The organism is Glaciecola sp. SC05 (assembly GCF_041380235.1).
Taxonomy (GTDB): Bacteria; Pseudomonadota; Gammaproteobacteria; order Enterobacterales; family Alteromonadaceae; genus Glaciecola.
In genome coordinates this window covers 1-57,671 of record NZ_JBGIYY010000008.1, presented here as the reverse complement: position 1 = coordinate 57,671, position 57,671 = coordinate 1, and the positions used below count along the sequence as shown (strand labels likewise).

Genomic DNA, 57,671 nt, shown 5'->3' with positions numbered 1-57,671 from the left:
TACTCGTTTAGGCGTTCAACCGTGTCTCTGTCTGGATCGACTGATAGAAACCATACTTTGAGAGGGGTATTGCTTACTCCTTTCTGCAATTGCGGATAAATATTGTTAAGTTCAGCCAGTGTTACCGGACAAATATCAGGGCAAAAGGTATAGCCAACAAACGCTAGGGTCCATTGACCCTGTAAGTCTTTATTTGTCATCTTAGTACCGTCATGCTTGGATAACTCAAATTCTGACAGCGCTCGGGCTTGCGGATACCAATTTAGATATTGGGTTTGTGCAGAAAGAGGGGGTTCATCTGTATCGATGCTGGGCGGAGCGATCGTTAAGGCTAAATATACACCTAAGGCCAATGATAAAACCGCAATTAACGCTACCCATTTTTGTTGCATTGAAATCTCTACCTTTACGGATTATAAGTGAATACGTTAAATATAATGGTCTAGGAGCAATAGCACAAATAACAGCATTAAATGCAGTATCGAAAACTTAAAAGTATCCATTGCGGTGCTTGGCTCTGGCTTAAATTTTAACTTAAGTGCCATAAACATGAAGTATGCATTAAGAATAGAAGACCCTAACAAGTATAAACCGCCGCTCATGCCAGTTAAGTATGGAAGCAAACACACTGCGCATAACAAAAGGGTGTACAAAACAATGCAGGTTTTTGTGAATTCAACACCGTGGGTGTTCGGCAACATTGGAATTTTTGCTTTCGCATAGTCTTTTTCGCGATGTATGGCTAATGCCCAAAAATGCGGAGGAGTCCAAGTAAATACGATCAACACCAATAACAAGCCATATGCATGAATTTCGCCGGTTACTGCGGTCCAGCCTAACAGGGGCGGTGCAGCTCCCGCTAGACCGCCAATCACGATATTTTGAGGTGTAGCGCGCTTGAGGTACATGGTGTATACCACCGCATAACCAAATAGCCCGGCTAAGGTAAGCCACGCCGTGAGCATATTAACAAATACGGCTAAAGCGATAAAACCAACCACGCCCAAGGTAAGGGCAAATGTCAAAGCACGTTTAACCGACACTTTTCCTCTTGCCACTGGACGATTAAACGTACGCGCCATGATGCTATCGATTCGATAGTCAACAACATGGTTAACTACGGCCGCCGCAGAAGATAAAAGACCGATACCTAACATGCCCGCTATAAATATAACTGGATCTACCCAAGTGTCAGTGGCTAAACACATTCCGACGAGCGCGGTCAAAAGTAGGAGCATAACTACACGGGGTTTTGTTAATTCATAATAATCACGCCATGTAGCGCTTGTCTCTAGTTTTTCCGAAGCCGCAACTGATTTACTCACGTACCTCTCCTTGCATACAAAATCGAACATTCATGGTCAATACTTCCGATACATGGTGTATGTAAGAAGAATCATAACTAACAGCAAGCATGCTGCAACCGCATTGTGCATAGTGGCGACGGTAAGCGGCAGCATGAATACAACATTACTCACGCCTAAACCTACTTGTACGGCTAAGACTATTAACATTAGCGTTGTTAACTTTTTCATTAGGGCCGAGCTAGCACGTTTGAATATTGCAAATGCTAACCAACACAAATAAGCGACCGTGATTATAGCACCAAATCTATGCATAACATGCATAGTTACACGCTCTTCGTATGTGTGAACACCATATTCATAACTTTCGGCCGCAGGAATCGAAAATGCACCGGCAAAATCTAAGCGAGAGACCCAATCTCCTTCACAAATAGGCAGGCCAGTGCAGGCAAGAGAGGCATAGTTTGCTGATGTCCAGCCACCTAAGGCAATCTGCCACACTACGATGACGATACCGATGACAGCAAATTTTGCCAAATGTCTAATTTGCGGATCGCCACCTGGAATTCGATAAGGAGTCATGCGTAAATACAGCAGAAACAGACACGAAAGCACTGTAAAGCCACCGAGTAAATGAGCCATAACTACTGCCGGCAACAAGTTGAGCGTTACCGTCCACATTCCTAGCATGCCCTGAAAGCTCACTAGCAACAACAGTAGTATCGGGAGTTTAAAAGGCATCGCTTTGCCTTTTGCGCGATTAACAATAGCGGCAATCGCCACCAACAAAATAATAAAACCCAATGCTGCCGCAAAGTAGCGGTGGATCATTTCATTCCATGCTTTTTCAGCTTCTACTGGACGTTCGGGGAAGGCTTGGTTAGCGGCATCAACGTGATGTTCAGCTTGGGGAACTAGCACATGGCCATAACAACCTGGCCAGTCGGGGCAGCCTAGACCAGCGTCGGTAAGACGAGTGTATGCACCTAAGACGATAACGACTAAAGCCAAAAATATGCTTATTAGCACCAGTTTTTTCATATTTATTTACTTCCTCTGGCCTAACCTATTCGCGAAAGCTTTAGCAGTTTTTTCATATCTGCCAGCATATCGCGACTATCCATAATCGCTTGCTCTTCGTCAGGCGTATTCGGATATTTAAGCACAATATTGTTCAATGTATCTGCGATGAAAATAGCATTTACAGGCACATCTTTAAATACTTTATTCACATTTTCTTGTTCTTTATGTAACACTTGCGTGTCACTTAGTCCTGCTATCTTCTCAAGTGCGCTTTGATCACTTTTTGCTGTTGCGATAAATACTGCATTTACCCTGTCGGCCTCACGGCCTATTGCCGTTTTGACTTGGCTGACACTATAAATTGCGTTTTCACAAGCTTGGTCACATTGTTCAGGAATGATATATAAAAAATGCCACTTCTTCTCAGCATCTTCCAATAAGTCAGCGGCGACGATAGTAGGATCGAGCAACTCCCCTCGGTTAGTCGAAGCTTTATTAAACCAATTATATTCTAAAGCAAATTTAGCCATAATAACGGGCACAACAAACACAACCACCAGTAGAATAAGAGCCATTTTATTATTGTTTTTTATCGACATAGTCTAGTCCTGACGTCCTTGCATTGATTTTAATATGGTAAGTAAAAATATAGTAAGAGCCGCTATACCAAGCCCAAACCATTGGATAGCATATCCTAAGTGTCGCTCAGGCTCCATAACTACCACTTGCCATTCTCGTAAGAAATCTAAATTTTGGTCTGGTGATAACCGAACCGTAAATGGCAAGACCTCCTTGCCTAAATGCTTTGCGATCTCGTCAAAATCGATTTGCTGAATCAGCACCGGAAAGCTTCCGTAATTAAAGTTGGTCTCACTGATCATGACATTATCACTAGGTACGTATAATACGCCTTCAAACTCATTGCTATTTGGGAGCGTAACTGTTGGTAATTCAGCCCGGCTTCCGGTACCCGGGACCCAGCCTAGATTGATTAGCACCGCACCGTAGTTTGTTTCAACAGGTATCAATACCTCATATCCTGCCATGCCATTTTTTAGACGATTATCAACGAAAAAAGTCTGATTACTCGGATTACCCGTAACAAGTAATGGAAAATCAACAAAGTCTTCTGGATTGTCAGCGACTTCTTGAACCAACATTGGATTTGCAGCTTTGCGTTGCTCTATTTGCGCAAGTCGATCTTCTTTTTGATACTTGCGATCTAGCTGCCAAAATCCTAAGAAAAACATAATGACAATACAAGCGATAGCTATTAAGGTAAATAAAATACTTAGCTTGTTTGCACTGCGAAAGAGCATGCTAGTTGTCCACCTTTAGGAATGTTTACTATGTTAGCGATAAAAATCACCATTGGAGCATTGCTCGTATTTATGATTTTTAACTTGTTTAAAGCGATGAAAGTTATGCTGAAAGGCGAGAAGACTGAACCTATGAGTAAATTTATAGGCCGCAGGGTTCTGGCATCGGTTATCATCGTCGTGTTGATTCTGATAGCCATTGCCACTGGTGTAATTACACCAAACCCACGACCTTATTAATCTATATGATATAAACCACGAAAAACAGTAAGACCCAGACTACATCAACAAAATGCCAGTACCATACGCCGGCTTCGAACGCAAAATGCTCTTTAGGCGTAAAATGCCCCTTCATGATACGAGCAAACAATACGATCAAGATTATCGTACCTAAGGTCACATGCAAACCATGGAACCCGGTCAACAAGAAGAATGTGTTTCCATAAACTCCCGATTGTAAAGTCAACCCAAGATCACGATACGCGTGAACATATTCATAGCCTTGTAAACCTAGGAAAATAACGCCCAATAAGATCGTTATACCAAGCATTACAGCTAACTGCTTGCGCTTGTTACCCTCTAGCCCAGTATGAGCATAGTGCAGAGTAACTGATGATATTAGTAAGATAATGGTGTTCATTAGGGGCAGGCCCCAGCCCATCGCAGTTGTTTCAGTGCCACCTGGCGTAGCAACTAGCGGCCACATTGCTTCGAATGCTGGCCATAGTACTTCATTAGTCATTGCGTTGTTTGAAGCCCCTCCTAGCCATGGCACCGCAATAAATCGGGCATAGTACAAGGCGCCAAAGAAGGCAGCAAAAAACATCACTTCTGAAAATATAAACCACGCCATACCCTGGCGATAAGACCTACCTAACTGCGCGCTATATAAGCCACTCATAGATTCGTCTATTTGGTTCTTGAACCAGCCCACTACCATTACCGTGAGCATGACCAAGCCAGCAAGCAAAATGTATCCGCCTATACCCGACTTGTCGCGAGTCACTTCAACAACAAAGTTGCCCGCGCCAACCGCGATTAAAAATAACGCTACCGCGCCAACAATTGGCCACACGCTTTGTTCGGGTACATAGTATTTTTGATATTGTTCTTGTGGTTGAGCCATGCTTATCTCCGTAGGCTGCTATTCATCGCCACTACTTCTGCTTCGTCAGCATTTTCGGTGATGTCATACAATGTGTATTGCAAGGTAAAAAAAGTAATATCTTCAGGTAGTTGCGGGTCAATATAGAAATTCATTGGCATAAGCGCTTCATCCCCCGCTTTTAGGGGTTGATGCTTAAAACAAAAGCATTCCGTTTTATTGATATAAAGTGCCGCCATGCCCGGTGATATAGAAGGTATTGCTTGTGCAATAATATCTCTTTTGGTTGGGTTTCTGACAAAAAATGCAACTTCACTCATTTCGCCAGGGTGGATTTCAACGCGCTTTGTTTGCGCCGTAAATTCCCAAGGCATTCCCGAGTTAGTGCGAGTAATAAAATCGACCGTAATGACTCGAGACGTATCAATGTCTATAGATTCATAAACTGCTGCTTGGTCGCTTGGCTTACCATTAATGCCGGTAATATCGCAAAATACGTCATACAACGGGACCAAGGCAAACCCAAACCCAAACATACCCAAGACCACCATCAACAGCTTCGCAACAGTTTTGCCATGGTTTTGAGGCGCTTGCACAACACCATCGTCAGGAGCGCTAGTTGCGCTCTGACGATTTAAAGGTGCTTGCTTGTCATCTGACATAAATTTCCTCTTGCCTATTGTCTATTGTCTATTTGATAACAGGCGGTGTTTCAAAGGTGTGATAAGGCGCTGGAGAAGGAATTTCCCATTCTAGGCCATTAGCTCCATCCCACACTTGTGAGGAAACTTTGTCACCTTGTTTACGACATGCTTTTATGACCAACACTAGGAAGATTAATTGCGATAAACCAAACGCAAATCCGCCGATGCTTATCCATTTGTTAAAGTCAGCAAACTGCAAAGCATAATCAGGTATACGACGAGGCATGCCGGCTAGCCCTACAAAATGCATAGGGAAGAACAATAAGTTAACTGAAACTAATGAACACCAGAAGTGTGCTTTTGCTAATGGAATGTCGAACATACGACCAGTCCACTTCGGTAGCCAGAAATACACGGCAGCCATGATCGAGAAGATAGCACCAGTCACCAGTACATAGTGGAAATGAGCTACCACAAAATACGTGTCATGATATTGGAAATCTACTGGCACAATGGCGAGCATTAATCCTGACAGGCCACCAATGGTGAATAGAACGATAAATGCGATAGCAAAAAGCATTGGGACTTCGAAAGAAATACTGCCTCTCCACATCGTCGCTACCCAGTTAAATACCTTCACACCCGTCGGTACGGCAATGATCATCGTCGCTATCATAAAGAACATCTCAGCGACCACCGGCATACCCGTAGTAAACATATGGTGAGCCCATACAATAAACGATAATAATGCAATCGACGCTGTCGCGTAGACCATAGAAGCGTAGCCAAACAGCCTTTTACGAGAGAACGTTGGGACAATTTCAGAGATGATACCAAAGGCCGGCAAAATCATGATGTAAACTTCAGGATGACCGAAGAACCAGAATATGTGCTGAAACAGCACTGGATCACCACCGCCGGCAGCGTCGAAGAAGCTGGTGCCAAAGTACTTATCGGTAAGCACCATGGTTACCACACCCGCAAGCACTGGCATGACTGCTATCAACAAGAAGGCAGTAATTAACCAAGTCCACACGAACAACGGCATCTTCATGTAAGTCATACCAGGCGCACGCATATTGAATATGGTTACAACAACGTTGATCGCGCCCATGATTGAACTGATCCCCATAATATGCACAGAGAATACAAATAGCGCCGTACTGTCTCCGCTATACGTTGTTGATAATGGCGCGTAGAACGTCCAACCAAAGGCTGGTCCGCCACCTTCAACAAACAATGAACCCAACAAAATAGCGAAAGCAAACGGTAAAATCCAGAAGCTCCAGTTATTCATGCGTGGCAATGCCATATCTGGCGCCCCAATCATCATGGGGATCAACCAGTTCGCAAGTCCTGTAAAGGCCGGCATAACTGCACCAAAAACCATTATCAGTCCATGCACGGTGGTCATCTGATTAAAGAAATTAGGTTCAACGATTTGTAAACCCGGCTGGAATAATTCAGCACGAATGACCATAGCCATTGCGCCGCCTACCAAGAACATAATAAACGCAAACCACAGATACAAAGTACCTATATCTTTATGGTTTGTGGTGAGCACCCATCTCATCAGCCCTTTCGGGATGTGGTGATGATGATCGTCATGACCATCATGTGAATCGGCGCCGTGTGCAGTATCTGTTACCGTCGACATCTAATTATCTCCTAGTTGCCATTCATAATGGCGTTAACATCTTTTGCTTGTACCATATCGCCAGTGTTGTTACCCCAAGCATTACGTTGGTATGTAACGACCGCAGCAATCTCTGACATGGTGAGCTGTTTCGCGAATGACTGCATGGCAGTGCCAGCTTTACCGTACACAATGATATCGATGTGTGCAGGCTTGTCATTTAATGCAATTGAAGAACCTTTAATTGCTGGGAATACGCCAGCTAGGCCTTCGCCGTTAGGCATATGACATGCAGCGCAAACCGCTTCATGTACTCTTTTGCCATCAGCCATTAGTTCTTCCATTGACATATTCATCGCCAACAAACGTTGCTCTTCTTCTTTTGCTCTTAAAGCAATCGCTTCTTGCTCGTCAATCCAGGCAGCGTAGTCAACTGGATCTTTTGCAATAACTACGATGGGCATGAAGCCATGATCCTTTCCGCATAGCTCTGCACATTGGCCGCGGTAAACCCCTGGCACGTTTACATTAGTCCATGCCTCGTTTATAAATCCAGGGTTTGCATCTTTTTTCACTGCAAAGTCTGGCACCCACCATGAATGTATAACGTCATCAGAAGTAATTAAAAAGCGTACTTTTTTTCCGGTAGGAATAACCAAAGGGCGATCAACCTCTAGTAGGTAGTTCTCACCTTTTGTAAATTTGTTGCGGATTTGCTCTTGTTGGGTTGCCATGGTGGAAAAGAATTCCACATCATTATCCATATACTTATAGTGCCATTTCCACTGGGAACCTGTCACCAGCACGGTAATGTCAGCTTTAGATGCATCTTCCATCTCAATCAAAGTATTGGCAGCAGGCACAGCCATTGCAATCAGTATCAAAAACGGCACTACCGTCCAAGCAATCTCAACTTTTACGTTGTCATGGAAATGTGCAGGTTTAGCACCTTTCGATTTACGGTGCTTTACCATTGAGTAAAACATTACACCAAATACGATGACCGCAATCGCGATACAGATGTAAAACATCATCATATGCAGGCCATAAACTTCTTGGCTGATATCTGTCACGCCAGGGCGAAGGTTAAGATCGGATCTCTCTGATGCACTAGTGGCTAGTACCATCATGGGCGCACTCATCAATAGAGCACTTAAAGTAATTTGCAGCGACTTCACACTTGACTCCCAAAATTGAGGTTGACGTATTCTTAATACGAGTTCTGTTTTGCCAGTTATTTTTCTAGACAAAATCAGAAATTCTACGTCCGATGTTATTAGAATGTGAATAACTCGCTAATGATTAATCAATCCGAAGGATACGTCTAGTACTTTTTGGAGAAAAACCATACAAACAGTTCGTATTTACTAATAGTTAGCTTATTTTTTAATCAAATGGAAGTTTTGAGCGTAAATAATCACCAATTTGCCGTGAATATTGTTGTACGTAACTTGCAAGCAAGCTTTTGTAAAAACATAGAAAAGGCAGCAGATTTTTCTGCGAATTTCAGGTGGTTTATGGCTTAAATTTGTATCATTTTAGGAGAAAAAAGGGCAGTTTCCTGAGAAGAAACTGCCCTTTTTTTTGCGGTCTTAATTTAAATTTACGTTATCTCTAATAACGCCTACTGCAAGCCCTTCTATCTCGAAATATTGTGTCCGCAGATCGACTTCTATTGGTGAGAAATCGTCATTTTCAGCATGCAATATCACCAGCGGCCCTTTCTTCTCGAAGCGTTTTACGGTGACGTCATCATCTATTCTAGCAACCACAATTTGGCCGTTTCTGACATTATTAGTTTTGTGCACAGCTAATAGATCGCCATCCATTATCCCAATTTTCATCATACTCATACCGTTAACTCTTAACAGAAAGTCAGCACCAGGGTGAAACATTGCTGGGTCAACTTTATAGTGCGAGTCGATGTGTTCCTGAGCAAGGATAGGTTGACCTGCTGCCACCCGACCAATGAGGGGAATACCTTGCTCAATTTCGTCTTCTAGTGGACAGTTGAGCTTTATCCCACGAGACGTTCCCGGTAGGATTTCGATCACATTCTTCTTCGCCAATGCCTTGAGATGTTCTTCAGCGGCGTTTGCAGATTTGAAACCGAGCTCTCTCGCAATTTCTGCACGAGTAGGCGGCATACCAGTATCAATCATGGTTGTTTTTATGAGTTTGAGTACTTCTTCTTGCCTAGGAGTTAGTGGACGCATAACCAGCCTGTTTTTCTATACAGTTAGTTGGAGTATATCCTTTAATTGGCAAAGCGCAATACTCTTAATTTAATAATTGCTTTTTAAAGCTAGGCATAAGTACCTGAAAGCATGTTAATATTTAAGCCTTACTTTGATTCGGAGTGCGCATGTCACAGATTGGTTCTGCTTTTCGTTGGTTAGCATCTAAAGCCATAGGCTGGTTAGTTTCAGTAAAAAGCGTGCCTGCGGATATTGAAAAAGAGTTAGGTATCGATAAAACGAAACCTATTGTGTATTTATTGCAAACCGAATCCTTTACCGATCAGTTAGCTCTGGCCAAGTCGGCCCGAGCCCTAGATTTGCCCAATCCATTTGAAAATATAGAGATCGCTGGCGCTGAGCGCAAACGACGTTACTTCCTAACACGCCCTCAAAACTTATTAACCCGCAGGGTTAAAAAAACCAGCATTGAAGATGTTTTTACAGAATACTTTCACTTACACAGAGAGCACCTCGACATTGATTTACAGGTGATCCCCGTGTTTATCTCTTGGGGACGCTCTGCTGGTAAAGAAAAAAGCGGCTTTGCACAGCTATTTGCCATCAAAGCATCTCCAAACTGGCTCCGAAAGCTTTTTATTGTGCTGTTTTTTGGGCGAGACAACTTCGTTAGCTACTCAGCTCCGGTGTCTACGCGACAAATGTCTGAACTGCATGGCAGCGACAAACAGATAGCGCAAAAACTAGTGCGCGTGGCGCGGACGCATTTTCAGCGTAAGCGACAAACCCTCAGTGGCCCTACCTTGCTCGAGCGACAAACCTTATATAACTCAATTTTAGGCGCTACTTCAGTCAAACTTGCAATAGACGAACACGCGAGACAAAAATCTATCAGCCCAGAAGCTTGTCGTCATGAGGCACTGAAATATATCGACGAAGTGGCCGCCGACTATCGAGAGGGCCTCATTCGTATTGGCGACAGACTACTCAGACGAATTTGGAATAAAATTTATGATGGTATTGATGTCAGTCATGCAGAGCGCGTCAGAGAGTTAGCAAAAAACGGGCATGAGATAATTTACGTGCCCTGTCATAGAAGTCACATGGATTATTTATTGCTTACCTACGTGATTTATAACGAGGGCTTGGTGACGCCGCACATTGCGGCCGGCATTAACCTTAATTTTTGGCCTGTAGGCGGAATTTTCAGGCGCTGCGGGGCTTTCTTTTTAAGGCGGAGTTTTGCAGGCAATAAACTCTACACCGCGGTATTTAGAGAGTATCTCGAGCTACTCTTTAACAAAGGCTATTCGGTGAAGTACTTCCCAGAAGGTGGCCGCAGCCGAACAGGGAGACTACTTCCGCCAAAAACCGGAATGCTTGCGATGACTTTGCAAGCTATGACCAAGGGTATCAAACGTCCAGTCTCGATTGTGCCGGTTTACATTGGCTATGAGCACGTGATGGAAGTAAAAAGCTATATGAAAGAGCTAAAGGGAAAGTCAAAAAAGAAAGAGTCCCCTACTCAAGTATTTTCGGCTATTCGTAAGCTTAAAAACTATGGACATGGTTTTGTTAATTTCGGTGAGCCAATTCAGCTTAGCAACTTTTTAGATGAGTCGGTTAGCGACTGGCGTGAACAAAAAGCCCTTGATGACAAAAAGCCAAAGTGGTTGACCCCCGTCGTAAATTCGCTGGCTGATAAAATCATGACGAGAATTAATCGCGCAGCAGCACTTAATGGCTCAGCGATGGTGGCGTTATGCTTACTGTCTTCTAAAACACAGATTGTAAGTAAAAAAGCATTAGTCGAATCCATTAATGACTACTTACAACTTTTTACCCAGGTCAAGTTCAGTCAAGACTCGACCTTACCAGACGAACCTGCTGATGCATTGGTAGATCGCACGCTAGCCTTAAATCGCTTTGAACAAAGCCAAGATACCTATGGATCGATGGTGTCACCAAAAGATGATAATGGTCTGCTATTAACTTTTTATCGCAACAATATTCTGCATATGTTCGCGATTCCAGGCCTTGTTATGACCGCGGTGTTTGCGCATAAACAGCTTGAAAAAAGCGAATTGATAAGCCTCGTGCAGACCCTTTATCCACTGCTAAAACGCGAGTTCTTTTTGCATCACAGCAATGAACAAGCAATCGAGTATGTGGAGCATTTAGTCGACTATATGGCATCTGTTGGTTTACTCAAACAGCAAGGTGACTACTTATCACCACCAGTTGCTACGGCTGAAAAGTTCCATTCAGCTTGGCTGCTCAGTCGCACAATGCAAGAGACGCTGCAGCGTTATGCGACCGTTTTGCATGTCTTAGAAACCGAGAAAATCATTGGCCGTTCACAACTCGAAAAACAAAGTCAAACCATCGCCGAGCGATTGTCTGCACTGTTTGGCATGCACTCACCAGAGTTTTATGACAAAAATGTGCTAGGAAGTTTCGTGATGGCGCTCAGAGAGAATAAACATTTAAGTAACCGAGAAGACGGTAACCTCGCGTTTTCTGAGAGCAGTTTGGCATTAAAACGGGCGATTATACCGCTGGTGTGGCCTGAAATTATTCAACATTTAGAGCAAATACACACATAATGCCAACTATGGGCAAATCGTATTAACGATTTCGCCTAACGCACCTTATTGCGCATGAAGCAATGCTATCTGATGGATAGACGAGTATCTTTTAAAGCCTGCCAAGCCCCCGAAAATTTAGTGGATATCAGCGGCCAAAAAGAATTGATACGCGGGGTCATCGGTATGCTCTTGCGCTGAATAGTCTAAGGCTTCTAGATGCTTGTTAAACAGCGCTCTCTCGCCAGAAGCAATATCAAAACCGACCAACACCAAACCCTGAGCGGCACCATGGTTACGGTAGTGGAATAAAGTAATATTCCACTGCTCACCCAGAGTATTTAAGAAGTGCATAAGCGCGCCTGGATACTCTGGAAACGAGAATGAAAAAATGGTTTCGTTTAGCGGTGTTTGTGGGCGCCCACCAACCATATGACGCACGTGCAACTTGGCAAGTTCATTGTCTGACAGATCAAAACACTGATAAGCATTTTCATGTAAGCGCTGCATAAGCGCGGTGAATTCAGTTCGGCCCTGTTTTAACTTAACACCAACAAAAATGTGCGCCTCGCTATTAGTGGCAAAGCGATAGTTAAATTCCGAAATATTCAAACCGCCTAAGGTCGCGCAAAAAGCTTTAAACGCTCCTTTTTGTTCTTTTAGTTTAACCGCAAATACCGCCTCTTTTTGCTCCCCCAGCTCGCAGCGCTCAGACACATAGCGAAGGGTGTGAAAGTTAATATTTGCTCCGCATAAAATGCCCGCTATTTTTGCGCCTTTTAGATCGTGCTGCGCACAATATTTCCGCATTGCCGCAATCGATAAGGCACCAGCAGGCTCGGCAATCACTCGGGTGTCGTCAAAAATATCTTTAATCGCCGTGCAAATTTCGTCATTGGTAACAGTGACTACCTCATCTACGTAAAGCTGACACAGTCTAAAAGGCTCTTCACCTATGGTTTTAACCGCTACGCCGTCAGCAAAAATACCGACGCTAGGCAGAGTAACCGGATGACCCTGTGCCAGCGCGGCCTGCAAACAGGCAGACTCTTCCGACTCTACTGCAATAATGCGAATATTTGGGTTGATTTGCTTTGCATATACCGAAATACCTGCCGCCAATCCACCGCCGCCTACCGCAATAAACAGATACTCTAAGTCGTGCACATGCTCTAAAATTTCTTTACCAATGGTGCCTTGACCGGCGATTACATCGGGGTGATCAAATGGCGGGATCATGGTCATACCGGTTTCGGCGCAAATTAGCTTTGCCCGCTCACTGGCTTGATCGAAACTTGTGCCGTGTTGGACGACCGTCACTTGATCTTTGCCAAAGTGCTTAACCGCGTCAACTTTGATTTCGGGAGTGGTTTCAGGCATCACAATTATCGCAGGAATGCCCAGTCGATGCGCGGCATAAGCAACACCTTGAGCATGATTACCAGCAGAAGCAGCTACTACGCCCGCAGCTTGCTGGGATTTTGATAGCTGCGCAATGCAGTTGTATGCCCCTCTGAGTTTAAACGATTTGACCGGCTGCTGATCTTCGCGCTTTAAATACACCTGATTGCCGAGAGTCGCCGACAGTCTTGGCATCGTCACTAAATCGGTGGCAATCGCCGCATCATAGATTGGCGCTTGCAGAATTTTTACCAAGTAATCTTGCTTACTTAAGGTCGCAACAGAGGCATTTATTTGAGTATCGCTTGGCACAGAGGGGTAGCTCGCTTATTAATAAAAGTTTATTCCATAGCAAAAGATGATTTCGCCGAACATTCAATGCTTGCAGGGACGTAGTGGCGTTCTATTTCTCGCAGGCTATACTCGTCATAACGGTCAATTAGGCAGCTTGGCATGGCTAGTTTGAGCGTTCAATATTCGAAATTACATTAAGCTTAACATTTATATCAGAAATAAGAACATGATTGGCTTGCAAATTCTAAGCTTTTGTTAATGTTGAGCAATAAAGACTTCAATACTAAATGCACTCAAACTGCTTGAAGCGGTGCCAATCAGATACCGATATTTGAATATTTTCAGTAGTACCTGCATCAGAGCTTACAGGCTGCCCCAGTATTTGAGAATCTCATGATTTCACACATTGCTTGGCATACCTTCATGCTTGATCATTACACTAACCTCGACCAACTCGCCCTTGAAATGATTAACCATATTGAAAAGGTTAATGACTAATTCTTTGATTAGATTTTGTAGCTAACATGCGCTTAGGAAATAATCTGCTAGTCAAATTTCGAAAACCAGATAGTGAGTTATTTGTTTAAGCATAAGGTCCATAAACTAGTCTTGTAGCCAGTTGTTTGTAAAGTCATTTTTACCAATAATTATCCATGTTGATTAGCAACTCATGGATGAAAAAAGACAAGGATGTCACTTTCAGTTGTATACACTCGCGCCAACATAGGCATCGATGCACCACTGGTCACTATTGAGGTACATTTGTCCAATGGCTTACCTGCTTTTCAGTTGGTAGGCCTGCCTGAAACCACCGTAAAAGAAAGTCGTGACAGAGTGCGCAGCGCTTTAATCAACGCAGGCTTTGAGTTCCCAAGTAAACGGATCACCGTGAACATGGCGCCGGCTGACCTTCCGAAGGGCGGAGGTCGTTTCGACTTAGCCATTGCAGTAGGCATTATCGCCGCTCACGAGCAGCTTCCCGAAACCGCGTTAGAGCAATATGAGTTTGTAGGTGAGTTAGCGCTGTCTGGTCAGTTGCGCTCTATTCAAGGCGCCCTGCCAATGGCCTTTGCGGCGGGTAAAAGTAATCGACAGTTGGTACTGCCACAAAGTAACGCCAGCGAGGCAGCTCTGGTCGCTAAAGCCTCTGTGTTAAGCGCCAAAGACTTGTTTGAAGTCTATCTGCATCTTATTGGCAAGCAGAGCTTACCCGCCGCCGAAGTGGTGCTTAGCGACATTGGCGAGCCGCAATACGGCGATTTAAACGAAATTATCGACCAGCAACATGCAAAACGGGCTTTAGAAATCAGCGCGAGTGGCGCACACAATTTATTATTTTTTGGTCCTGCGGGCACCGGTAAAAGCATGCTGGCTAGCCGTTTACTGTCGATCATGCCCGACCTTAGCGACGAGGATGCTCTTGTCGTATCTAGCATCCGCTCGGTGGTGGGCGATACCATTAACGCGCAAAATTGGCGGCAGCGGCCATTTAGACAACCCCATCATTCAAGCTCCGCAGCGGCATTAGTAGGTGGCGGTGCCTACCCAAAACCCGGCGAAATCACTTTGGCCCATCGGGGCGTTTTGTTCCTCGACGAATTGCCGGAATTTGGCCGGCATGTGCTAGATGTTATGCGCGAACCGCTAGAAACTGGCGAAATTAATTTATCGCGAGCCTCGCATAAAGTGACGTACCCTGCTGACTTTCAATTAATCGCGGCAATGAACCCAAGCCCCACCGGCGATGTGGACGACAAACGCGCCAATCCTGATCAAATTTTACGCTATTTAAATCGAATATCTGGGCCATTGCTCGACCGCATCGATTTGCAGGTAAATGTACCCAGAGTGAATTTAGAAAAAACACTAAGCAGCCTAAATGACCAGTCATTATCTAATGGTGATGGCAATGACGCGCAAAGTGAAAGTAGCGCTACCGTTAAACGCCGTGTTGAAAATGCACATGCTCTGCAGCTTAGCCGGCAGGGCGTGCTAAATTCTGCATTGAGTAATCACCAAGTCAAACAATTTTGCAGCTTAAACAGCAGCGACCAGCGGTTTATTACTCAGGCGATTGACGCATTGGGCCTGTCGATGCGAGCTTACCATCGCACCTTGAAAGTGGCGCGCACCGTAGCCGATTTGCAAGGCGAAGCCAACATCCAGCAGGCGCACATTGCTGAAGCCTTAAGCTTTCGAAATTTTGATAGGTTACTGCATCAGCTCACAAAAAGCTGAGTGAGTGTCTTAATAAGGGGCTCTTCTGCGCGCGCTTTTAAATAGCATATGCCCAGTTGATACGGCTCAATATTTGGTACCGTGAGTGCCCGCACCTTATTTTTTACCACCGAGTTTTCCAGCACAATGCTAGGCACGAAGCCAACACCTAGCCCCAAGGCAACCATGCTTACTATCGCTTCATTGCCCGACACTTGTGCGTAAATTCGCGGGCGAATATGTTGCTCAACAAACCACTCGTTGACGATGCGCATCGATAGGCCTCTGGCTGGCATCACTACCTGTACTTGCTGCCAAGAGACATCTTCCCATCGTTCAACGCTCATATTTTTTGGCACAATGAGCACCAATGGCACGACGTCGAACTTACCAAAGGCAACATGCGACGGAAAGTTGGGCGTCTGCATCGCCAATGAAATATCCACTTGGCCTGAGGCAACCTTATCGATAGACAGCGCATGATCTCCAGTATCTAATTTGATGTCGACTAGAGGGTATTCTTGTTGGAGCTTGTCAAGCATCGCTGGCAAATAGCTCTGGCTGGCCGTAACAGAGCAATACAGTGACAGCTCCCCGCTTAGCGCTTCTTCTTTACTTTTTAGCTCTTGTTTCAACACAGCATATTGACTCAGGGTGTGTTCAGCAAATTCTAATAAACGCTGGCCCGCATGAGTAAGGACAACGCTGCGATTATTGCGCACAAACAAGGTTGCTTCGCATTCTAGCTCAAGACGCGTGATCACTCTTGTCAGAGTAGGCGGTGAAACATACATCGCCGCTGCAGTCTTTGAAAAATGCAGGGTATTGGCTAGATGTTGAAACAGCTTTAAACTTTTTATATCCATCGCACAAGTCCCATCATGAAAAGATAGCTGACCGAAAAACGCAAACGCATTTGGCTGTTGCTTGAAAGCCACCTAATAAATCGCTCAAGAATTAACCACCTTCACCATATAATATGGACACACTACCGGCAATTAACCGCACTAAGCACATCAAAGCATATCATTTATTTCATTTTATGAAACACTACGTTGTAAATAATTCAATTTAAGAAATGTATAGAGTTTTGTATAGTATTCCCATAGTCGAATGCGACTACCCAATTTTATCTTCAGGAAACTCATGACAAATTATTTTAATAGCTTACCGTTTAGAAAACAGCTCGACCAATTGGGTCGATGTCGTTTTATGCAGCGCGAAGAATTCGCTCAGGGCTGCGACGCATTAAAAGGTAAATCCATCGTAATTGTAGGATGTGGTGCACAGGGTTTAAATCAAGGCCTTAATATGCGCGACTCAGGTCTAAACGTGTCTTACGCATTACGCCAAGCTGCCATTGATGAAAAGCGTGACTCTTTCCAGCGCGCTTCTGGTAACGACTTTAAGGTCGGAACTTATCAAGAACTCATCCCTAGTGCAGACTTAGTATATAACCTAACGCCGGATAAACAGCATGCAAGTGTTGTTGAAGCGATCATGCCGCTCATGCAGCAAGGTGCGGTATTGAGTTACTCACATGGCTTTAATATTGTCGAAGAAGGTCAGCAAATCCGCAGCGATATTACCGTGGTGATGTGCGCACCAAAGTGTCCAGGCACAGAAGTTCGCGAAGAATACAAACGTGGTTTTGGGGTACCTACGCTGATCGCAGTGCACCCTGAAAACGACCCACAGGGCAAGGGCCTTGAAATCGCTAAGGCACTCGCGAGTGCGACAGGCGGCGACAGAGCCGGTGTACTAGAGAGCTCCTTTGTTGCTGAAGTAAAGTCCGACCTTATGGGCGAACAAACGATATTATGCGGCATGCAGCAAGCTGCAGCGATTGTTGGCTTTGACAAAATGGTCGCCGATGGCGCCGACCCAGCCTATGCCGCAGCGTTAATCCAATATGGTCTCGAAGCAATAACCGAAGCCCTTAAAATTGGTGGCGTAACGCACATGATGGACCGCTTGTCTAACCCTGCAAAGGTTGAAGCATTCGAGCTTAGCGAAACCCTTAAAACCTTGTTTAGACCCCTCTTCGAGAAACATCAAGACGACATCTTAAGTGGCGAGTTTTCACGCACGATGATGGAAGACTGGGATAATGAAGACATCAACCTATTAACATGGCGTGAAGAAACCGGTCAATCAGGTTTTGAGAAAGCGCCTGTTTATGACGGTAAAATTGATGATCAAACGTTTTTCGACCAAGGCATTTTAATTGTCGCAATGATCAAGGCTGGTGTTGAGCTTGCCTTTGATGTGATGGTAGAAGCTGGCATCCTACCCGAATCCGCCTATTACGAATCGCTGCACGAAACTCCGCTAATTTCGAACACCATCGCGCGTAAACGTTTGTATGAGATGAACGTGGTGATTTCAGATACCGCCGAATATGGTAACTATCTGTTTGCTAACGCCGCGGTACCGTTATTGCAAGAGCACATTATGCCTAGTATTACTGGTGTGCAGTTAGGTAAAGGTTTAAGCGACCGTTCAAATGCGGTGGATAACAAACGTTTAGTAGAAATAAACAAAGCGATCCGAACTCATGGTGTTGAAACCGTGGGTGAAGTATTACGAGGCTACATGACTGACATGAAAGCCATCGTAGAAAACTAGTAGTAGATGTAACACTTCTGTCGTTAGGTGCTTGAAATAAGCTCCTTTTGCCCGGTCAATTTGGCCGGGCTTTTTTTTGCCGACTTTTCCTGGTCTTCAATTTCTATACTGAGCATATTCAAGCGCTGGGTATTCTATTAAGCTTTAGCTAAGTCTGACGCTTTACCGCCCTAATTGCGATATGCACCGCACAAAACGTTACAACTCCAAACACTAAGAAGCCAAGCGCAATAGGCGTGATGCTGTCGACTAAATAAGAGTTAATAAATACAGCAATAGGCACCGCCAAGATGCTCGTAAAGCATCCAATGAACGCGGCACCCACTCCTGCTATATGTCCCACCGGCTGCATCGCTAAAGAGTTTAAATTTCCAAACAACACACCAATAAAAAAGAAGCCAACAAACATCGTAGAAACAAACACGACCAAAGGCGGTTTTCCGTCAAAATACAGACTTTCACCCAACAGCACTAGGGCAAAGAGTAAATTTAATACCATGGCGTAAGAAATCAACTTGATCATGCCAAGCCTAACTACCATGATGCCATTGAACAAAGAAGCCGCACCGATAGAGAAAGCCAACAAGGCAAAAAGCAGTGGAAACATTTCGCCAGTATCATAAATATCTTGAAAAATAGTTTGTGAGCCACTTAGGTAGGCTAAAAACGCGCCAAAAATAGTCCCCATACCAATAGCTGCGCCCATCACAACCTTATGCTTGGCCAACCAAACGATTGAGCGCCAAAAGGCATACCAGTTAAACTTTAAACGTTTGGCGCGAGGCAGTGTTTCACCCTGACGCGCAAAAAACCAAATCCCAGAAATCACGCAAACCACCGCAAATACCGTAAATATATGCCGCCAACCCGCTGTTTTCATTACCACCTGACCGAGCAGTGGGGCGACCATTGGCATCAAAATAAAGATAACGGTGATAAAACTCATTACCCGCGCCATTTTGTCGCCCACATACAAGTCTCGGATCAGAGCCATACTAGCAATGCGCGGGCCTGATACCCCAAAGGCCTGAATCAATCGCCCTGCTAGCATCATTTCCATGCTGGTTGATAAATAGCAGACTAAGGTGCCCAGCAAAAAGATGATCAGGCCCACCAAAATGGTTAGGCGCCGGCCTCGGGCGTCGGCAAAAGGACCAAAAAATAGCTGGCCAATGGCCATGCCAGCAAAAAACAAAGAAACAATCAAATAGGTTTGCTGATTACTCTGACTGTTAAGCTCCGCGCCTATGACATCAAGCGCAGGAAGCATTGCATCTATACTTAAGGCCACAAGTGAGGTTAAAAAAGCCATCAGTAATATGAACTCGCCAATAGGCAAAGGCGGGCGAGCGCTTGAAGCTTCAGCAGGAATAGCGGAGGTGTTCATGAAAGCGAATTAATAGGAAAATGAATTAGCGGTGCAATCTACCATAGTCGAGCAGATTCGAATATAACAAAAACTTCCATGCGCGGTGCTTTTGGCATTTACCTTCAGCGCGAGTAGAGAGAGTTTTAAATGCACGACAAGTGCGCTATTTATCTCGATGCAGGGAAGTGATCTTGCCGTTACTCAAACTATAAATCCAACTATGCAGTTTAACCTCTTGGCCGCGTGCCATAGCATCTTGAAAGACACTGGTACGACGCACGTTTTCGGCCTGCTGGAGCACGTTCAATTCACATAAGCGAGCAAGCTTTTCAGCTTTTGGCAAAGGCGCAAGGGTCTCATGATGCTCACTGGCAATATCTTTGATATGCAGTAACCAGTTGTCGATTAGCCCTAATTTATCACCCTTTAGGGCCGCTTCGACGCCGCCACAACCATAGTGTCCACAGACAATCACGTGCTTTACTTTGAGCACATCTATGGCGTACTGCAGCACCGATAGGCAGTTAAAATCGGTGTGGATCACCATGTTAGCCACATTCCGATGCACAAAAATATCACCAGGCATCAAATCTACGATTTGATTAGCCGGTACCCTCGAGTCAGAGCACCCAATCCATAAATACACAGGAGATTGCTGCGTCGACAGCTTTGAAAAAAACTCGGGGTCTTGGGCTTGGGTGGCTTCTGCCCAACGAATATTATTATCGAGCAGCTTTTTTATTTCGGGCATATGAGCTTATCACTAAGGTGAACCAACGCGGCAATCGCAGTGGTTTTGTCGGTATATATTTTTGAATGTAGCAATAAGCAAAACGCCCGGCAAGTGCCGAGCGCTTTTATATCAATGTTTTTATAGATTTATCCAAAAAGCGCTGCACTATTTACGTATGTGCCCATCACCATAAACAATAAACTTCTCTGTGGTGAGCTGCTGTGCGCCCATAGGCCCATAGGCATGTAGCTTACTGGTCGAAATGCCTATCTCAGCGCCTAAACCAAGCTGCCCGCCGTCAGAAAAGCGTGAAGAGGCGTTAAGCATAATCACCGAAGAGTTTACCTCGCGTAAGAAGCGCTGAGAATTCCCCAAGTGTTCTGTCACAATCACTTCAGTATGACCACTACCGTAGTGCTGAATATGCTCAAGGGCTTGCTCAAAGTCATCGACGATACTCACCGCAATTTCTAGGGCTAAATACTCAGCATGCCAATCTTCCTCTGTGGCAAGTATTGCTTCGGACCGTTTAAAATGCGGTAAACTCGCGGCACATGCATGCACTTTCACGGCTTTATCGCTAAACAGCGCGTCAATAAGCGGTAAGGCCCGTTCAGCGATGTCTTTATGGATGACTAAGGTTTCTAATGCGTTACATACTCCGGTGCGCTGAGTTTTACCGTTTTCCAATATAGGTAGGGCTTTACCTAAATCGGCATGGGCATCAATAAACAAATGACAGACACCCTTAAAATGCTGGATCACCGGAATTTTACTGTTCTCAGACACATAGCGAATTAACCCTTCACCGCCTCTCGGGATTATCAGATCAATACTGTCGCTTAAGGTCAGCATCTGTGCCATCACCTCACGGTCAGGTACAGGAATGACGGTCACAATACCCGTAGGCAAATCAGCCTGCTCAAGGGCGTCATGCAGCACTTGAGCAAGGGCTTTATTAGAATGCTGGGCTTCTTTGCCACCGCGTAAAATAACAGCGTTACCCGCTTTTAGACACAGCGCCGCTGCATCAATGGTCACATTTGGACGCGACTCATAAATCATCGCGATCACGCCAAGCGGGATGCGCATTTTACCAACTTGAATACCACTTGGTAGGGGCTTGATGTTGGCAATGCTGCCTAGCACTTCGTCCTGCCCGGCAATTTCAAGTACCGCATTGGCAATCCCGCGCACACCAACCTCGTCTAAAACAAGGCGTTCAATCATCGATGGACTGATATTAGACTTCTGCGCGGCTTGTACGTCGAGTTGATTCGCTTTGATGATGTCAGCCGTCGCCTTCACAAGTAAATCCGCGATGGATACCAACAGCTGTTTTCTATCGCCTTGCGATAAGTTGGCGATAGCGTTTTTGGCTGCCTTAGCTTCAGCGGCAGCTTGCTTGATGTCAAATGTCATAATAAAGTCTCGTCTTTCTCCTTTTACGCTCAGTGGGCCTTACTTGCGATGGGTTTGATCAATACAAAATCGTCTCTATGAAGCACTTCAGCGCTATCGCTATATCCTAAAATGTCTTGGATTTGGGCGCTCTTTACCCCTTTAATTTGTTGTATTTCAGCAGATGAATATGCAGCAAGCCCTTTACCAATGACTTTCCCTTCATGGGTCACAAGTACCGCATCGTTTGCAACAAATTTACCTACCACTTGCGTGATCCCTGCAGATAACAAAGAGGCACCCCTTTCAGTGACCGCCAAGTAGGCACCATGGTCAATTACTAACTCCCCTTTTGGATTAGAAGTATGCTTTATCCAGTCTTGACGGGCCGTGCTGTCTTCGTCTTTTGCTAAAAACAAGGTGCCGGGGCAATTGCCCGAGACTAGTTTAGTGAATGTCTCGGTTTTTGTGCCATTGACCAGTAGTGTTTGAATACCCGATTGTGCGCATTTTTGCGCGGCTTGGAGTTTGGTGATCATACCCCCGGTGCCCACCGAAGAGCCGGCACCACCGGCTAATCGCACAATGTTGTCGTCAATAGTATCCACGCTTGAAAGCAGTTTTGCCGACGGATCCAGTCTAGGGTTACCGGTGTACAATCCGTCTACATCAGTACAAATAATAAGGCAATCAGCCTGCACTGCGATAGCGGTATGCGCGGCCAAGTTGTCGTTGTCACCCACTTTTGATTGGTCAATTGCCACAGTGTCGTTTTCATTGACAATGGGCAACACGTTATGGTCTAGGAGTTGCTCAATCGTATTTTTGATATTAACAAAGCGTCTGCGATCGTTTAAATCTTCGACCGTCAGTAACAGCTGTGCGCAAGTAAAATCGAATAGACTCGACCATGTCGCCATCATTTTTGTTTGACCGATAGCCGCCATCGCCGCTTTTTTGCCGGGGCTGACTTTTTGACCGGTACGGATTTCACCGCGGGCCGCAGCCACGCTTCCTGAGGACACCAAAACGATGTCTTTGCCTTGTCGACGACATTCAGTAATGAAATGTGCAATGTTACTTAAAAATTTGTCGCTAGTTCCAGTGCCGTCAGGTGAAACCAGAGCACTGCCTATTTTGATTACGGCGGTTTGCCAATTAAAAGCGGTCATGACCAGTAATGTCGTTGAATAATGTGTATAGGGTAAGGAAATAGCATGTTTTCTCAATAGCGCATATTATTATTTAGTGCTTATAGCGGTTTTTTTTATACTTTTTGGTTCTTTTCCACCAAAAGCGACTAAATTGTCACATTTCATTAACATAGCTGATCTTTTTAAAGAATATAGTTACACTTACAATCCTATAAATCAGGCGAATATTGAATGTCTAAAGGTTCCAGAGTCAAAGCCCAAAAACAGGCGCAAACAGCTGCAGAGCAACAAGCAGAGTCAGCAAAATTGGCACAAGAAAGCGATAAGCAAGCAAGTGCCCCTAAATACACTGCATTTACCAATCCCAAAAATATAAATTGGGTACTGTTATCCGGAGCAATGGCGCTTACCGTCGTGGTATTGATGTTTATGCCTCAGCAACTAGGCGATGGCATCACATCCGTGTATAGCATAATGCTGTGGATGGGAATGTTTAGCGCAACAGTATTTCGGTATGTCGGAAAAAACGGCTGGATCGGATTTTTTGTGGGTAGCTTTATTGGCATGTTGCTGAATATTTTTGCCCCGCTGATCAAAACCCTGTTTTAGCGGTATTAATACATTGAATACGGTTAATACCAAAAAGGCCTGCACATGAACAGCCAAGAACATGCTAACACCTCAAAAATGGGCCTGTGGATGTTTATCATCGGTTTTTTACTTGCCTTTGCTTTGTTAGTGGCGTTTTTTTCAGGCATGCTCGACAAGCAATACAACCCTAATCAAAACCCGCTTTCGGTGTCTACGCCTGCTGGCATTCAGGTTGCACTCAAACAAAATGTTATGGGTCATTATGTTACCGCCGGCGAAATTAACGGCCAACGGGTCACATTCTTATTAGATACTGGTGCGACCAATGTTTCTATTGGCGCTCGCTTAGGACAAGAGCTCGGCTTAATACCTGGACGCCGCTATACGGCGCTCACTGCAAATGGCAGCGTGACCGTAGCGCAAACCAGCATACAAGAATTGAAAATTGGCGAAATCACCCTTTACAACGTCGATGCCAATCTTAACCCGGGCATGGACTCTGATAAAATTTTACTCGGCATGAGCGCCTTAAAACAGCTGGAATGGACCCAGCGCGGCGATGTGTTAACCCTGAAAACATTTTAGGGTCTACCGCTTAAGGCTCTGCGAAAGCTGATACGCACAAATGCTGACTGCGCTTGCTAGATTGAGCGAATCGATAATAGCGCTACCCTCAATCGTAAACGCATCTGCCCTGCATTTAGCTAAGGCTTCACGGGGCACACCGCGAGCTTCATTACCAAAAAGGTAACACTCGTACTCTGCGAAACTAGCCGATTCAATACTAAGCCCCTGCATATCCAAATAAGCAAATTTAGTAAAACGCGCTTGTAAATCATCGAGCGCAAGCCCCTGCTCAATCGGTACATGAAAAATAGCCCCCATACTGGCGCGCACCACCTTAGCATTAAATGGATCAACGCTATTTGAGCTCAACAACAGACGAAAATTACCAAACCATGCAAGGCTTCTTAAGATTGTGCCTAAGTTGCCAGGATCTTGCACTTCATGTAAATACACACAACGCTGCTTTTCAGGCGCTCCAACAGAATTGTCAACGGCATAGCTTAAAGGTACACATGCAATGATCCCCTGAGGAGATTTGGTGTCACTGAGTTGTCCCATCTGCTTAGCGCTGAGCACAACCGTGTTAAGCGGCACTTCTAAGCTCTTCGCCCACTGCTGATGAGTTTCGGTTATGAATAAGGTGATGTTTACTAGTTGTTTTGAAAGTGACTGACTTGCTTTTAGGAGCTCAAGTACAAGATGCTCACCCTCTACTAAATAATAGCCAAATTGTTCGCGGTATTTTTTTTGATGCAGCTTTTTGACATCGTCAAATTTCATATGCACTTACCTGTGGATATATGCGCTTGAGCTCCGAATAGCAAAAGTATACCACCCTGCTTAGCTGAAGTCCGTCAGCGAAACATTCTTAGGGCTTCAGTCCTGCGATAAATTTCAAAATCGTTTCGTGTTCGGATTTGTCGTAGTAATTGGTATGCGCGTTTTGATAGTCTGGATGCTGATAAAGCTTGGGCAACGCTTGGTTAACCTTTTTGATGTAGGCCGACGAATCTGGGTGCTTATTGCACATCATATGTCCCCGAGTCACGCTATCCACATTTGCTATCTCATAACGACGGTAGACGGCATCTGGATTATTCTTAACATATTCAGCCACCTCAGCTGGAAACATTAAGGCATAATCAGCCCGATGATTGAAAAACATACTCGATAACCGATTGTGAGGGTTGGCTCCCGTCCACTCAATCTTTACCTCAGATGGCAATTTAGCGAGCTGTCTATCAATTAAACTGCCATATGAATATGAAGGCATGACCAAAAGAGTCGCATCTGAATTGGCCGTAAAAACAGTACTTAGCGATTCTATCGCGCCATTCTCATCAACAATCCCTTTACTCAAGGGCGCCATGGCTGCTTGTTGATATAGTTTATAGTGCAATAAAAAATACACCATTTCAGAAAATTCATATTTTTGGGCTCGCTCGTCATTTTTGAAACGATACAGGCTACACGCCGCATATTCTGTTTGTTCAAGTATTCTATTTTGCCGATTCAAAGGCACGAGCTCGAGCTTGCTGGGGAGTCCTATCTCTTTGAATAATAAGCCATATACCGTTGAAATAGTTCCGTACCCTGGGCCTTCGGTCGAATTTACAATAAACTGCGGGCTATCGCTCATTAACATGACTTCTGCAGACACAACTGTGGTGAAAAGTGCTGAAACAAATAAGCTCAGGCCTAAACTATAGCTGCGAATTGATTTGCTGATAAAGTCTCCTTACATGCTTATGTATCAATATAAAGATGGCACACTACGCTTGATTGTACAAATTTAGTACAGTATTAAGCAGAGCTGCTATTGTTGCACGCTGGCCCATACTTCATTCTCGATAAGTAAAAACAACATGCACCTACCTTTTTTGGTTGTTGCACAGCCGCGCGCTTTTACCTGCGCATATCAAAAGTATCGGCCAAAAGTACTAATAAGCTAATTTATTTATCGGCCAACTGATATGCGATTTGCAAATCTAGCCCGTCGGCTTACAATACTCATCGTTATCGCGCGGGGGTTGCAAATCATATATGGCACGAACAAAAACCAGCAAAAAATGGATGGATGAACACGTCAATGATCCGTATGTAAAACAGGCTAAAATTGACGGATATCGGTCTCGCGCTAGCTACAAAATCATTGAAATCAACGACAAAGACAAGCTCTTTCGCACGGGCAGTATTGTAATGGATTTAGGCGCCGCTCCCGGTGGATGGTCACAAGTCGTTGCGCCGCTGATAGGCAACAGCGGGCACCTTATTGCATCTGATATCTTGCCTATGGACGGCATCGGCGGCGCTACTTTTATTCAGGGTGACTTTACTGACGAAGCTGTTTACGAGCAAATTGTAGCGGCGCTGAATAATGAAAAAGTTGATGTGGTGATGTCGGATATGGCGCCAAATATAAGCGGGGTAAATACCACCGATCAATACTCGTCTATTTACCTTGTAGAGTTAGCCCTAGATATGGCTCGAAATGTCCTAAAGCCAGGCGGCAGTTTTTGTGCAAAAGTATTCCAAGGCGTCGGTTACGAAGAATATGTAAAAGACGTACGGCGCTCATTTGATAAAGTAGTAGTGCGCAAACCAGCAGCTTCCCGGCCTCGCTCGCGAGAAGTGTATATTGTAGGAAAGGGTTTTAAAGCTTAAGCGCTATTTTTCAAGCAAGGGCAATTTATCAGGAACACCGTTCCATTTATCCGCGTCTTGCGGCGCAGCTTTGAGCTCAGTAATGTTCGGCCACTGCTGACAAAGCTCAGCGTTTAATTCTAAAAACGGTATCTGGTCGTCTGGCAATTCAGTATCTTGATAAATTGCATCAGCCGGACACTCAGGCACGCAAAGTGCGCAATCAATACAAATGACTGGGTCGATTGCTAAAAAGTTAGGTCCCTCAAAAAATGCATCAACTGGGCACACCAGCACGCAGTCTGTGTACTTGCATTTAATACAGTTATCGGTAACAACAAAGGTCATGATGCACGAATGGCCTCAAATTTAATCAGCGTCAATTCTAAAGTAGCATAATTAAAAAACAAGTGTCTTTCGCTTTATCTATTCAAGATTTGAGGATTTGTGCAAGCAAGGCCTTCAGCATAAATAAAGAAACAAACTATCTATGTAAAACGAAGTGTTTTACCATTCCGGTGTTTACAACAATGCGCTCTGACAGAAAGGCTGTCCGGCGATATAAAGAGTAAGTTATTTATGCTGCGTTTGACTGATATTAAACTCCCTCTGGATCATGATGAACATGCCCTAGAGCTTGCCATACTCGATAAACTTAACATCGGCAAGGACGAGCTAGTCTCTTTTAATATGTTTAAACGAGGTTACGATGCACGTAACAATTCAAATATACAGCTGATTTACACACTCGATGTTGAATTAGTCAATCAAGCACTGCAAGAGCGTCTCCTGCATCAATTTTCTGTTGATCCCCATGTGCGCATCACCCCAGATATGACCTACAAGTTTGTTACCCGAGCACCCGAAAAGCTTATACACAGACCCGTGGTAGTTGGGCTAGGACCGTGTGGCTTATTTGCCGCTTTGATCCTCGCACAAATGGGCTTTAAACCAATTATTATTGAGCGAGGTAAAGAAGTACGTCAGCGTACCAAAGATACCTTCGGGTTTTGGCGCAACCAGCCGCTTAATCCAGAATCCAATGTTCAGTTTGGGGAAGGCGGCGCAGGCACCTTTTCAGACGGCAAATTATATAGCCAAGTAAAAGATCGCAAACACTACGGTCGCAAAGTACTGCATGAATTTGTTGCCGCCGGCGCCCCTGAAGAAATCATGTATGTAAGTAAACCTCATATCGGCACCTTTAAACTCGTCAATATGGTCGAAAGAATGCGTAAGACCATTATCGACTTAGGCGGTGAATTTCGTTTTAGCACCCGCGTCGAAAAACTTGATTTGGTGCCTGCAAATACTGGCTTCAAAATACAAGGGTTGCATTTATCCGATGGTGGCTACTTAGCGTGTGAACGCGTCATTTTGGCCGTTGGTCATAGCGCAAGAGATACTTTTCAAGCTCTATACGAGCAAGGTGTGCACATTGAGGCAAAACCGTTTTCGATTGGTTTTAGAATCGAACATGAACAAAGCATGATTGATGCAAGCCGCTTTGGCGACAATGCTGGTAACGCTATTTTAGGTGCAGCAGACTACAAGCTTGTGCATCACTGTAAAAATGGCCGAACGGTTTATAGCTTTTGCATGTGCCCGGGTGGTACTGTGGTCGCCGCTGCATCTGAGCCGGGTAGAGTGGTCACCAACGGCATGAGTCAATATTCCAGACATGAGCGCAACGCCAATAGTGCCATAGTGGTCGGCATTACCCCAGAGCAAGATTATCCGGGCAACCCTTTAGCTGGCATTGAATTGCAACGCCGCCTAGAAACTCTAGCCTATCAGGTTGGCGGTGAAAATTACCATGCCCCTGCGCAGCTTATCGGTGACTTTTTAGCAGGAGATGCCAGCGATGGCTTGGGCGAGGTAAAGCCCTCTTATACTCCCGGCATAACTCTAACCGACTTAAGTAAAGTTGTCCCAGATTACGTGACCGATGCCATTCGCGAGGCCATCCCCGCATTTGAACGGCAGATAAAAGGGTTCGCGAAAGCCGATGGCTTATTGACCGGGGTTGAAACTCGCACCTCCTCGCCAATTTGTATTACGCGCGCAGCAGACTATCAAAGCGTGAATGTTCAAGGTTTATACCCTGCTGGCGAAGGAGCTGGATACGCCGGCGGGATATGGTCTGCCGGAATAGACGGCATAAGAGTTGCCGAAGCAGTCGCATTGGCGATCGCACCGGCTAAAGAATGAGGCCATTAAAATTACGCTAGTGCTTGTATCAGCGCTTAAGATTAATCCAATCAGGTCGATTTAACACAGTACAAGTAATAAACACGAGCAAGCACATGTTGACTAGGCAAGGCTTTTTAATGGGTTTACTAAGCGTGTTCCTTAGCGCATTCATCTGTCTACCCTTTGACAGCAGTGCCGATACTTTGCACGATACCGAAGCACTCTCAGCAGGACTCACCGACTTGGTCCACGAACTAAACAAACGCACACCTTTAAGAGTAGATGCCGATACCCGCTTAGATTCTGTCGCTACCTTCAGCAATTACATGATTTACAACAACACCATGACCGACTTGAGCGCCGATGACGTCAACGCGGCGCTGGTGGCTCAATACTTTGATGAAAATATGATTCAGCACCTTTGCTCTTTAGATACCTTCCAACCTTTTATTGAACTAGAATTGGTGATGGTTTATCGGTATACCGATAAACACGGCAAATTTATTACCGAATTGAGCAAAGACCTATCTGGCTGTAAATAGTCGCTGTCACTAATCAATCCGTCTTGTGTGCTATCTTGTATTGATATGCATCACCCTAACCGAAGACGCTTGGTAATATAAAACTCATGTCTGATAAGCCAAACAAACTCATGCCCGATAAAAACGTCAGCAAAGTACCCAGCTCTCGTTTGGCTCGCATGGGCAAACTCGGTAGCTTAGCAGGCAGCATCGCGGCTCATGCTTTGAGCAATACCGCTGGGCAATTGCTAAAGGCCAAGCGGCCCAGTTTACAAAGTACGCTGTTAACTACAAGCAATGCCTCATCGTTAGCAAAGAGTCTGAGCGAAATGCGCGGTGCGGCGATGAAAGTCGGACAAATGCTGTCAATGGATGCTGGAGAGTTTCTACCCGCAGAATGGGAGCCTATTCTGGCAACCCTTCGTCAAGGGGCCGATGCTATGCCAAAAACCCAACTGTTAGAAACGCTGCAAAAGAATTGGGGCGCTAATTGGGCCAATCATTTTAAGTACTTTAGCTTTGAACCGGTTGCCTCTGCTTCCATTGGTCAAGTGCATAAAGCTCAGTTAAAAAATGGCGATTGGCTGGCGGTGAAGGTCCAATATCCGGGCGTGGCAGCCAGCATCGACAGCGATGTAAGCAATATTGGCCGACTGATTAAGATGACTGGGATGCTACCAAAGGGTTTTGATATTCAGGGGATCTTAGATCAAGCTAAATTGCAGTTGCAAAGTGAAGCCAACTATCTTCAGGAGGCGCAATATTTACGTCAGTTCAAGCAGCATCTTCAGGGCTTTGAACATTTTGTTGTGCCTGATGTGTATAACGAACTCAGCAATCAAGAAATCTTATGCATGTCTTTTATCGATGGAGCGCCGATTGAATCGGTCATCCAACAAAGTGAGCATGAAAAAAGCACGATCATGTCGCAGCTGTTTGCGTTATTGCTAAGCGAACTCTTTGTATTTTCTTTGGTGCAAAGCGACCCAAATTTTGCAAATTACCTCTACTTACCTGACACTAAACAAATTGCGCTATTAGATTTTGGTGCCTGCCGGCAAATCCCTGTGGCTATCCAGACGCACTATCAACTGGTCGCAACATCCATGCTTAATCAAAATCGAGAGGGTATCGAAACGGGCATGCGTGGGTTAAAGCTTATCCACCACTCTATGCCCGAAGATGTAAGAGAGGCTATTTTAAATGGATGCTTAATAGCTAGTGAATGCTTACAAACTAAAAACTATAATATTAAACAATCGGCACTGATCCAACGCTTATACGACGCAACCAAAATACTGATGCAGCATAGAAAAGCGATTGAACCACCCGACTTTGATGTTGCTTTAGTCAATCGAAAAGTCAGTGGCATGGTCTTATTAGCCAACAAAATGCAGTGTAGTATAGACTTGCAAGGACTAGTTAAAAACACCTTAGATTTAGAATGAAAAGGGAAAACATGCAAAACTTACTCGAAAATGCCGTTGCAGTGGGCATTAGTTTACTGCCTTTTTTAGTGCTCCTAATTACCCTGATATTGGTTTTATTTGTTTTGCATAAAGCACTGCTCGGTAACAAGAGCTTGAGTCTATCGCAAAAATTTCCACGACAGTTGATATTACTGTTGGTCTACATCGTCAGCATGGTCTTGTTGGTGGTGTCGCTGCCCATTGACTCGAGTATTCGCAATCAAGTCTTAGCGCTTATTGGTGTGTTGCTCTCTGGTGTGATCGCTTTTTCATCTACCAGTATTGTGTCGAATGTGATGGCCGGCATTGTGATGCGCATTACCCAGCCATTCCGCACTGGCGATTTCGTAAGAGTCAGCACACATTTTGGTCGGGTTACCCAAAAAGGATTGTTTGACACTGAAATGCAAACCGAGCAACGGGATTTGATCCACCTTACTAACAGCTATTTGCTCTCTCAACCCATTGAAGTTGTGCGCTCGTCAGGCACGGTTATCTCGGTTAATTTATCATTAGGTTACGATCTGCATCATAGCCGAATAGAAAAACTGCTAATCAAGGCGGCTGAAAAAGTAGAATTAAACGAACCTTTTGTACAAATTATAGCGCTTGGCGATTTTAGCATCAGCTATCGCGTATCTGGCTTACTCACCGAAGTAAAAAGCATGATAACTGCGCGCTCTAAACTCATGGCCAGCGTGCTAGATACCCTGCACGATGACAACATCGAGATTGTCTCGCCTAGCTATATGAATCAGCGACGCTTAGATGATTTACCAGCCGTCATCGCCAAAGGAACAACAAAAGCTCCAGCCCCTGACGAAAGCAATCCAGAAGACATGATTTTTGATAAGGCCGAAGAAGCTGAAGGTCGTGAAAAACAAGTTGAAACATTACAAGAGCAAGTCGCCTCGCTGCAATCGCAAGTAAAAGAAGCCAGCGCCGACGAAAAAACAAAATTACAAAAGACATTAGAATCAAAACAACTGAAATTAGCTGCGCTACATAAAGCCGAAGATAAAAAGAAATAGTATGAAACACTGGTTATTTAAAACAGAGCCTGACGATTTTAGCATTCAAGACTTAGAGAGTCGTCCAGACAAACGCGAACCATGGAACGGGGTCCGAAACTATCAAGCGCGTAATTTTTTAAGAGACGACATTAAGGTTGGCGATCTTGTGTTTATTTACCACTCTAGCTGCAAACACGTCGGGATTGCTGGTTTAGCCATTGTACATAAAGTTGGGCTTGCAGATCCCCTTCAGTTTGACCCATCTAGTCGCTACTTTGACGCCAAGGCTAGTCCAGAAAATCCGCGGTGGTATATGGTTGAAATAGAGCATTTAGAGACCTTCCAACGAGTATTGCCGCTGGCGGAGATCAAAACGATGCCCAACATCACTGACATCGGCTTGATCAAAAAAGCACAGCGACTGTCAGTGATGCCAGTGCAGCCATCTGAATTCACAGCATTGCTAAATAAAGCACGAGCATAGTCCAAAACTCGCCGTATTTTGGGCTTGCGCTTTGCTCCCCTAATAGGGTTGCTGCATAGAAAATGGCATTGCCATAGAAGCTTCTGGTTTATTTGGGTTACCAATCATTTCATCATATGGAGAGTCATGCACCATAACCGCTTCTACTACGGTGCAAAACTCGAAGGTGTCGCGTATTTGTTGGGAATTATTAAAGCGCATCGGGCGGTCGTTGGCGTCATATACAAAGCCCTCTGCGGTATCCGTGTATAATTTAACTAAGTAAACATTCATTTCAAACGATTGTACTTCAAGCTTAGCAATATTAATGGGCGACTTTTTTATTTCGGTGATAGGAAATTTATGCATATGCGAGTACTCTTTAGCTACGGTGATTCTCTCGGTTATCTAGAAATGCTTACGACCATACGATTGTTTAGTTCATGTTCGACTCTGCAAAAACCTCTGCTGAGAGTAAAAGCCGTATAAAAACAAAGGAATTATTTGTGTTTTACGGAGTCAATAACATATACATTATATTGTTAGTCAGTAGACTAAACATAATTTTAAGCCGCGGTGGAGAATAGAATGAGCGAAGATAAAAACCAAGTGCAACAAATGAAGCCCTACATCATTGTCGCCGGTATTTTATTTGTGCTGTTAGTTGTATTAATGCTTTGGCCAAGTGGCGACAAGCCAAACGATACCAGCCCAGAAACCGTCCTAAATGCAGAGCCTGAGAATGCGGTTTTATCTGAAGCAAAGATAGATGAGGAGCCGATGGAAACAGCTCTTTTCGAGCCGCCAAAAATGCCTTCAGAGGTGGTTATCGGTGATGAAAACGCAGCGGTGAACGTGCTTGAACCGATTATTGAAGAGCTTGAACAAGTTTCATTAGACGTCAGTGATGCCGCTGTCAAAGCTGCCATTATTGAGGCGATACGCTCTCCCGCTATCAGCCGATTTTTAGTGAGTGAGTCGCTTTTGCAAAAGTTTGTGATTAATGCAAATAATTTGGCCAATCAGGAAATTACCCTTAAAGATAATTTACTAGTCGCCCCAGATCGAGAATTTAGCATATATCAGCAGGCTGACAAAATCTGGATTGACCGCGCTAGTTTCCAGCGATATACGCCTTATGTGGACGCTATCGAATCGGTAGACACCGATGCATTATTGAGTGCCTACGAATCTTATAAGCCGAGCCTTACCGAAAAATTTGCCGAAATTTCAAGACCGGGCGATGACTTAGACCAAACTTTGATCAGAGCCATTGACGAATTGCTTAATACCCCTTTAGTACCGGTGCCCATCGAAGTGATATCCGAAACGGTGATGTATAAATTTGCAGATCCTAAGCTTGAGGGCTTATCTGGCCCACAAAAACAAATGGTGCGAATGGGTCCAGACAATATGAGACGCTTAAAAATAGTCCTGCGCGAAGTGAAGGCAGAGCTGGAATCTCGTCAGTAGTGGATATAAAGGCACTGCAACAACAAATATCTGAAGGCTCTGAACAACAGGCTATGCCGCCTGTAGATAAATGGAACCCTGAGTTTTGCGGAGATATGAATTTAGTTATTAAGCGCAATGGTCAGTGGTGGCATGAGGGAACGCCATTTACCCGAGCGCCCTTGATCAAACTGCTTGCCAGCGTGATTAAAAAAGAAGGCGATAGCTACTTTTTAGTCACGCCGGTAGAAAAAATTGGCATCACGGTAGAAGATGTGCCTTTTGTCGTTATCGATGACCAAATAATAGATGGCATTATTAAAGTTACCACAAGCTGCGGCGACCAAGTCCGCATTGGTGAAGAGCACCCCGTAGAAATCAGAATGTTTGCTGGGAACCCCGTCCCTTACTGCCATATTCGCCGCAATTTATGGGCACGAGTGCATCAAAATGTACTGTACCGCTGGGTGGAAAGCGCCGGACAAGTCGAACACAAGGGCAAACAATCGCTTTGCTTAACAAGCGGTAACTACTCATTCAGCATCGGCTCATTCTGATATTTTTGAGCACGAAACCTTTGATCTAATCCAAATATTATCCTAATGTTAGTGCACTACTAGACAACGATAATAATAATGAAAACAATCCAATCTTTTTCTAAAGGCTTACTAGTTGCCAGCATTGCCCTGACAATGAGCCACTCCGCTTTATGTGCAACCTATATCTATGCTAGCAATGTGATCACCGCCGAAGACAGCAAGATGGTCAAAAATAAAACCATTGTGGTTGATGAAGGCCTTATCAAAGATATTCTTGATGGTAAAAACCAAGGCGGCGAAGGCGACACCTTTGTGGACTTGAGCGATTACACCATCATGCCCGGCTTCATGGACATGCACACCCACATTACCTATCAAAATGAAGGCACAGCTGGCTACTTAAAGCGATTTAGCGACAACGAAGCAGACCTTGCCATTGCTGGGGTAAATTACGCACAAAGAACCCTGATGGCAGGTTTTACGACTATTCGTAACTTAGGTGACCGCTATAATGAAACCGTTGCCTTAAGAAAAGCCATCGATGGCGGTATCGTCAGTGGTCCGCGAATTTTTACCTCGGGTAAATCTATTGCCACCACGGGAGGTCATGCCGACCCAACGAATGGCATGCGCAGAGACTTGATGGGCAGCCCCACCCCTGCAGACGGCGTTGTTAACGGCGTTGCGAAAGCCCGTGAAGCGGTGCGTCAGCGTTATAAAGACGGTGCTGATTTGATTAAAATTACAGCCACAGGTGGTGTACTGTCGGTAGCGAAAAGCGGCCAAAACCCTCAGTTTATGGCCGATGAACTCGATGCCATTGTGCAAACTGCCAAAGATTACGAGATGACTGTGGCTGTTCACGCTCATGGTAAAGAAGGCATGAAGCGAGCCATTATTGCAGGGGTCGACTCGATTGAACACGGCACCTATATGGACGACGAAATTTTTAAGTTAATGCGTAAAAACGAAGTGTATTACGTGCCAACTATCTCAGCAGGTAACTTTGTTGCTGAAAAAGCAAAAATTGATGGTTACTTTCCTGCCATTGTTCGCCCAAAAGCTGCGGCGATTGGCCCTTTACTCCAACAGACTTTCGGCAGGGCTTACGAGAACGGCGTTATGATTGCTTTTGGCACAGATGCAGGCGTTTCTCCACATGGCGACAATGCCCTTGAGTTTGAATTAATGGTCAGTGCAGGTATGTCAGAAATGGACGCCATTCGCTCAGCCACCTACAACACCTCAAAATTACTTAAAATTGACGACAAACTCGGCACCATTAGTGTTAACAAACTGGCTGACTTGGTCGCGGTGAAAGGCAATCCACTAGAAGATATTCGGATATTACAAAGCGTTGATTTTGTTATGAAAGACGGCCTGATATATAAGCATTCACAGTAATGAGCATTGGCACACGCTGCGTGCGCTGCTCGCAGCCTTGTGCCTTTTAACAGAGCGTTAATCATCGCCATTAGGATCGTGATAGCTTGAGTATCAAAGACCGTATCAAGAAAATGATTCACTCAAAAAATATGCTACCCAGTATTGCGCTGGCGTCCTTTCTTGAGTCAACAATCGTGCCTATCCCTCTTGAAACACTGCTGGTGCCATTGATGCAGGCAAGGCGTGAAAAGCTTTGGATGATTGCGGCTGTAACCACCATCGGGTGTATACTTGGAGCGCTGGTCGGGTATTACATTGGGTATTTTTTGTTTGATTTACTGCGTGAACCGATCATGACCTACCTAACAAGCGAGCAGCAGTTTGCGTCGTTTCAAGCGCAGATGAAAGATCACGGCTTTTGGTTTGTATTTAGCACCGGCGTAACGCCAATCCCATTGCAAATAGCAATGCTGGTTGCGGGCTTTACCAGTTACTCGTTATTTTTATACATGTTGGCGGTTACGTGCAGTCGGATTCTGCGCTACTTTGGCCTAGCAGCATTGGTCTATTTATTTGGAAATCGAACCGAAAAAATTATTAAGCGGTATAAATGGCAAACGGTAATATGCGTGTTTTTAGTACTCATCGCGTTTGTTGCATACAAAATTATGGCATCCTAAGCACTATCGGACCCATAAAATAATCACTCTTATTACAAGGACACAACCATGAAACGACTCTTAGCACTTAGCATTGCATGCTGTTTTGTATTTGCACCCGCACACGCAAATGTTGAAGAAAAGTTGAAAGCTGCTATGTCATCTGACATACGCACGCAGGCTGAAGTAGAGCGCGATCGCAATCGAAAGCCCATAGAAACCCTGACATTTTTCGGTCTTGAAGATGATATGACCGTCATTGAACTTATACCCGGCGGTGGATGGTACACCAAACTACTGGTGCCCGTTCTAGCTGAAAAAGGCACATACTATGGCGCTATCGGCACCGGCAGAATTGAAACAGCACTTTCAGGCGCGCCAGGTTTCGAGCGTATGAATGTGATTGCAAAAGATGCCAAACTTTCTCGGCCAGAAGGCTCGCGCTTTTATTCCCTAGAAATGACTAGCCTTGGCATTACCGACGCCGATATGGTGGTCACTTTTAGAAACTATCATAACTTTGGTGACCAAGGTCGCGCGGCAATGAATGACGCCGCATTCGAAGCACTTAAGCCCGGCGGGATTTACGCAGTAGTCGATCATACCGCTAGGCATATGGAGCCAATGAATGACAGCAATCGTCGACGTTTTGACCCGGTTAAGGCGATTAAAGAAATTCAAGATGCGGGCTTTGTATTCGTCGACTTTGCAGATTTGCATTATAAAGAAGACGACGAGTTAGAGTATGAAGTAGGAGCTCGTTCAGTCACGGGCAACACCGACCGTTGGACTTTAAAGTTTATGAAGCCTACAGAATAAAAAACTTAGCTTCGTTGTAAAATAAGCTAAGCAATCAAGCGCGAACTTAGATTCGTGCTTTTTTTTGCCTCAAAATTGGCGCTAGGAGTGCTGTTGCTAGGCTAAAGACCTTTGCGGAGCATATAGCGATAGGGAAGCGACTCGGTCTCCTGTGCAAGTAAGGTATGGTGCATAAATCGGCAAAAACTAGGAATGTCTCGCGTCGTGGAGTGATCATCCGCGATTATACATAGCGTTTCACCCTCTTGCATTTTGCGCACCTGCAAACGAATCATCATAACCGGCTCTGGGCATCTCAGTCCGAGGGCGTCTAGTTGATGATCTGCTGAATCAAAATCAGCGCTGTATTGGCTCACCATTGCTTACGAAGCAATACCATATTGTTCACGGTATTTATCAATCGATACAATCGCGGCCGAACTGTCTTGATAGGCGCGTAAATATTCAACCACATCATTTAGTGTCACAATCGAAAATACTTTGGTACTGAAATCTCGCTCAACTTCTTGCACAGCAGAGAGCTCGCCTGTCCCTTTTTCTTGACGGTCGAGTGCAATTAATACCCCAGCAAGCGTGGCCTTATGCTGTGAGATGATTTCCATGGACTCACGAATAGCGGTACCTGCCGTAATAACATCGTCTACTAGCATGATATTGCCTTCAAGAGGGCTGCCGACTAGGTTACCTCCTTCACCGTGAGTTTTCGCTTCTTTGCGATTAAAGCAAAAGGGGACGTCTTCACCAAATGAGTTTGAGAGCGCTATTGCCGTTGCTGAAGCAATAGTAATGCCTTTGTAAGCAGGTCCAAACAAGACATCATATTCGACTCCCTCCGACTGCAAGGCAGAGGCATAAAAACGCCCAAGCTTGGCTAGGTCGCGGCCAGTGTTGAATAAACCCGCATTAAAAAAATACGGGCTAATGCGGCCCGATTTAAGCGTAAATTCGCCAAACCTAAGGACCTTGCGCTGAATCGCAAATTCAAGAAATTCACGTTTATAATCTTGCATCTTGTTGCTCTCTGATAAATTTGGCAAACGGTGTTAATTCATCTAACAATAAACAGGTGCCACACAAGCGAGAAATCCACTCGCCTGTGCGGCAGTATTCACTAACTCAAAGCGACGCGCTGAATTTCAAACAGCTCTTTAATGCCCACTCTGGCAAGCTCGAGCATTTCGTTCATTTCGTCAAAGCTAAAGGGCTCTTCTTCCGCGGTCCCTTGCACTTCAATAAGCTTGCCTGTATCGGTCATAACGACATTCATGTCAGTTTCGGCGGCGGCATCTTCTAAGTATTCTAAATCAGCGATAGGCGTGCCTTTATAAACACCTACCGATATTGCGCCAATCATATGCTTTAGTGGATTGGTTTTTAAAATGCCTTTTTTACGCATCCATGTAAGTGCATCGACTAACGCAACACATGCACCGGTAATAGACGCTGTGCGCGTGCCGCCATCGGCTTGAATAACATCGCAATCGACTGTGATGGTGTTCTCGCCTAACATTTTTAAGTCTACCGCCGCTCGCAATGAACGAGCAATCAAGCGCTGAATCTCAAGGGTACGTCCGCCTTGTTTACCACGCGCGGCTTCACGATCTGAGCGAGTATGCGTAGCGCGGGGCAACATGCTGTATTCAGCAGTGATCCAGCCTTTGCCCTGACCTTTCATAAAGCGCGGAACGCCTTCTTGCACGCTGGCATTACACAGCACTTTTGTATTGCCAAACTCGATCAGAACCGATCCTTCCGCGTGGCATGTGAATGAACGGGTGATGGTAACCGGGCGAATTTGACTGGCCGTGCGATTGCTTGGACGCATGTATAAAGGCTCCTTGGTGCCGTAGATAAATTATTTTAAGAGGAAATGCAGATGCGGCAGAGTATACCGCATCTGGTCTTGGCGTGGAATGTGTAGACCTAAAACTATTTTAAGTGCTGATTTAAAAACTTAGTAACCGCTTCAAAGTAAGCAATGGTTGAGGCTTCTTCAAAGAACCCATGGCCAGCGCGCTCAGTATAAAACCACACATAAGGCTTGTTGTGTCTGTCTAGCTCGACTTTTAGGGCTTCCGCATGTGAAATAGGGACTCTTTGATCTTCACCACCGTGAGCTAAAAAGATTGGAGCTTTTAGCTTAGCGACGTGATTGACCGGTGACTGCGCTTTAAGTACTGCGGTATCAGTGCCTAGCTGCTCGGTCAAATAGGCTTTTCCGTACAGTAAATACTGCTGGATATCGCCTTCTTCAAACATAAGCTCAAGGTCGTAAACCCCCACATTTGCTACCACACACTTAAATAAATCGGGAGCAATCGTTGCCGACATCACTGCTGAATAGCCTCCGTAACTCGCACCCATGATGCACAGCTTATCTTTGTCGATACCACCAGAGTTAACCACAAACTGGGTCGCTTCGATGATGTCTTGCTGCATGCGTGTGCCCCATTGTTGGCGAGACATTCTTCTAAAGTCGCTGCCGTAGCCATCTGATCCCCGGAAGTTAACGCGCAGGACCGCATAGCCTTGTGAGGCTAGCAACTGTACTTCACGGTCAAACTCCCAATAATCACGAGCTATAGGACCACCATGCACTAAAGTGACCATAGGCACATTTTGAGTTTCAGGAATGTGCGCTGGGAACGTAATGTAACCGGGGATATCCACACCATCAGAGGCTTTAAAACTAAACGGAAAAGACTGCGACAATTGATTTGAAGGAATATCACTTAAATTGGCGAATAGCAGCCTGAGTTTTTTTGTTTTTGCCTCGTACAAAAAGTATTGACCAGGCACAATTTCATTTGTTGCGTAAACGGTGTAGAGCTTTTTAGCATCATCAGCGCTAGTCAAAGTAATTTCATAGCCTTTAAACATTTCAACTAGCTCGGCAAATACTTTTGACTCGGGTGAATCAGAATCCAGTAAATGATAGCTTGGATAGCCATTGTCTAGCTGAACTGCAATAGGAGTTACGCCATCACTGGCAAGAATCACCCTTGAAATATCAACATTTGGATCGTTAAAAATAGCGGTCCGCTCACCGCTTTTCATATCTAAGCGGTAAAGCGTTTCGGTATTTGAATCAATAGTATCGTAGTACAAAATACTATCACCCGTTTCTGGTACGCCTGCCACATTGAAATTGCTGCCAAAATCTTGATCAGACACGTCTACAAACTGGTCATCTTTATATTGATAAATACGGCGCTTAAAGTTTTTATCCAAACCTACAGCAAATTGAAGGTTACCATCGTTGCTCGCCACCACATAACTAGCATCGGTCGGGGTACCGGCTATTACCGAGCTTAAATCGCCGGTATATACATTCAATCTATGCACTGTTTTTTGGCGACGACCATCGGCTGACTGCGGCTGAGATGTGATCAGTATATAATCTTCTTCATTGGGTAATAAGTTGATTACCTCCGCCCATCCGCGCACTGACTCTTTGGTTCTTAGTTTTGTTCCAACTGATTGTTCGCCCCCACGATAACCGTAAATAATATCACCGCGTTTACCATCGTAATTGATCGCAAACAACTCACCGTAAAATGCTGGATTTTCAGCCCATGGATTATGCTCAAGCACCTGCATGACCAAACGTTCATTATTCGCCCAGTCAAAACTGCCCACCTGCTGCTTAGAGCCAAAGTTTACACCACCCACAGATTTCATGGTCTTGGCGTTGACTACTGCAAGCTGGCGCTTGCCATCCTTCACAATGGCAAAGGCTAGGTGCTTACCATCGGGGCTGATTTTTGCATTCAAGAATTCTCGGTCAGCGCCGAGCTGCGCCGGTGTAGGCAGCGCATGGGCGCTGTTTAGTAATGACAAGCCTACAATTAGCAGGCTATATATAAAAATAATGCTACGAGTGATTTGCATACTGCTTCCTTTTTACTAGTCGTTTATCCATACGAAATGCCCGAAAAAGGAACATATCAAAAAAAAATTATTTTGCCTATTACCCTAATTACATTAATTTGCAATAAGGGCATAAAAACATGACATCAATACCAATAGTCACTAGAATTAGACACGTTTTATAAGAATTTAAAGGGAATAATGATGATTTACAGCATGACAGGATTTGCTCGCGTTCAGACCAAGGCCGATTGGGGAACCGCGGTATGGGAGATCCGGTCGGTTAATCAGCGTTATCTCGAAACCCACTATCGCCTGCCTGAACAATTTAGGTCGCTTGAACCGATGCTTCGCGAGCGCTTTCGTAAGCGTTTACAGCGCGGTAAAGTTGAATGCGCACTGCGCATTAGCTTTAATGAGGCTAATCAAGGCGCTCTGACCTTTCATCCGCAGCTTGCTAGTCAGCTCATAGAAGCTGCAAAGCAAGTACAAATCGCCGGCGCAGATGGCAGCATCAACCCCGCCGACATTTTACGCTGGCCCGGAGTCATGGCCACCCAAGAAGCCGACGTAGACCAAATGCAGCAAGTCATGATGACCGCCTTTGACGAAGCACTAACACAATTTTTGGCCGCCCGCGCCAGCGAAGGCGAGAGCATGGCGTCGTTAATTACACAACGCCTCGACGGCATCTTAGCTGAAGTTAACAAGGTAATTGAACAAATGCCCGCAGTGCTCGAATGGCAAAAAGACCGCATTCGCACCAAGTTTGCCGAAGCTCAAGTTGAGCTCGAAGACACCCGCGTAGAACAAGAAATGGTATTGCTTGCCCAAAAAACCGATGTGGCCGAAGAATTAGACCGCTTAAAATCGCACATTGTAGAAACCCAAAAAATCATGAAAAAAGGCGGAGCAATCGGCCGCAGACTTGACTTTATGATGCAAGAATTTAACCGCGAGGCGAACACTTTAGGCAGCAAGTCGATTAATAAGCATGTGACGCAATCGGCGGTTGAGATTAAGGTGTTGATTGAGCAGATGCGGGAGCAGATCCAGAATATAGAATAAAGGTAATTTAAGGTCAATTTATATTAAATTAGTTCTATATTTCAATATCATATAGAAACATCAAGATTAAGCTAAATTAAATAAAAGGTGACAGATTCAAACAAAAAGGGTGACAGAAAAGGTGACAGATTTACGATAAGTTGTATAATTAAGAATCTGTCACCCTCTTTGGAAAGATATGGACCCTAAGGATAAGCACAATCAGCTTTTAGCCCAAATCAAATCTGGTAAAACCAGTGATGCAATCATTAAAGCCTTGGTAAAGAACGGTGTTCAGAGCTTTACAAGTATCGAAAGAGGTCTGTATTTAAGAATAAGCATAGAAGGTAGCGGTTTTTTTGTATTTCAGTATCAAATTAACGGTAAGAAAAAACGAATGACACTAGGCAAGTACGGTAGGCGTCCAGACGGAATGCCTCTTACCGATGCTCGCACCGCAATGGCAGAAGCAAGAGCAATTGTTAATGGTGGCAAAGACCCACTTCAACAACGCAAACGCGCACAACTCAGTGATTTCAAAACAGTAGACGACCTCGCACAAGATTGGCTTAAAGAAATGGCCAAACACCTTAAATACCCAAGCATTCCCAACAGAATCTACACGCAGGAAATCAAACCCAAAATTGGCAACCTACCCATTGATGATGTCACTGGGCTTGATATAAGAGCAGTATTGGCATTTGTAAAACGCCGCAAAAAAGGTGACAGACCGACCATCGCCAACGATACACTTATTTACCTAAAGCAATTATTTGACCACGGTATTACCCTTGGCATTAACAATAACAACCCAGCCGCTGCCTTTAAAACCAAACATGCGGGTGGAGTGGAAAAGTCGAGAGATCGTGCGCCTAATGTTGACGAGTGGAGGATCATATTTCAAGTAATGCGCGAGCATCAGGTTCACTTTAGTCGAGAGAACTACTTAGCTGTAGCTATGCTACTAGTGCTTGGGGTGAGAAAAGGCGAATTAATATCACTGCGCTGGGACGAAATCGATTTTGATAAGAAGATTTGGTATTTGGGCAAAGAAAAGGCGAAGAACGACTATGACCTTGATATACCGTTACCGCCATTGGTTATTGAATGGCTAGAAGAGCTAAAAATGCGCGCGTATGCCTCTAAGTATGTCTTCCCATCTCGGCGTGCGAGCAAACGCAGAGGTTATATTAGCGACGATACGCTTAATCATGCGCTGACTAACCTGTTTGGTAAAAAAACTGGCAAAAGTGCAAGTAGCACTGGTAATGTGCTAGGTAAAGCTGGTGTTGAGTATTTCGTTGTACATGATATTCGACGGTCGACACGGACAATTATGTCGCAGAATAAAGTACGGCCTGAGGTGGCTGAAAAGGCGATTGGGCATGTTAAAAAAGGGGTAGAGGGGATTTATAACCGGGATGCTTTTTTTGAGGAGCGGGTGGAGGCGCATAGAATTATGGCGGAGTTGGTTGGGGCGATAGTTTAACGTATTTTGTTGGGTCAGAGGGACTCTTCTCCACTAACGCTAGAGCCCAAAGAGATCCGAGCTTAGCTGTTAGGTACTGATTGAATGTGGCAGAGTAAAATAAAAACAATATATCCTTTGCCAATCAAAATTATAATCAACTATTCTACTAAGGGAACAAATTTTGTTCCTTGGGTTGACTGGCTTCGACCGTCATTTGATACAAAGGCTCGTAACGAAGACTTTTCAATATCCCATTGCCTAAAATGGGAGTAAACCTCATTTTCAATAGACACAAGACCTTGTTTCTTCAATAAAAGCGAACCATTTTTGTATAAGTCAGAAGCCAAATTATGACAATGCTTGATCAACTTTGTTGAAAGATGTTCAGGCCCTCCTTTGTCACTAGCATAACTAATGGTTACGTTGGAAGGTAAATACATATCATTGTAAATTGGAATTTCTCTGTTATTAAATGCATCATGATTGCCGAGATCCGAATCTACGATGAGGGCTATTTTTCCTGGAAAGAAACTTTGGTGGGCTAAAATCATATTCAATATTGTGAACCAACCCAAGTTTTCTTGTTTTGCACTAACATTCCAGAATTCTAGAAGCGCGATGACTGCAACCATACACTGCGCCTCCCCATTCTCATTAATTTGTGGAATAACATGAAAAGCAGCTGTAATAGATACGTGTGACCCGGCTATAGAATTGGTGTTTGTATCTACCGCGATAAGGTGGTCATAAGCCAGTAATTGATGATTACTGTCAAACCAAGTCTGATCTGAAGGACTTATACTCTCATGAAGTATTTTGGGCGCTTTAGACTGTCGATACCGACTAAAACCCAACTTACTTTGTCCAATGAGAGGATGATTCTCACCTTTTTTGACACCCATGATTGTTTGCGTATTAAAATCCAAAGCAAGTCCATCGAATTCAAATAAATTTTGTGGGTCTATATTCAAGTTTATCGTTCTTGCTTTTTGTTTCACCAAACAAGCCTCCTCATGAGAACTGATACTTGCAAGCGCTAGTCAACCGTCGAGACTGTCCAAATACGCTTTAGTGGCAAATCAGCTTTAATTTCATCGTCCAGCTTTTCGTAATTTAAAAACAACTGCTCTAATAGGTCATGTTGAGTCCATAGCCTCACTCTGAAAAAACTTGATGCTAATTCCTTTTGAACATTACTCTTAAAGCCGCCCCAAGCCACAAACAATCCTTGAGGTGCGTTGAACTTAGTCATTGCTCCCATTAGCTTATCTACTGTAGGGCGATCAACCAATCCGTCTCCTGACTTAACCTCTACACAAATACGCTGATTGCCAAAACCCATCGGTCCATCACCGGCCAGAATATCAGCACCGCCATCTGCCCCCTCCGGGCTTTGCCAGCATGTGTAACCTTGCGCCGTCAAAATAGCAGTAACTAATCTGGTTAACCTATGGCCTTTAAATTTAGCTTCGATAAGTTTAATTATTTGATTGTGGCCTAATTCTTCAAGGTCTGATTCAGCCTCTTCGTCATTGGCATCCTCAACTTCTGATGTTTGGTTGGTCTGTTTGATAATCTGCTTTTGTGTTTCGACTTTCCAACCGTTGGCTTCCATTGCATTTATTCTCTCTTCTGCATTATTGCGTTTAATGCGGCAAATAGTCATAAACGCACCAAAGCTATACAGTAAGTCTTGTGAAAAATGAGACCGAGGAACGGGCTCGGGTTGCCATTCTACCGAACGCCAGTGAAAGAATGGATCTTCACCAGCGGGATCATAGTGGTAATCGGAGTTGATTTTACCCACGTAAATAACTGGCTGCACCTTGGACGGTAAGATAACGCGGTCACCAACTTGGATCCCATGTGCAAAAGGCCAAACTTGGCTAGCGTGATTCATTAGCTTTTTCGGTTTAGCATCTGGGTCATTGTTGCCCAAAGCCTCAATTAATTGGCTACGCTCAGTCATTTTGGCTAAGTTCTGGTTCAAACCATCCCAAGTGACATATACCCGATTTTCATTTAAAAACTTTTGTTCATGCTGGCCTTGTGAGCCTGCCCTAATTAACCAAACTGCCATGTGTTTATCCTTTAAATTCCGTAAGTCTCAAACGCATTATTGTCATTATTTACTTGCTGCTGTTTCCAATCTATTAATGCCCAAGCATCTCGTTTAACTTCCTCGGCTTGGCTGTTGAGCCACTCATACAACCTAAACCACCAAAATTTCCATTCCGTCGATTTTAAATCTATAGGTTCACGTCTTGACTTTCTCTCGACTTGGTCGCAAAAGTCCTTAAAGTCTTCCGGAGTGCAATCGCCAGAAATATATTCACAAAAGTTAGACACGATTCTTTCGCTCACTCGCTCGGGCACTTGATACAAATCTACCCAAGCTTTAATCATCTCCCTTTCATCAGGTGTCGCTCTGAAATATGTGATTTGAGCTGAGCGTAGGGGGTTGCTGTTACCATCAGCAGCATAATCATCTAATTGGGCAAAAACAGGTTTAAGTCTTACTTTACGGTAAAAGCTTTGCGTGAGTGGCGGCAATGGATAAAAGGCCTTTCTTCTCGTTGTTCCATCATAGAGAGCATCCTTTGCGCCTTTAGCTTTACTATTGCAAATATGACAAGTGGGTATGAAATTGTCGGGATGACATGAAAATGTGGGGTACTTATCTTTACATAAGAGGTGATCATAGTCCGATACCCATTGATCATCGTCATCTACATTAAATCTGTTATGTGAAAGTGCAGCTGTACCGCATAAATAACAAAGTTCATTGTTCAAGCGAATGTATTGTTGATAATGCTCTTCAATAGACTCGGTGGTTATACGAATAATTCCTGCAAGCTTTTTTGTTCTAGTAAAAAGGTGAGTAGTCAGGTTCTTAAGGGCATCGGATAAACCTTGCGGTTGAACTCTCGGAATAACAGCCGCTTTATCGCTGAACAATAAGGAAACATCTTGGCTGTTGTTTATTAAATCGAAAAAGGCTTGTTTATCAGCTTGATTCGTCGGCAACTGATCCCAAACAGCTTTAAACTTCTTTTTCGTTGGGGTGTTGTCCCAGCATTCTTGACCAATAGCATCCGAAAATAACTGTCGGGAAAACCTATCTCTAGTGATACTAGCTTGGAGGAAGAACAAAAGCTCACAGTTAAGACATTCAAATATCTTACTTCTTGGAGTATTAGAGTCTAATGGGAATAACATTAGTTTTGGAGCTTCCGCAATAGATATGCTTTTTCCATTGACTCACCAATATTTTCAGTAATCCATGTCACAGCCGCTCTGTGCTCATCGGGCGAATTATTCTTAGGCAAGTGCGCTTTAATATCCTCAACAACGGTTTGAGAGATCAATGACTGTAAGTCAAAGTATTCCCTAATTAACACGTCAAAAGAAGCACCGTAAGTTTGATTTTCAACCTGATTCATCGTTATTAAACCATTGTCATTTCGTTCAAATCGGTAAACTTCTGTTTTGCGTAAGGACGAAATCATGAAAGGCGAATGCGTGGAAAGAATTGTTTGAGAGCAGTCAGTCCAAGCTTCATCAACTTCGTTTGCTGTTGCCAGATGTTGGTGAAAATAAGTACGCCAAGAAGGGTTTAGGTGTGTTTCAGGCTCATCCATAATAAACAATGCTTGCTCATCTCTAAAAATTCGAGCAGCAGCAAGGATTTGGATTAACTGAGCCTCGCCATCAGATAAGTCATCAAAATTTATACAACTCCCTTGTTGATCTGATAACTCTAGCCGTTCAACGGAAAGGGGTAGCTTTGTTTTAAGTGGTTTCTTCACTGTTTCGAAAAAATTGGTCTGCCTCAACTTTTTAAGATTATTACCGCCCCAGTTTTTTACTCCTAATAGTTGAAGCTTGTACAAGCGCTCAAACAAGCGAAGTGGCTCACCATAATTTAAATCAAAAAGTCGTTCTCTGACGTCTTCTCGCCTCATATCGAGCGATATGATTCCTTCTAAGAAATCCAATTCATAAAGGTCAAATTGCTCGTCAGACGTTCTTTGACCAATGCCTTCAACGCAGTCATCACCGCCAGCTCTTATCAAGAGTTTAATATCTCGTATCGAGTCTTCCCCAACTATTCCTGCATTCAGTGAGTAACGCAGTTTAATGAGCGTCGGTGTATTGTGGTGCACCTCAGTTAAAATAGAGCCAATTTCAGCTGAAGGTAAGATGGAAAATGCCACCATAAGCAAAGCACAGCAATCGTAATCCATGAACAGATTACGTGGGATTGGTGTATCGGATTCTTTTAGTAAATGGAGATTGTTGAGATCTTCATCGTAGTCTTCTGGCGCAGAAAAAATATGTTTGTTTCGCTGTAAATAGCGTTTGTTAATGTTGGCGACTTCAGTCTCATCAACATTTCCTGCCAATTCTTTGCGGCGATTGCCACGGATTCGCATTACATCGAAAAACTGAACGGCAGTTTTCATAAAACTACGCTGTAGGTTCTCATTCAATCCAGACGAATATCCGACGAGTCGTGGTATTGGGAATTGGTATCCCTCAACTGGAATCGGCTTCCAAGTATCGCCTTTTTTAACACTTAGAGTGACTTGTCCTGAATGCAGTATGTCAATTTTCAGCGTTTGTTCATCTGGTTCATCTAAACCTGGGATCAAGTCAAGAGGATAATTGAACATACTCATACCATCTTCTGAGAAAATGCTGTAGACAACAGAAACTTGGAAACCCAGTGAGGACTTCACCTTGAAGTCTTTTCGCATGTACCGCTCGAGATACGAAAAAGTTTCGCCGATTAATTCAAAAAGTTGGGACTTGCCAGAACCGTTTAAACCAATAAATGCAAGTAAACGTCCTTGGCTGCCACTAAAATCAAAAGTATCAGATCTTAGGCCTTTATACTCACCATCCAAGGTAATGCTTAAGAGCTTCATGCTATCCCTTAACCTTTGTAGCTTTTACTTTCCTTTTGGGTATTTTGGCCTCTCGCTCAGCTTTGATTTTTGCTAGCAAAGCTTCGGCGCTGTTGTCGCCGCTGATTAAATCAGGGTTAGCATCTCGCCAGTCGGTGGTGAGCTCGCCGCGAAAGGCTTTGGCTAAAATGGATTGAGTGAGATTATTGACCCGCTCTAATGCTGCATTGGCTTTTTGTTCGATGCGGTCGGCAAAAGCGAACAACTCTTCAACGCGCCGAACGATTTCGGTTTGTTCTTTTATTGAAGGAAGAGGAACATCTAAACCTTTAACAGAAACTTGATTAATAGTATTTTGTCCGGCACTGGTAGAAAGGCTACTCTGTAAATATGAGCGACCTGATCCTTCATTAGCTACATAGATAATATACTTAGCTAAGACCTTATTTTCATCTAGACGCAAACGAATGAAATGGTCACAAAACCCTTCAGTTTCATCTGCCTTTTCATATCGAATAAATTTTCCTGCAAGGTCAATACTGCCATTAACTCGGATGATTAAAATATCATCATTGATTAATGAGTACTTCTCAGTCTCTTTTGCATTTAGTTTGATCTTCCGTTCTTTCCCATAAATTCTCGAAGCATCTTTAAAGTCAGCAAGTCTCAAAATTGTTGTCTCTGCGCCGTCTTTTCCACTTCTTTTAGAAAGTCCATTTGCAGAAGCTGTTATTAGCTTTTCAAGTTTTATATCGCCCCACCCCGAGTAACCTTTATTCTCCCGCCACTCCTCGGTCAACTTGCCACTCACAGCAGACGTGAGGACGGATTGGCGGAAGGTTTTTAGGATTTGTGGGATGCTGTCGAGGCGGGCTTTGATGGTTTCCACCTGCACCAGCAGGGTATCGAGTTTATCGGCGATGACTTTTTGTTCTGCTAATGGGGGTACGATACATCTTAAATCCTTTAAAAATTTACCTGAAATAGCCCTAAATGTAGTACCAGTTCCCTGTTCACTCATCCAAGGCTCAATGTTTCGGAAATAATATAAAAGAAATTTATAGTTAAAAGTATCATTACTAACTGATATTGCTGCTAAGCCTCTCCCTATAGCCGTTTCTTGATTGGCAAGGTTTGTCGGTCCAACAGGCGCGCGAACTGAAAGTAGAATATCATTAGGTTTGGCTAATTTTTTTGGAGAAGTACAGTATTTACGAACGCTTGGATAGAGCTTACCAAACTCAGCTTTTCCTTGAAAAAAAGCTATACCCTCTCCAGTTTGATTAACATCGTTACTAGATGGCGATTGCCCCATATTTAGAGTAGCAATTGCGGGAAGGTTAGCTTTTTTCCATTCTGCAGGTAAATTATTCTCACTCATCTACTAGTCCTTTCCAATGCCGCCAACAACTCATCCAATTCGCTCATCGCCGCAGCCAATTCATCTTTAGCTTCTGCCGCCAATACACTAGGCTCAGGCAAATCCGCAGCATCAACACTGTCTTTGTCTTTCAACCAAGAAATATCCAATGAGTCGCCTTTCGTTTTACTAATCCAGTCTCTAGCAAAACAACGCCAGCGGCTGTGGACTAGTTTGTCATCAACGCCTTGGTTCTCAGCTACTTTGGTTTTATCTACGCTGATTTCTTCCGCACCGAAGCTGTATTCTCCTTCTATTCGTTCACTAGTGCCGTCAGCTTTTTCACCGTATGCGTATTCAAAAGGTTCAAGGTGTTGCTTTCCGAATGGCGTACGTTTTCCAAAACTAGGCATGTTAGTACGTAAGTCATATACCCATACGTTTTTAGTGCAATTTTCATCTTGGAGCTTGTCGGTAGCGCTACCTTTATTGAAGAACAACACGTTGGTTTTAACACCCGCAGCGTAAAAGATGCCCGTAGGAAGTCGCAGAATGGTGTGCAGATTGCATTTGTTCATTAGGTCTCGGCGTACTTCTGCGCCAGCGCCTGCTTCAAACAACACGTTATCAGGCAATACAACTGCGGCACGGCCACCGGGTTTTAAGTTGCGGTAAATATGCTGCAAAAATGCTAGCTGTTTGTTGCTTGTTGGGTATGTGAGGTCATCACGTGTAATACTGGCATCGCCACCTTTACTGGTGCCGAATGGAGGGTTGGCAAGAATAATATCGGCTTTGGCTAAGCTCGCTCCCACTTGCCCTAAAGCATTCCCTAAGTGCACAACACCTTCGTCGTCGCCTTCCATGCCATGTAACAAGCAGTTCATTAGGGCTAAACGGCGGGTAGAAGGCACGAGCTCTACACCAATAAAGGCTTTATTCTTTTGAAAGTTCTTTTCTTTCTCGCTTAGGTCATACAAGTCATCAGTATGGTCTTTAATGTACTGGTCTGCGGCAATTAAGAACCCACCTGTGCCTGCTGCTGGGTCTTGCACTATTTCACCTGCCTTGGGCTTAATGCATCTTACTATCGAGTCAATTAAGTCGCGGGGGGTAAAGTACTGGCCAGCCCCCGATTTGGTCTCGTTCGCATTCTTTTCTAGTAGACCTTCATATAAATCACCTAAGCCATCTTTTTGCACACTAAACCAATCAATTTGATCGAGGGTTTTAATCATCTGCTCTAAATGACGCGGCTCCCGTAATCGGGTTTGGGCATCGGCATAAATGGCGCTAATGAGCGGGTCTTCATGAACTTGATTCCCTTCAGCGTCTTTTCCTGTGGATAGACTTAACAAAATGCGCTTGTAGTCGTTTAGTAGGTTAATGCCCGACAATTTGTTTAAGTCTGACCAACGACAGCCTTCAGGTAAGGTATGTTTGTCTAGCGTTTCTGCCTCGGTGTTTTCATGCACCATTTTAATAAAAAGCAATAAGACTAACTCGGTTACATAGTCGCTGTAGTTAATGCCATCGTCGCGCAATACATCGCATAAATTCCATAGCTTTTGCACGATACTGTTGTTGTTCATAGGTGTTCCTAATTATTAAGTTTAGCTACGCTAGTAAATTCAGGCGTAAAATTCAATTTCGTTATTGTCTAGGGTCATTAGTTGCATGAGTTTTGGGTGCACAAAAAGCTTTTCTTTACCTAAATTTAGCTCTCGCAGCACACCAATGTCGACCAGTTGTTTTAAATATACAGATGCGGTTTGGCGTTTAGCAATGTCTTTATCTACTAGGTTAGCGATGCGGCAATAGGGTTGTTCAAAAATCACTTGCACCAACTCAAAACTGTAGATTTTGGGTAATTTTGCCTTAATATATTCACTCGTATGCTCAATCAGCATATTAATTGCCGCTATTTTCGCTGTCGTCCATTTCGCCATTTCACCCACGCCCTTTAACATGTAGATGATCCACGCTTGCCAGTTTGCGTCTTTGGTAACGCCATTGAGCAATGCGTAATATTGCGATTTGTTCTGCACAATGTAGCGACTCAAATACAAAATTGGCAGGGTTAATAAGTCTTGTTCTATCAAATAGAGGATGTTTAATATGCGGCCCGTTCGACCATTGCCGTCATGAAAAGGATGTATGGCTTCAAACTGGTAGTGACTGATTGCCATTTTAATGAGCGGATCCAAACCATCGTCAGCATGCAGAAATTGCTCCCAGTTACTTAGTAGGTCACGGATTTGCTTTTCACCTACTGGTGGTGTGTAAATAATTTCACCACGGTTGGGGTTGGCAATAACAGTGCCTGGCACTTTGCGTACATCCATTTGAGTGCCTTTTAAGGTACTGCAAACCTCTATTGCGGTGCTGGTACATAAAGGCCGATGTGTTAATCGGGTAAAGCCCTCGTTTAAGGCAGTGCGGTAACGCAAGGCTTCTTTGGTGGCAGGATCGGCCTGACTGTCTTCCTGTGCATGCTGAAATAACTTGTCTGACGTGGTGAGAATGTTTTCAATTTCAGAGCTGTCTTTTGCTTCTAACATAGGTAGTAGGTTAATAAGCAGGCCTTGATTGGGTAATAATGCTCCGGCCTGTTTAAGTTCGGCCAAAGCAGCACGGGCAGGAATACACGCTTTAAGCACAACAACAGAATCAGCTACCTCTTGTGCAGGCGGCAAGGGTGGTAGTTGGTTGAACGGGACATCAGCCTGCCAGGTCATGTTTATTTTTTCCTACTTTATCGACATAAAACGAGTATATGTCGATGTAGTCGACACGTAAAGAACTTATGTCGATAAAATGAATATATATCGACATGACTAAACCTATATGTATACTTTTTTAGGTTTTCTATACTTGAACTTTAAATGTAAAACTAAACTCAGATGTAAATTTAACATTCTTATTAAAGCGAACTTTCAGGCCCGCTAATGTGTAAGCCAATATTGCATACTGCGTAGCTTAAGCCCACATTGCATCACTTAACTCATCTAACACCAGATCAAGCTGATTCACCAATACCTTATCTAACTGCTTGGCACCGCCATGTTCGGCAAAACGTTGGTTTACAAAATCGCGGTCAATAATCACCTCATGGGTAAGTTGTTTCGCAAGGCGCTCTAGCCATTTGCGTTGCGCAGGCAACCAATTGTGTTGGCTATAGATGACTTGCATAGCGTTTGCGACTCGCTGCTCAAAGGGAACTAAGGCTTCACCTAATGCGGCGCGGCGGATATGGCCGATGATACTGGCGGCAATGTCTTGGTTTGTTTGACTGCGCACGGCACTTTGTAATTTGGCCTCAGAGTAACCAGCACCATCTAGCAATAACTTAATTTCCTTGAGTTGCTCTCGGCTTAAATTACGGGGTTTATTAATCACTACTGCGAGCGCGACCGACTTATTAAGCTGGTCTTTAATAAACTGGTTAAAGCTATCTAGATAGTCTTCTGGCTTCTTATAAATTCCGTAACTTTGAGTACGATCCTTCATTTCATCAATATGTTCTGAAATGATTGGCCTGTATTCAGTGCCCATCATGGCCGCTACTTCATTGAGTTGTTGAAGGAGTCCAGTGTGCTTTTGCACGAATTGGTTCGCTTGTTTAGGTCCAATTTCATGTAAATGTTTGTGGAGCTTTTTGGGCTCAACACCCCATAGTTGCTCTAGCTCGTCGAGCTTTTGTTTAAGCTCGGGTTTAAATTCAGCCTTTTTATTCGCTTTGCGTAGCACTCGCATTACCTTCTGGCTCAATTGGCTGAGTATAACGTCTGCTTGAGTCTCACCTTCTTGCTCACCAGGGCTGTTGAGTGCTTTCTCTAAGTGGTCACCGTCGGTGAGCTCATCCACTAATTGTTCAAGTGTAATATTGGGGTCTTTCACCAGTGGCTTCATGGTGTTAACGGCTTGCAGAGCAGCATAAATATCGACAGGGTCATAAATACGAAATACAGTTTTGCCAATTTCATCACACCGGCGAGTCGCACGACCAATCATCTGCTCATACAAAATGCGCGACTTCACTCGGCGCATAAACACCAAGTTGCATATTGTGGGCACATCTATGCCTGTTGTAAGAAGATCTACGGTAATGGCGATGTTGGGGTAACGTTCATTTTTATACTGGCGAATGAGTTGGCTGACTTTATCGCTTTGTCCGGTTATTTTAGCTACCGCAGCTTGGTTATATTCTCCGTTATACAAGTCCTTAAACGCATCGTCTAAAAGCCGTTTGACCATATCTGCATGCAAATCAGTGGCGCAAAAGATCATAGTTTTCTCGTCGCTAAACGGGTCAACTTCCATCGCCAACTGTGCACAAATCACTTTATTGAAGTTTTCGTTAATTACACGGCGGTTAAATGCGTCTACTTCAAAATTGAGCTCATCTTCGAGTTCGTCAGTTTCTATTTCACCGGTACCGATGTTGATACTGCTAACAACATCGCCTTTTTCAAATTGAATGCCTTTTTGGGTAAGAAGAGTTTCATAACGTATTGGAGGCTCATGATCGATTAACCAATCATCAGCAACCGCTTCACGATACGAATAGGTGTACACCGGTTTACCAAATACTTCACTGGTATGTTTGGCTGGTGTCGCGGTTAAGCCTATTTTTACTGCATCAAAATAATCCAGTACCCGGCGATAGGTTGACAAGTATTGGCTAGCATCACGAGTCGCTAACTCGCCTTCTGTCATGTCTTGATCGAGGGTGTAACCTCTGTGTGCTTCATCAACAATGATGCAATCAAACTGGTCCACCGGAGGAGGGTTGTCAGACATAAACACACGCTTAACCATGGCTTGCACTGTCGCAACTTGTATTCTCGTTTCAGCCTCGGCAGCCATGTCGCCTAGTTGTGCGATGTTATAAATTTTAGAAAGCGTTTGATTTTGTTCAAGCGGCGCTTCTTGAAAGGTGTCGATGGCTTGCTGCCCAAGTGCTGTTCGGTCAACCAAAAACAGGATGCGCTTGAATCGCTCTGTTTTAAGAAAACGATACATAAGGCCAAGAATCGTTCTTGTTTTGCCTGTGCCGGTTGCCATGGCTAATAAACAGCTTTGCTGATGATTTAACAGCGCGCTTTCCACGTTCTTAATCGCGAGCTCTTGATAGTCACGTAATTTTAAATAGGCAAAACCTTCTTGGCTTAGCTGTTGCTCTGCCAATTCTTTGCTGCGTGTAAGCTTATCTAATAAGCCTTGCGGGCTATGAAAGTTGTTTAAAGGTTTAGCAAGGTTGCTATTGCTTCTTACATCTCTAAACCATGTTCCAGAGTGCTCGGCTAATTGCTTAACGAACGGGCGCCCATTGCAGGAATATACAAACGGCACGTAATAGTGTGTATCTTCTGCAAATTGCCATGCTTCAGGTAAGCCTTGTAATTCCCATGCAGGTAGCATCTCGGGGGTGTTTTGAAAGCCTTTGGAATATCTCTCGGCCTGCCCGATTTTGCCCGCTACATTGGTGTTTTCTTTTTTAGCTTCAACAATACCGATAGGAGTTAAGCCGCAAAACAGAACATAGTCTGCATATCCCTTTTTGCCTTTGAGCTCGGTTGGCCATTCGGCAATGGCTAAATTTTTGCCTTTTTGGGGTCTTACCCCTTTTTGATAAGTTAAGCGCTGGGTATCAGCCTCCCAACCGGCATCGACAAGATGCTGGTCGATCACTATACGGGTGACTTCCTCATTTAAATATAAAGCTTTGCTGGCTTTACGTAATTGAGCGCTGTATACCTTTTGCTGCTTTTTAGATTGCTCTTGTTGCTCCGCAGGCGCTTTTTCCAGTTGCTCTTGCAAGTCGGCTATTTTACTTTCAAATTGTTTGATTTGTTGCGCGCGCTGCTGCTCTTGCAGAGCTAACTGCTGTTGGTAGGATTTCGCCTCCTTGTCCATTTCTTCGGCCAGTTCGAGATATTCTTCTTTTTCAAGCTTGATGAGTTCATTAAGCTTTTGGTCAGATTCTAACTGTTGGTTAGCTTCTACTAACTGGCTTGATAGCTGCTGAATCTGATTCTGTAAGTCAGTTAACTGTGCACTTGGGTCTGGTGGTGCAACAAAAGGACCCGGTTTGAAGTTATCTGCATTTTTTGCAAAGGCACGATGAAACCAAACGGCAAGACCGCGCGCCACTTTTAAACCATCTAATGCTTCTTTGTGTTTGGTCTTAAACTGGTGAGTGGCTCTATTGCCTTCTATTCTGAGAGTATGAAACAAGTCCTTAATTTGGGGCTCAAAACCTATTTCGCGATGAATTTTGTAAAGCAAATCTGACTGTGACGTTGTGTCATCAAACACAATACCGCAACGTGCGGCAATTTCTTGTGCGAATGCTTCACCCAATTGACGAAGTTTAATTAAGGTGGTGTTAGGGTCAGCAGCGAAGGCCTGTTCAGCATTAACGGCAAGTTGAAAGAACATTGGGTCATGCTCTTTTAGGAACCCGAAGTTTGATGTCACATTGATTGTCAAAATACTACTCTCCATGTCAATAAACCAAATGACCTTTTACCTTAAAGCGACTTCCATCATCTGCCAAATGCACTCTGACTAAACAGACTATATCAGGATTTTAAAAAACCTCATCCTACTTTGGCTGTCTCTGTTTAGATAAAAATGCATGCCTAGAAAGTCACTGCCAACGATGTTAAGCGGGTCCTAGCATTAAGGCTGTTTAATTTACCATCATTGTTCCAAACGCTCTACCTACTATCATAAGCCTCAATAACCGACTCGCAAAATGCCTTGCCCGCGCTCGATAAAAAGTAATGGTTGCTGCTGGTTTCAAACGCAAAGCCCCTATTGGCTAAGTACTCAATCGCTTTAAACCAATTGGGTATTTTGAGCGCCTTACATATTGCACTGTATTCATCGTTCTTAGCAATCTCTGTAATGTCTCTATCGTTAAAGCCAAGTGAGTCAACGCTAAGGTTATCGATGCTGCGGCCCGACATCTCAAAATGCCGAGCGAGTACAAGTAAAATGGATTGTGTTTTAAGCGCATGCTCATCGGCTTCGTCTTCATCATTGTCTGATGCACTGCTAATGAAAAAGAACTCACCCTGAGCGTTATGCTCCAACTGCTTGCCAATTAAACGGTACAATAAAGAAAATTCATCAACGTACCTGAACAAATAGGTATAGTCTTTATCTTCAAAACTGCTCGACTTAAGCTTGCTATAACCGAGTTTAGGAATGACTTTTCCTTGCGTAAAGCGTTGATAGATGCGAGCGCTAATATGCTGGTTTAAATGTGCAAAGCTCAGCTCTGAGGCTTCTGAAAGTTGGTCAGTCATGCATTTTGCCCTCGCTCATTGTAATTTCTGATTCACTTGCTTGCGTCGGCACGTCACAGCGAATTTTTCGATACTGATATATCTCGTTATTGTGCTCTGCCGAAGCAAAATGATTAGTATGTTTTAGATGCACTGTTGTTGGCTTGTTAGCAAAGAACTGAACACCGGAGATGAGATCAAATAGATGATAGTCTGGGAAGTCATCTTTTAAACGCTGGTGCAATATTTTGGTCAAATCGTTGGTATTGCGCAAGGTAATGGTAGACAATACACTTTGTAACGCATAAAAACGCTGAATACGCCGTTCAGAGGCTGCATCATGGCTGCCTTGCGCCATCACCGCACTCAAATCGCCGAGCACGTCAATA

53 protein-coding genes (1 of these 53 running past the window's edge) are annotated in these 57,671 nt (G+C 44.2%); 19 read left to right on the top strand and 34 right to left on the bottom strand.

Going from position 1 to position 57,671, the window contains the following annotated elements; translation table 11 throughout:
- The 5 genes in view from AB9H30_RS08905 to AB9H30_RS08885 are tightly spaced (at most 36 nt apart) and all read right to left on the bottom strand, a layout consistent with a single transcriptional unit that may run on beyond the window.
- On the bottom strand, positions 1–392 hold the 5' portion of the coding sequence (locus AB9H30_RS08905; protein WP_371194312.1) for an SCO family protein. Its footprint begins 274 nt before the window's first position; only the first 392 of its 666 coding nucleotides appear in the window; its start codon is at positions 390–392; its stop codon lies off the left edge, out of view.
- Positions 393–428: 36 nt separating this feature from the next.
- Positions 429–1,325, bottom strand: a complete 897-nt coding sequence (gene cyoE, locus AB9H30_RS08900) for a heme o synthase (RefSeq protein ID WP_371194311.1) — start codon at positions 1,323–1,325, stop codon at positions 429–431.
- A 36-nt stretch (positions 1,326–1,361) separates the two neighbouring features.
- A complete protein-coding gene (locus AB9H30_RS08895; protein WP_371194310.1) occupies positions 1,362–2,345 on the bottom strand; it encodes a heme A synthase in 984 nt (327 codons plus the stop codon).
- A 20-nt stretch (positions 2,346–2,365) separates the two neighbouring features.
- The gene (locus AB9H30_RS08890; protein WP_371194309.1) at positions 2,366–2,926 is read right to left on the bottom strand and encodes a hypothetical protein; all 561 of its coding nucleotides are present in this window, start codon (positions 2,924–2,926) and stop codon (positions 2,366–2,368) included.
- A 3-nt stretch (positions 2,927–2,929) separates the two neighbouring features.
- A complete protein-coding gene (locus AB9H30_RS08885) occupies positions 2,930–3,646 on the bottom strand; it encodes an SURF1 family protein (protein WP_371194308.1) in 717 nt (238 codons plus the stop codon).
- A 30-nt stretch (positions 3,647–3,676) separates the two neighbouring features.
- Between AB9H30_RS08885 and AB9H30_RS08880 the strand changes: the two genes are divergently transcribed.
- Complete coding sequence (locus tag AB9H30_RS08880) at positions 3,677–3,886, top strand: DUF2909 domain-containing protein (RefSeq protein WP_371194307.1); 210 nt, start codon at positions 3,677–3,679, stop codon at positions 3,884–3,886.
- 1 nt (position 3,887) lies between these two features.
- Here AB9H30_RS08880 and AB9H30_RS08875 read toward each other — a convergent pair whose 3' ends face one another.
- From AB9H30_RS08875 to lexA, 5 genes are all read right to left on the bottom strand, one after another.
- The gene (locus AB9H30_RS08875; protein ID WP_371194306.1) at positions 3,888–4,772 is read right to left on the bottom strand and encodes a cytochrome c oxidase subunit 3; all 885 of its coding nucleotides are present in this window, start codon (positions 4,770–4,772) and stop codon (positions 3,888–3,890) included.
- Between the two features lie 2 nt (positions 4,773–4,774).
- Complete coding sequence (locus AB9H30_RS08870; protein ID WP_371194305.1) at positions 4,775–5,413, bottom strand: cytochrome c oxidase assembly protein; 639 nt, start codon at positions 5,411–5,413, stop codon at positions 4,775–4,777.
- Between the two features lie 28 nt (positions 5,414–5,441).
- The gene (gene ctaD / locus AB9H30_RS08865; RefSeq protein ID WP_371194304.1) at positions 5,442–7,052 is read right to left on the bottom strand and encodes a cytochrome c oxidase subunit I; all 1,611 of its coding nucleotides are present in this window, start codon (positions 7,050–7,052) and stop codon (positions 5,442–5,444) included.
- Between the two features lie 11 nt (positions 7,053–7,063).
- Positions 7,064–8,173, bottom strand: a complete 1,110-nt coding sequence (coxB, locus tag AB9H30_RS08860; protein WP_371194455.1) for a cytochrome c oxidase subunit II — start codon at positions 8,171–8,173, stop codon at positions 7,064–7,066.
- Between the two features lie 450 nt (positions 8,174–8,623).
- Positions 8,624–9,247 (bottom strand): transcriptional repressor LexA, encoded by a 624-nt coding sequence (gene lexA, locus AB9H30_RS08855; protein WP_371194303.1) that lies wholly within the window; start codon positions 9,245–9,247, stop codon positions 8,624–8,626.
- A 149-nt stretch (positions 9,248–9,396) separates the two neighbouring features.
- On the opposite strand from lexA, the gene plsB reads away from it, so the two are divergent.
- Positions 9,397–11,835, top strand: coding sequence for a glycerol-3-phosphate 1-O-acyltransferase PlsB (gene plsB, locus AB9H30_RS08850; RefSeq protein WP_371194302.1), 2,439 nt, complete (start codon positions 9,397–9,399; stop codon positions 11,833–11,835).
- A 117-nt stretch (positions 11,836–11,952) separates the two neighbouring features.
- Here the strand turns inward: plsB and ilvA are convergent, their stop codons facing one another.
- The gene (gene ilvA / locus AB9H30_RS08845; RefSeq protein ID WP_371194301.1) at positions 11,953–13,527 is read right to left on the bottom strand and encodes a threonine ammonia-lyase, biosynthetic; all 1,575 of its coding nucleotides are present in this window, start codon (positions 13,525–13,527) and stop codon (positions 11,953–11,955) included.
- Positions 13,528–14,199: 672 nt separating this feature from the next.
- On the opposite strand from ilvA, the gene AB9H30_RS08840 reads away from it, so the two are divergent.
- A complete protein-coding gene (locus AB9H30_RS08840) occupies positions 14,200–15,747 on the top strand; it encodes a YifB family Mg chelatase-like AAA ATPase (protein WP_371194300.1) in 1,548 nt (515 codons plus the stop codon).
- Here the strand turns inward: AB9H30_RS08840 and ilvY are convergent.
- Positions 15,729–16,592 (bottom strand): HTH-type transcriptional activator IlvY, encoded by an 864-nt coding sequence (gene ilvY, locus AB9H30_RS08835; protein ID WP_371194299.1) that lies wholly within the window; start codon positions 16,590–16,592, stop codon positions 15,729–15,731. The two genes, AB9H30_RS08840 and ilvY, sit on opposite strands and share 19 nt — an antisense overlap.
- A 280-nt stretch (positions 16,593–16,872) precedes the next feature.
- Between ilvY and ilvC the strand changes: the two genes are divergently transcribed.
- A complete protein-coding gene (ilvC, locus tag AB9H30_RS08830) occupies positions 16,873–18,354 on the top strand; it encodes a ketol-acid reductoisomerase (protein WP_371194298.1) in 1,482 nt (493 codons plus the stop codon).
- A 148-nt stretch (positions 18,355–18,502) separates the two neighbouring features.
- On the opposite strand, the gene AB9H30_RS08825 is transcribed toward ilvC, so the two are convergent.
- From AB9H30_RS08825 to proB, 4 genes are all read right to left on the bottom strand, one after another.
- Positions 18,503–19,741, bottom strand: a complete 1,239-nt coding sequence (locus tag AB9H30_RS08825) for a multidrug effflux MFS transporter (protein ID WP_371194297.1) — start codon at positions 19,739–19,741, stop codon at positions 18,503–18,505.
- A gap of 145 nt (positions 19,742–19,886) precedes the next feature.
- On the bottom strand, positions 19,887–20,474 hold the full coding sequence (gene can, locus AB9H30_RS08820) for a carbonate dehydratase (RefSeq protein ID WP_371194296.1): 588 nt from the start codon (positions 20,472–20,474) through the stop codon (positions 19,887–19,889).
- Between the two features lie 147 nt (positions 20,475–20,621).
- Positions 20,622–21,878 (bottom strand): glutamate-5-semialdehyde dehydrogenase, encoded by a 1,257-nt coding sequence (locus AB9H30_RS08815; RefSeq protein WP_371194295.1) that lies wholly within the window; start codon positions 21,876–21,878, stop codon positions 20,622–20,624.
- A 29-nt stretch (positions 21,879–21,907) separates the two neighbouring features.
- Positions 21,908–23,029, bottom strand: coding sequence for a glutamate 5-kinase (gene proB, locus AB9H30_RS08810; protein ID WP_371194294.1), 1,122 nt, complete (start codon positions 23,027–23,029; stop codon positions 21,908–21,910).
- Between the two features lie 213 nt (positions 23,030–23,242).
- Here proB and AB9H30_RS08805 point away from each other — a divergent pair, with 213 nt between their 5' ends.
- Positions 23,243–23,620 (top strand): hypothetical protein, encoded by a 378-nt coding sequence (locus tag AB9H30_RS08805; protein WP_371194293.1) that lies wholly within the window; start codon positions 23,243–23,245, stop codon positions 23,618–23,620.
- Between the two features lie 45 nt (positions 23,621–23,665).
- Complete coding sequence (locus AB9H30_RS08800) at positions 23,666–24,187, top strand: TIGR02281 family clan AA aspartic protease (RefSeq protein ID WP_371194292.1); 522 nt, start codon at positions 23,666–23,668, stop codon at positions 24,185–24,187.
- A gap of 3 nt (positions 24,188–24,190) precedes the next feature.
- Here the strand turns inward: AB9H30_RS08800 and AB9H30_RS08795 are convergent, their stop codons facing one another.
- Together AB9H30_RS08795 and AB9H30_RS08790 are read right to left on the bottom strand one after the other, a co-directional pair.
- Positions 24,191–24,949 carry a TrmH family RNA methyltransferase gene (locus AB9H30_RS08795; RefSeq protein ID WP_371194291.1) on the bottom strand — a complete coding sequence of 253 codons (759 nt, stop codon included), beginning with the start codon at positions 24,947–24,949 and terminating at the stop codon, positions 24,191–24,193.
- Positions 24,950–25,037: 88 nt separating this feature from the next.
- Positions 25,038–25,808 (bottom strand): hypothetical protein, encoded by a 771-nt coding sequence (locus AB9H30_RS08790; protein WP_371194290.1) that lies wholly within the window; start codon positions 25,806–25,808, stop codon positions 25,038–25,040.
- A gap of 404 nt (positions 25,809–26,212) precedes the next feature.
- On the opposite strand from AB9H30_RS08790, the gene rlmE reads away from it, so the two are divergent.
- Positions 26,213–26,833, top strand: a complete 621-nt coding sequence (rlmE, locus tag AB9H30_RS08785) for a 23S rRNA (uridine(2552)-2'-O)-methyltransferase RlmE (RefSeq protein WP_371194289.1) — start codon at positions 26,213–26,215, stop codon at positions 26,831–26,833.
- A gap of 3 nt (positions 26,834–26,836) precedes the next feature.
- On the opposite strand, the gene fdxA is transcribed toward rlmE, so the two are convergent.
- The gene (fdxA, locus tag AB9H30_RS08780) at positions 26,837–27,160 is read right to left on the bottom strand and encodes a ferredoxin FdxA (RefSeq protein WP_371194288.1); all 324 of its coding nucleotides are present in this window, start codon (positions 27,158–27,160) and stop codon (positions 26,837–26,839) included.
- Between the two features lie 231 nt (positions 27,161–27,391).
- Between fdxA and AB9H30_RS08775 the strand changes: the two genes are divergently transcribed.
- From AB9H30_RS08775 to AB9H30_RS08755, 5 genes are all read left to right on the top strand, one after another.
- Positions 27,392–29,023, top strand: coding sequence for an NAD(P)/FAD-dependent oxidoreductase (locus AB9H30_RS08775; RefSeq protein WP_371194287.1), 1,632 nt, complete (start codon positions 27,392–27,394; stop codon positions 29,021–29,023).
- 119 nt (positions 29,024–29,142) lie between these two features.
- Positions 29,143–29,547, top strand: coding sequence for a hypothetical protein (locus tag AB9H30_RS08770; protein WP_371194286.1), 405 nt, complete (start codon positions 29,143–29,145; stop codon positions 29,545–29,547).
- Between the two features lie 86 nt (positions 29,548–29,633).
- Positions 29,634–30,974, top strand: coding sequence for an ABC1 kinase family protein (locus AB9H30_RS08765; protein ID WP_371194285.1), 1,341 nt, complete (start codon positions 29,634–29,636; stop codon positions 30,972–30,974).
- 11 nt (positions 30,975–30,985) lie between these two features.
- Positions 30,986–32,026 (top strand): mechanosensitive ion channel domain-containing protein, encoded by a 1,041-nt coding sequence (locus AB9H30_RS08760; RefSeq protein WP_371194284.1) that lies wholly within the window; start codon positions 30,986–30,988, stop codon positions 32,024–32,026.
- A 1-nt stretch (position 32,027) separates the two neighbouring features.
- Positions 32,028–32,492 (top strand): EVE domain-containing protein, encoded by a 465-nt coding sequence (locus AB9H30_RS08755; RefSeq protein ID WP_371194283.1) that lies wholly within the window; start codon positions 32,028–32,030, stop codon positions 32,490–32,492.
- Between the two features lie 39 nt (positions 32,493–32,531).
- Here AB9H30_RS08755 and AB9H30_RS08750 read toward each other — a convergent pair whose 3' ends face one another.
- Positions 32,532–32,840 (bottom strand): DUF6482 family protein, encoded by a 309-nt coding sequence (locus AB9H30_RS08750; protein WP_371194282.1) that lies wholly within the window; start codon positions 32,838–32,840, stop codon positions 32,532–32,534.
- Positions 32,841–33,059: 219 nt separating this feature from the next.
- Here AB9H30_RS08750 and AB9H30_RS08745 point away from each other — a divergent pair, with 219 nt between their 5' ends.
- From AB9H30_RS08745 to AB9H30_RS08725, 5 genes are all read left to right on the top strand, one after another.
- Positions 33,060–33,944 carry a DUF3014 domain-containing protein gene (locus tag AB9H30_RS08745; protein WP_371194281.1) on the top strand — a complete coding sequence of 295 codons (885 nt, stop codon included), beginning with the start codon at positions 33,060–33,062 and terminating at the stop codon, positions 33,942–33,944.
- On the top strand, positions 33,944–34,480 hold the full coding sequence (locus tag AB9H30_RS08740; protein WP_371194280.1) for a DUF1285 domain-containing protein: 537 nt from the start codon (positions 33,944–33,946) through the stop codon (positions 34,478–34,480). The genes AB9H30_RS08745 and AB9H30_RS08740 overlap by 1 nt, the downstream gene beginning before the upstream one ends.
- A 78-nt stretch (positions 34,481–34,558) precedes the next feature.
- The gene (locus tag AB9H30_RS08735; RefSeq protein WP_371194279.1) at positions 34,559–35,866 is read left to right on the top strand and encodes an amidohydrolase family protein; all 1,308 of its coding nucleotides are present in this window, start codon (positions 34,559–34,561) and stop codon (positions 35,864–35,866) included.
- Positions 35,867–35,979: 113 nt separating this feature from the next.
- Complete coding sequence (locus AB9H30_RS08730) at positions 35,980–36,528, top strand: YqaA family protein (RefSeq protein ID WP_371194454.1); 549 nt, start codon at positions 35,980–35,982, stop codon at positions 36,526–36,528.
- Positions 36,529–36,576: 48 nt separating this feature from the next.
- Entirely contained in the window at positions 36,577–37,326 is a 750-nt protein-coding gene (locus AB9H30_RS08725; protein ID WP_371194278.1) for a class I SAM-dependent methyltransferase, read from the top strand.
- Positions 37,327–37,427: 101 nt separating this feature from the next.
- On the opposite strand, the gene tusA is transcribed toward AB9H30_RS08725, so the two are convergent.
- From tusA to AB9H30_RS08705, 4 genes are all read right to left on the bottom strand, one after another.
- Entirely contained in the window at positions 37,428–37,685 is a 258-nt protein-coding gene (gene tusA, locus AB9H30_RS08720) for a sulfurtransferase TusA (protein WP_371194277.1), read from the bottom strand.
- Positions 37,686–37,688: 3 nt separating this feature from the next.
- Positions 37,689–38,336, bottom strand: a complete 648-nt coding sequence (pyrE, locus tag AB9H30_RS08715; RefSeq protein ID WP_371194276.1) for an orotate phosphoribosyltransferase — start codon at positions 38,334–38,336, stop codon at positions 37,689–37,691.
- A 101-nt stretch (positions 38,337–38,437) separates the two neighbouring features.
- Positions 38,438–39,151: a ribonuclease PH gene (gene rph, locus AB9H30_RS08710; protein ID WP_371194275.1), complete on the bottom strand. Its 714-nt coding sequence runs from the start codon at positions 39,149–39,151 to the stop codon at positions 38,438–38,440.
- Between the two features lie 104 nt (positions 39,152–39,255).
- Complete coding sequence (locus AB9H30_RS08705) at positions 39,256–41,217, bottom strand: alpha/beta fold hydrolase (RefSeq protein ID WP_371194274.1); 1,962 nt, start codon at positions 41,215–41,217, stop codon at positions 39,256–39,258.
- Between the two features lie 183 nt (positions 41,218–41,400).
- Here AB9H30_RS08705 and AB9H30_RS08700 point away from each other — a divergent pair, with 183 nt between their 5' ends.
- Together AB9H30_RS08700 and AB9H30_RS08695 are read left to right on the top strand one after the other, a co-directional pair.
- Positions 41,401–42,264, top strand: a complete 864-nt coding sequence (locus AB9H30_RS08700; protein ID WP_371194453.1) for a YicC/YloC family endoribonuclease — start codon at positions 41,401–41,403, stop codon at positions 42,262–42,264.
- 178 nt (positions 42,265–42,442) lie between these two features.
- Complete coding sequence (locus tag AB9H30_RS08695) at positions 42,443–43,732, top strand: tyrosine-type recombinase/integrase (protein ID WP_371194273.1); 1,290 nt, start codon at positions 42,443–42,445, stop codon at positions 43,730–43,732.
- 140 nt (positions 43,733–43,872) lie between these two features.
- On the opposite strand, the gene AB9H30_RS08690 is transcribed toward AB9H30_RS08695, so the two are convergent.
- The 10 genes from AB9H30_RS08690 to AB9H30_RS08645 all read right to left on the bottom strand — a co-directional run.
- On the bottom strand, positions 43,873–44,712 hold the full coding sequence (locus tag AB9H30_RS08690; protein ID WP_371194272.1) for a hypothetical protein: 840 nt from the start codon (positions 44,710–44,712) through the stop codon (positions 43,873–43,875).
- 38 nt (positions 44,713–44,750) lie between these two features.
- Positions 44,751–45,794, bottom strand: a complete 1,044-nt coding sequence (locus AB9H30_RS08685) for a restriction endonuclease (RefSeq protein WP_371194271.1) — start codon at positions 45,792–45,794, stop codon at positions 44,751–44,753.
- A gap of 11 nt (positions 45,795–45,805) precedes the next feature.
- A complete protein-coding gene (locus tag AB9H30_RS08680; RefSeq protein ID WP_371194270.1) occupies positions 45,806–46,933 on the bottom strand; it encodes a hypothetical protein in 1,128 nt (375 codons plus the stop codon).
- Positions 46,933–48,645 carry an AAA family ATPase gene (locus tag AB9H30_RS08675; protein WP_371194269.1) on the bottom strand — a complete coding sequence of 571 codons (1,713 nt, stop codon included), beginning with the start codon at positions 48,643–48,645 and terminating at the stop codon, positions 46,933–46,935. Before AB9H30_RS08675 ends, AB9H30_RS08680 begins: the two co-directional genes overlap by 1 nt.
- Position 48,646: 1 nt before the next feature.
- Positions 48,647–50,005, bottom strand: a complete 1,359-nt coding sequence (locus AB9H30_RS08670; RefSeq protein ID WP_371194268.1) for a restriction endonuclease subunit S — start codon at positions 50,003–50,005, stop codon at positions 48,647–48,649.
- Positions 50,002–51,576, bottom strand: a complete 1,575-nt coding sequence (locus tag AB9H30_RS08665) for an N-6 DNA methylase (protein WP_371194267.1) — start codon at positions 51,574–51,576, stop codon at positions 50,002–50,004. Before AB9H30_RS08665 ends, AB9H30_RS08670 begins: the two co-directional genes overlap by 4 nt.
- 39 nt (positions 51,577–51,615) lie before the next feature.
- Positions 51,616–52,722, bottom strand: coding sequence for a protein adenylyltransferase Fic (gene fic, locus AB9H30_RS08660; protein ID WP_371194266.1), 1,107 nt, complete (start codon positions 52,720–52,722; stop codon positions 51,616–51,618).
- 241 nt (positions 52,723–52,963) lie between these two features.
- A complete protein-coding gene (gene hsdR, locus AB9H30_RS08655; RefSeq protein WP_371194265.1) occupies positions 52,964–56,428 on the bottom strand; it encodes a type I restriction-modification system endonuclease in 3,465 nt (1,154 codons plus the stop codon).
- Between the two features lie 281 nt (positions 56,429–56,709).
- Entirely contained in the window at positions 56,710–57,303 is a 594-nt protein-coding gene (locus tag AB9H30_RS08650; RefSeq protein ID WP_371194264.1) for a hypothetical protein, read from the bottom strand.
- A partial coding sequence (locus AB9H30_RS08645; protein ID WP_371194263.1) for a hypothetical protein occupies positions 57,296–57,671 on the bottom strand: 376 nt, incomplete at its 5' end. The genes AB9H30_RS08645 and AB9H30_RS08650, both read right to left, overlap by 8 nt.

Coding starts and splice junctions, on each gene's coding strand:
- AB9H30_RS08895 (WP_371194310.1), bottom strand. CDS start 2,345: ATGAAAAAACTGGTGCTAATAAGCATATTTTTGGCTTTAGTCGTTATC.
- AB9H30_RS08890 (WP_371194309.1), bottom strand. CDS start 2,926: ATGTCGATAAAAAACAATAATAAAATGGCTCTTATTCTACTGGTGGTT.
- AB9H30_RS08885 (WP_371194308.1), bottom strand. CDS start 3,646: ATGCTCTTTCGCAGTGCAAACAAGCTAAGTATTTTATTTACCTTAATA.
- AB9H30_RS08880 (WP_371194307.1), top strand. CDS start 3,677: ATGTTAGCGATAAAAATCACCATTGGAGCATTGCTCGTATTTATGATT.
- AB9H30_RS08875 (WP_371194306.1), bottom strand. CDS start 4,772: ATGGCTCAACCACAAGAACAATATCAAAAATACTATGTACCCGAACAA.
- AB9H30_RS08870 (WP_371194305.1), bottom strand. CDS start 5,413: ATGTCAGATGACAAGCAAGCACCTTTAAATCGTCAGAGCGCAACTAGC.
- ctaD (WP_371194304.1), bottom strand. CDS start 7,052: ATGTCGACGGTAACAGATACTGCACACGGCGCCGATTCACATGATGGT.
- coxB (WP_371194455.1), bottom strand. CDS start 8,173: ATGAGTGCGCCCATGATGGTACTAGCCACTAGTGCATCAGAGAGATCC.
- lexA (WP_371194303.1), bottom strand. CDS start 9,247: ATGCGTCCACTAACTCCTAGGCAAGAAGAAGTACTCAAACTCATAAAA.
- plsB (WP_371194302.1), top strand. CDS start 9,397: ATGTCACAGATTGGTTCTGCTTTTCGTTGGTTAGCATCTAAAGCCATA.
- AB9H30_RS08840 (WP_371194300.1), top strand. CDS start 14,200: ATGTCACTTTCAGTTGTATACACTCGCGCCAACATAGGCATCGATGCA.
- ilvY (WP_371194299.1), bottom strand. CDS start 16,592: ATGGATATAAAAAGTTTAAAGCTGTTTCAACATCTAGCCAATACCCTG.
- ilvC (WP_371194298.1), top strand. CDS start 16,873: ATGACAAATTATTTTAATAGCTTACCGTTTAGAAAACAGCTCGACCAA.
- AB9H30_RS08825 (WP_371194297.1), bottom strand. CDS start 19,741: ATGAACACCTCCGCTATTCCTGCTGAAGCTTCAAGCGCTCGCCCGCCT.
- can (WP_371194296.1), bottom strand. CDS start 20,474: ATGCCCGAAATAAAAAAGCTGCTCGATAATAATATTCGTTGGGCAGAA.
- AB9H30_RS08815 (WP_371194295.1), bottom strand. CDS start 21,878: ATGACATTTGACATCAAGCAAGCTGCCGCTGAAGCTAAGGCAGCCAAA.
- proB (WP_371194294.1), bottom strand. CDS start 23,029: ATGACCGCTTTTAATTGGCAAACCGCCGTAATCAAAATAGGCAGTGCT.
- AB9H30_RS08805 (WP_371194293.1), top strand. CDS start 23,243: ATGTCTAAAGGTTCCAGAGTCAAAGCCCAAAAACAGGCGCAAACAGCT.
- AB9H30_RS08800 (WP_371194292.1), top strand. CDS start 23,666: ATGAACAGCCAAGAACATGCTAACACCTCAAAAATGGGCCTGTGGATG.
- AB9H30_RS08795 (WP_371194291.1), bottom strand. CDS start 24,949: ATGAAATTTGACGATGTCAAAAAGCTGCATCAAAAAAAATACCGCGAA.
- AB9H30_RS08790 (WP_371194290.1), bottom strand. CDS start 25,808: ATGAGCGATAGCCCGCAGTTTATTGTAAATTCGACCGAAGGCCCAGGG.
- rlmE (WP_371194289.1), top strand. CDS start 26,213: ATGGCACGAACAAAAACCAGCAAAAAATGGATGGATGAACACGTCAAT.
- fdxA (WP_371194288.1), bottom strand. CDS start 27,160: ATGACCTTTGTTGTTACCGATAACTGTATTAAATGCAAGTACACAGAC.
- AB9H30_RS08775 (WP_371194287.1), top strand. CDS start 27,392: ATGCTGCGTTTGACTGATATTAAACTCCCTCTGGATCATGATGAACAT.
- AB9H30_RS08770 (WP_371194286.1), top strand. CDS start 29,143: ATGGGTTTACTAAGCGTGTTCCTTAGCGCATTCATCTGTCTACCCTTT.
- AB9H30_RS08765 (WP_371194285.1), top strand. CDS start 29,634: ATGTCTGATAAGCCAAACAAACTCATGCCCGATAAAAACGTCAGCAAA.
- AB9H30_RS08760 (WP_371194284.1), top strand. CDS start 30,986: ATGCAAAACTTACTCGAAAATGCCGTTGCAGTGGGCATTAGTTTACTG.
- AB9H30_RS08755 (WP_371194283.1), top strand. CDS start 32,028: ATGAAACACTGGTTATTTAAAACAGAGCCTGACGATTTTAGCATTCAA.
- AB9H30_RS08750 (WP_371194282.1), bottom strand. CDS start 32,840: ATGCATAAATTTCCTATCACCGAAATAAAAAAGTCGCCCATTAATATT.
- AB9H30_RS08745 (WP_371194281.1), top strand. CDS start 33,060: ATGAGCGAAGATAAAAACCAAGTGCAACAAATGAAGCCCTACATCATT.
- AB9H30_RS08735 (WP_371194279.1), top strand. CDS start 34,559: ATGAAAACAATCCAATCTTTTTCTAAAGGCTTACTAGTTGCCAGCATT.
- AB9H30_RS08730 (WP_371194454.1), top strand. CDS start 35,980: ATGATTCACTCAAAAAATATGCTACCCAGTATTGCGCTGGCGTCCTTT.
- AB9H30_RS08725 (WP_371194278.1), top strand. CDS start 36,577: ATGAAACGACTCTTAGCACTTAGCATTGCATGCTGTTTTGTATTTGCA.
- tusA (WP_371194277.1), bottom strand. CDS start 37,685: ATGGTGAGCCAATACAGCGCTGATTTTGATTCAGCAGATCATCAACTA.
- pyrE (WP_371194276.1), bottom strand. CDS start 38,336: ATGCAAGATTATAAACGTGAATTTCTTGAATTTGCGATTCAGCGCAAG.
- rph (WP_371194275.1), bottom strand. CDS start 39,151: ATGCGTCCAAGCAATCGCACGGCCAGTCAAATTCGCCCGGTTACCATC.
- AB9H30_RS08705 (WP_371194274.1), bottom strand. CDS start 41,217: ATGCAAATCACTCGTAGCATTATTTTTATATATAGCCTGCTAATTGTA.
- AB9H30_RS08700 (WP_371194453.1), top strand. CDS start 41,401: ATGATTTACAGCATGACAGGATTTGCTCGCGTTCAGACCAAGGCCGAT.
- AB9H30_RS08695 (WP_371194273.1), top strand. CDS start 42,443: ATGGACCCTAAGGATAAGCACAATCAGCTTTTAGCCCAAATCAAATCT.
- AB9H30_RS08685 (WP_371194271.1), bottom strand. CDS start 45,794: ATGGCAGTTTGGTTAATTAGGGCAGGCTCACAAGGCCAGCATGAACAA.
- AB9H30_RS08680 (WP_371194270.1), bottom strand. CDS start 46,933: ATGTTATTCCCATTAGACTCTAATACTCCAAGAAGTAAGATATTTGAA.
- AB9H30_RS08675 (WP_371194269.1), bottom strand. CDS start 48,645: ATGAAGCTCTTAAGCATTACCTTGGATGGTGAGTATAAAGGCCTAAGA.
- AB9H30_RS08670 (WP_371194268.1), bottom strand. CDS start 50,005: ATGAGTGAGAATAATTTACCTGCAGAATGGAAAAAAGCTAACCTTCCC.
- AB9H30_RS08665 (WP_371194267.1), bottom strand. CDS start 51,576: ATGAACAACAACAGTATCGTGCAAAAGCTATGGAATTTATGCGATGTA.
- fic (WP_371194266.1), bottom strand. CDS start 52,722: ATGACCTGGCAGGCTGATGTCCCGTTCAACCAACTACCACCCTTGCCG.
- hsdR (WP_371194265.1), bottom strand. CDS start 56,428: ATGTTCTTTCAACTTGCCGTTAATGCTGAACAGGCCTTCGCTGCTGAC.
- AB9H30_RS08650 (WP_371194264.1), bottom strand. CDS start 57,303: ATGACTGACCAACTTTCAGAAGCCTCAGAGCTGAGCTTTGCACATTTA.